At 64.0% G+C, this 56981-nt stretch carries 52 protein-coding genes and 1 pseudogene (1 of these 53 running past the window's edge); 22 read left to right on the top strand and 31 right to left on the bottom strand.

Going from position 1 to position 56981, the window contains the following annotated elements:
- Nucleotides 1-840: biotin/lipoyl-containing protein (locus tag AXW67_RS36985; RefSeq protein WP_145928125.1), on the top strand; the 840-nt coding region annotated here is incomplete at its 5' end.
- A 236-nt stretch (nucleotides 841-1076) separates the two neighbouring features.
- Here the strand turns inward: AXW67_RS36985 and AXW67_RS36990 are convergent.
- Together AXW67_RS36990 and AXW67_RS41280 are read right to left on the bottom strand one after the other, a co-directional pair.
- The gene (locus AXW67_RS36990) at nucleotides 1077-1340 is read right to left on the bottom strand and encodes a type 2 periplasmic-binding domain-containing protein (RefSeq protein ID WP_063681875.1); all 264 of its coding nucleotides are present in this window, start codon (nucleotides 1338-1340) and stop codon (nucleotides 1077-1079) included.
- 3 nt (nucleotides 1341-1343) lie between these two features.
- Nucleotides 1344-1640, bottom strand: a complete 297-nt coding sequence (locus tag AXW67_RS41280; protein ID WP_082908182.1) for a type 2 periplasmic-binding domain-containing protein — start codon at nucleotides 1638-1640, stop codon at nucleotides 1344-1346.
- Nucleotides 1641-1646: 6 nt separating this feature from the next.
- On the opposite strand from AXW67_RS41280, the pseudogene AXW67_RS36995 reads away from it, so the two are divergent.
- Nucleotides 1647-2406: pseudogene (locus AXW67_RS36995) on the top strand (methyl-accepting chemotaxis protein); the annotation flags it as partial.
- A gap of 18 nt (nucleotides 2407-2424) precedes the next feature.
- Here the strand turns inward: AXW67_RS36995 and AXW67_RS37000 are convergent.
- Nucleotides 2425-3222, bottom strand: coding sequence for a helix-turn-helix transcriptional regulator (locus AXW67_RS37000; protein ID WP_063681876.1), 798 nt, complete (start codon nucleotides 3220-3222; stop codon nucleotides 2425-2427).
- A gap of 179 nt (nucleotides 3223-3401) precedes the next feature.
- On the opposite strand from AXW67_RS37000, the gene AXW67_RS37005 reads away from it, so the two are divergent.
- From AXW67_RS37005 to AXW67_RS37015, 3 genes are all read left to right on the top strand, one after another.
- A complete protein-coding gene (locus AXW67_RS37005; protein ID WP_063681877.1) occupies nucleotides 3402-4256 on the top strand; it encodes an ABC transporter substrate-binding protein in 855 nt (284 codons plus the stop codon).
- Nucleotides 4257-4396: 140 nt separating this feature from the next.
- The gene (locus AXW67_RS37010) at nucleotides 4397-5620 is read left to right on the top strand and encodes an MFS transporter (protein ID WP_063681878.1); all 1224 of its coding nucleotides are present in this window, start codon (nucleotides 4397-4399) and stop codon (nucleotides 5618-5620) included.
- 111 nt (nucleotides 5621-5731) lie between these two features.
- Nucleotides 5732-6217 (top strand): PaaI family thioesterase, encoded by a 486-nt coding sequence (locus AXW67_RS37015; RefSeq protein ID WP_063681879.1) that lies wholly within the window; start codon nucleotides 5732-5734, stop codon nucleotides 6215-6217.
- An 18-nt stretch (nucleotides 6218-6235) separates the two neighbouring features.
- Here AXW67_RS37015 and AXW67_RS37020 read toward each other — a convergent pair whose 3' ends face one another.
- The gene (locus AXW67_RS37020) at nucleotides 6236-6835 is read right to left on the bottom strand and encodes a TetR/AcrR family transcriptional regulator (RefSeq protein WP_430648748.1); all 600 of its coding nucleotides are present in this window, start codon (nucleotides 6833-6835) and stop codon (nucleotides 6236-6238) included.
- A gap of 275 nt (nucleotides 6836-7110) precedes the next feature.
- On the opposite strand from AXW67_RS37020, the gene AXW67_RS37025 reads away from it, so the two are divergent.
- The 4 genes from AXW67_RS37025 to AXW67_RS37040 all read left to right on the top strand — a co-directional run bounded on the left by AXW67_RS37025 (nucleotide 7111) and on the right by AXW67_RS37040 (nucleotide 11420).
- Nucleotides 7111-8109, top strand: coding sequence for a fumarylacetoacetate hydrolase family protein (locus AXW67_RS37025; protein WP_063681880.1), 999 nt, complete (start codon nucleotides 7111-7113; stop codon nucleotides 8107-8109).
- Between the two features lie 70 nt (nucleotides 8110-8179).
- A complete protein-coding gene (locus AXW67_RS37030) occupies nucleotides 8180-8713 on the top strand; it encodes a cupin domain-containing protein (RefSeq protein WP_063681881.1) in 534 nt (177 codons plus the stop codon).
- An 18-nt stretch (nucleotides 8714-8731) separates the two neighbouring features.
- On the top strand, nucleotides 8732-9607 hold the full coding sequence (locus AXW67_RS37035) for a beta-keto acid cleavage family enzyme (protein WP_063681882.1): 876 nt from the start codon (nucleotides 8732-8734) through the stop codon (nucleotides 9605-9607).
- 76 nt (nucleotides 9608-9683) lie between these two features.
- The gene (locus tag AXW67_RS37040; RefSeq protein ID WP_082908172.1) at nucleotides 9684-11420 is read left to right on the top strand and encodes an FAD-dependent monooxygenase; all 1737 of its coding nucleotides are present in this window, start codon (nucleotides 9684-9686) and stop codon (nucleotides 11418-11420) included.
- A 68-nt stretch (nucleotides 11421-11488) separates the two neighbouring features.
- Here the strand turns inward: AXW67_RS37040 and AXW67_RS37045 are convergent, their stop codons facing one another.
- The 9 genes from AXW67_RS37045 to mdcA all read right to left on the bottom strand — a co-directional run bounded on the left by AXW67_RS37045 (nucleotide 11489) and on the right by mdcA (nucleotide 18972).
- Nucleotides 11489-12331, bottom strand: coding sequence for a DODA-type extradiol aromatic ring-opening family dioxygenase (locus AXW67_RS37045; protein ID WP_488226178.1), 843 nt, complete (start codon nucleotides 12329-12331; stop codon nucleotides 11489-11491).
- The gene (locus tag AXW67_RS37050) at nucleotides 12328-12741 is read right to left on the bottom strand and encodes a DoxX family protein (protein WP_063681884.1); all 414 of its coding nucleotides are present in this window, start codon (nucleotides 12739-12741) and stop codon (nucleotides 12328-12330) included. The genes AXW67_RS37045 and AXW67_RS37050 overlap by 4 nt, the downstream gene beginning before the upstream one ends.
- A 213-nt stretch (nucleotides 12742-12954) precedes the next feature.
- Complete coding sequence (locus tag AXW67_RS37055) at nucleotides 12955-13989, bottom strand: acyltransferase domain-containing protein (RefSeq protein ID WP_245315838.1); 1035 nt, start codon at nucleotides 13987-13989, stop codon at nucleotides 12955-12957.
- A complete protein-coding gene (gene mdcB / locus AXW67_RS37060; protein WP_063681885.1) occupies nucleotides 13875-14723 on the bottom strand; it encodes a triphosphoribosyl-dephospho-CoA synthase MdcB in 849 nt (282 codons plus the stop codon). Before mdcB ends, AXW67_RS37055 begins: the two co-directional genes overlap by 115 nt.
- Complete coding sequence (gene mdcG, locus AXW67_RS37065; protein WP_063681973.1) at nucleotides 14720-15367, bottom strand: malonate decarboxylase holo-[acyl-carrier-protein] synthase; 648 nt, start codon at nucleotides 15365-15367, stop codon at nucleotides 14720-14722. Before mdcG ends, mdcB begins: the two co-directional genes overlap by 4 nt.
- Nucleotides 15360-16100, bottom strand: a complete 741-nt coding sequence (gene mdcE / locus AXW67_RS37070) for a biotin-independent malonate decarboxylase subunit gamma (RefSeq protein ID WP_063681886.1) — start codon at nucleotides 16098-16100, stop codon at nucleotides 15360-15362. The genes mdcG and mdcE overlap by 8 nt, the downstream gene beginning before the upstream one ends.
- Nucleotides 16087-17001, bottom strand: coding sequence for a biotin-independent malonate decarboxylase subunit beta (locus tag AXW67_RS37075; RefSeq protein WP_063681887.1), 915 nt, complete (start codon nucleotides 16999-17001; stop codon nucleotides 16087-16089). The genes mdcE and AXW67_RS37075 overlap by 14 nt, the downstream gene beginning before the upstream one ends.
- Complete coding sequence (gene mdcC / locus AXW67_RS37080) at nucleotides 16998-17315, bottom strand: malonate decarboxylase acyl carrier protein (protein WP_063681888.1); 318 nt, start codon at nucleotides 17313-17315, stop codon at nucleotides 16998-17000. The genes AXW67_RS37075 and mdcC overlap by 4 nt, the downstream gene beginning before the upstream one ends.
- 10 nt (nucleotides 17316-17325) lie before the next feature.
- Entirely contained in the window at nucleotides 17326-18972 is a 1647-nt protein-coding gene (gene mdcA / locus AXW67_RS37085) for a malonate decarboxylase subunit alpha (RefSeq protein WP_063681972.1), read from the bottom strand.
- Nucleotides 18973-19166: 194 nt separating this feature from the next.
- Here mdcA and madL point away from each other — a divergent pair, with 194 nt between their 5' ends.
- Genes madL through AXW67_RS37100 form a run of 3 tightly spaced genes read left to right on the top strand, consistent with a single transcriptional unit; the run spans nucleotide 19167 to nucleotide 21082 of the window.
- On the top strand, nucleotides 19167-19601 hold the full coding sequence (gene madL, locus AXW67_RS37090) for a malonate transporter subunit MadL (RefSeq protein WP_063681889.1): 435 nt from the start codon (nucleotides 19167-19169) through the stop codon (nucleotides 19599-19601).
- Nucleotides 19598-20362, top strand: a complete 765-nt coding sequence (madM, locus tag AXW67_RS37095; RefSeq protein ID WP_063681890.1) for a malonate transporter subunit MadM — start codon at nucleotides 19598-19600, stop codon at nucleotides 20360-20362. Before madL ends, madM begins: the two co-directional genes overlap by 4 nt.
- On the top strand, nucleotides 20363-21082 hold the full coding sequence (locus tag AXW67_RS37100) for a GntR family transcriptional regulator (RefSeq protein ID WP_063681891.1): 720 nt from the start codon (nucleotides 20363-20365) through the stop codon (nucleotides 21080-21082).
- A 124-nt stretch (nucleotides 21083-21206) separates the two neighbouring features.
- Here AXW67_RS37100 and AXW67_RS44585 read toward each other — a convergent pair whose 3' ends face one another.
- The gene (locus AXW67_RS44585) at nucleotides 21207-21611 is read right to left on the bottom strand and encodes a helix-turn-helix transcriptional regulator (RefSeq protein ID WP_245315852.1); all 405 of its coding nucleotides are present in this window, start codon (nucleotides 21609-21611) and stop codon (nucleotides 21207-21209) included.
- Between the two features lie 342 nt (nucleotides 21612-21953).
- Here AXW67_RS44585 and AXW67_RS44590 point away from each other — a divergent pair, with 342 nt between their 5' ends.
- Together AXW67_RS44590 and AXW67_RS37110 are read left to right on the top strand one after the other, a co-directional pair.
- Nucleotides 21954-22535 (top strand): hypothetical protein, encoded by a 582-nt coding sequence (locus AXW67_RS44590; protein ID WP_245315841.1) that lies wholly within the window; start codon nucleotides 21954-21956, stop codon nucleotides 22533-22535.
- A gap of 120 nt (nucleotides 22536-22655) precedes the next feature.
- Nucleotides 22656-23018, top strand: coding sequence for a BA14K family protein (locus AXW67_RS37110; protein ID WP_063681893.1), 363 nt, complete (start codon nucleotides 22656-22658; stop codon nucleotides 23016-23018).
- 166 nt (nucleotides 23019-23184) lie between these two features.
- On the opposite strand, the gene AXW67_RS37115 is transcribed toward AXW67_RS37110, so the two are convergent.
- The 6 genes from AXW67_RS37115 to AXW67_RS37140 form a co-directional block, all read right to left on the bottom strand.
- Complete coding sequence (locus AXW67_RS37115) at nucleotides 23185-24972, bottom strand: peptide ABC transporter substrate-binding protein (RefSeq protein ID WP_063681894.1); 1788 nt, start codon at nucleotides 24970-24972, stop codon at nucleotides 23185-23187.
- A gap of 105 nt (nucleotides 24973-25077) precedes the next feature.
- The gene (locus tag AXW67_RS37120) at nucleotides 25078-26052 is read right to left on the bottom strand and encodes an HlyD family secretion protein (protein WP_063681895.1); all 975 of its coding nucleotides are present in this window, start codon (nucleotides 26050-26052) and stop codon (nucleotides 25078-25080) included.
- Entirely contained in the window at nucleotides 26039-28369 is a 2331-nt protein-coding gene (locus tag AXW67_RS37125) for an ABC transporter permease (protein ID WP_027556557.1), read from the bottom strand. Before AXW67_RS37125 ends, AXW67_RS37120 begins: the two co-directional genes overlap by 14 nt.
- Nucleotides 28366-29421 carry an HlyD family secretion protein gene (locus AXW67_RS37130; protein WP_245315843.1) on the bottom strand — a complete coding sequence of 352 codons (1056 nt, stop codon included), beginning with the start codon at nucleotides 29419-29421 and terminating at the stop codon, nucleotides 28366-28368. Before AXW67_RS37130 ends, AXW67_RS37125 begins: the two co-directional genes overlap by 4 nt.
- A 362-nt stretch (nucleotides 29422-29783) precedes the next feature.
- Complete coding sequence (locus AXW67_RS37135; RefSeq protein WP_035688195.1) at nucleotides 29784-30140, bottom strand: hypothetical protein; 357 nt, start codon at nucleotides 30138-30140, stop codon at nucleotides 29784-29786.
- 141 nt (nucleotides 30141-30281) lie between these two features.
- The gene (locus tag AXW67_RS37140) at nucleotides 30282-31550 is read right to left on the bottom strand and encodes a threonine/serine exporter family protein (protein WP_082908174.1); all 1269 of its coding nucleotides are present in this window, start codon (nucleotides 31548-31550) and stop codon (nucleotides 30282-30284) included.
- A 193-nt stretch (nucleotides 31551-31743) separates the two neighbouring features.
- Here AXW67_RS37140 and AXW67_RS37145 point away from each other — a divergent pair, with 193 nt between their 5' ends.
- The 4 genes from AXW67_RS37145 to AXW67_RS37160 all read left to right on the top strand — a co-directional run bounded on the left by AXW67_RS37145 (nucleotide 31744) and on the right by AXW67_RS37160 (nucleotide 39419).
- Entirely contained in the window at nucleotides 31744-34065 is a 2322-nt protein-coding gene (locus AXW67_RS37145; RefSeq protein ID WP_063681897.1) for a molybdopterin guanine dinucleotide-containing S/N-oxide reductase, read from the top strand.
- Between the two features lie 17 nt (nucleotides 34066-34082).
- Nucleotides 34083-34826, top strand: a complete 744-nt coding sequence (locus AXW67_RS37150; protein ID WP_245315845.1) for a hypothetical protein — start codon at nucleotides 34083-34085, stop codon at nucleotides 34824-34826.
- A gap of 442 nt (nucleotides 34827-35268) precedes the next feature.
- Complete coding sequence (locus tag AXW67_RS37155; RefSeq protein ID WP_027556563.1) at nucleotides 35269-35784, top strand: hypothetical protein; 516 nt, start codon at nucleotides 35269-35271, stop codon at nucleotides 35782-35784.
- Between the two features lie 314 nt (nucleotides 35785-36098).
- Entirely contained in the window at nucleotides 36099-39419 is a 3321-nt protein-coding gene (locus AXW67_RS37160; protein ID WP_063681898.1) for an adenylate/guanylate cyclase domain-containing protein, read from the top strand.
- Nucleotides 39420-39430: 11 nt separating this feature from the next.
- On the opposite strand, the gene AXW67_RS37165 is transcribed toward AXW67_RS37160, so the two are convergent.
- On the bottom strand, nucleotides 39431-40480 hold the full coding sequence (locus AXW67_RS37165; RefSeq protein ID WP_245315847.1) for a LysR family transcriptional regulator: 1050 nt from the start codon (nucleotides 40478-40480) through the stop codon (nucleotides 39431-39433).
- Between AXW67_RS37165 and AXW67_RS37170 the strand changes: the two genes are divergently transcribed.
- From AXW67_RS37170 to AXW67_RS37185, 4 genes are all read left to right on the top strand, one after another.
- On the top strand, nucleotides 40473-41834 hold the full coding sequence (locus AXW67_RS37170) for an MFS transporter (RefSeq protein WP_063681899.1): 1362 nt from the start codon (nucleotides 40473-40475) through the stop codon (nucleotides 41832-41834). The two genes, AXW67_RS37165 and AXW67_RS37170, sit on opposite strands and share 8 nt — an antisense overlap.
- Nucleotides 41835-41871: 37 nt before the next feature.
- On the top strand, nucleotides 41872-43071 hold the full coding sequence (locus AXW67_RS37175; protein ID WP_201723760.1) for an L-talarate/galactarate dehydratase: 1200 nt from the start codon (nucleotides 41872-41874) through the stop codon (nucleotides 43069-43071).
- Between the two features lie 86 nt (nucleotides 43072-43157).
- Nucleotides 43158-43937: a ribonuclease activity regulator RraA gene (locus AXW67_RS37180; RefSeq protein ID WP_063681977.1), complete on the top strand. Its 780-nt coding sequence runs from the start codon at nucleotides 43158-43160 to the stop codon at nucleotides 43935-43937.
- A 1-nt stretch (nucleotide 43938) separates the two neighbouring features.
- Nucleotides 43939-44388, top strand: coding sequence for a nuclear transport factor 2 family protein (locus tag AXW67_RS37185; protein ID WP_063681900.1), 450 nt, complete (start codon nucleotides 43939-43941; stop codon nucleotides 44386-44388).
- Nucleotides 44389-44667: 279 nt separating this feature from the next.
- On the opposite strand, the gene AXW67_RS37195 is transcribed toward AXW67_RS37185, so the two are convergent.
- From AXW67_RS37195 to AXW67_RS37240, 10 genes are all read right to left on the bottom strand, one after another.
- Entirely contained in the window at nucleotides 44668-45105 is a 438-nt protein-coding gene (locus tag AXW67_RS37195) for a hypothetical protein (protein ID WP_145928127.1), read from the bottom strand.
- A 513-nt stretch (nucleotides 45106-45618) separates the two neighbouring features.
- Nucleotides 45619-48771, bottom strand: a complete 3153-nt coding sequence (locus tag AXW67_RS37205; RefSeq protein WP_063681903.1) for an efflux RND transporter permease subunit — start codon at nucleotides 48769-48771, stop codon at nucleotides 45619-45621.
- Complete coding sequence (locus AXW67_RS37210) at nucleotides 48768-50003, bottom strand: efflux RND transporter periplasmic adaptor subunit (protein WP_063681904.1); 1236 nt, start codon at nucleotides 50001-50003, stop codon at nucleotides 48768-48770. Before AXW67_RS37210 ends, AXW67_RS37205 begins: the two co-directional genes overlap by 4 nt.
- Nucleotides 50004-50059: 56 nt before the next feature.
- The gene (locus tag AXW67_RS45150; protein WP_145928128.1) at nucleotides 50060-50368 is read right to left on the bottom strand and encodes a twin-arginine translocation signal domain-containing protein; all 309 of its coding nucleotides are present in this window, start codon (nucleotides 50366-50368) and stop codon (nucleotides 50060-50062) included.
- Nucleotides 50369-50386: 18 nt separating this feature from the next.
- Complete coding sequence (locus AXW67_RS37215; RefSeq protein ID WP_063681978.1) at nucleotides 50387-50944, bottom strand: HdeD family acid-resistance protein; 558 nt, start codon at nucleotides 50942-50944, stop codon at nucleotides 50387-50389.
- Nucleotides 50945-51102: 158 nt separating this feature from the next.
- Entirely contained in the window at nucleotides 51103-52215 is a 1113-nt protein-coding gene (locus AXW67_RS37220) for an ABC transporter permease (protein ID WP_063681905.1), read from the bottom strand.
- Entirely contained in the window at nucleotides 52216-54999 is a 2784-nt protein-coding gene (rbbA, locus tag AXW67_RS37225; RefSeq protein WP_063681906.1) for a ribosome-associated ATPase/putative transporter RbbA, read from the bottom strand. It lies immediately after the preceding gene.
- Entirely contained in the window at nucleotides 54996-56066 is a 1071-nt protein-coding gene (locus AXW67_RS37230) for an HlyD family secretion protein (protein ID WP_027556576.1), read from the bottom strand. Before AXW67_RS37230 ends, rbbA begins: the two co-directional genes overlap by 4 nt.
- 14 nt (nucleotides 56067-56080) lie before the next feature.
- Nucleotides 56081-56575 (bottom strand): DUF992 domain-containing protein, encoded by a 495-nt coding sequence (locus AXW67_RS37235; RefSeq protein WP_063681907.1) that lies wholly within the window; start codon nucleotides 56573-56575, stop codon nucleotides 56081-56083.
- Nucleotides 56576-56981: the 3' portion of a hypothetical protein gene (locus AXW67_RS37240; protein ID WP_063681908.1), read on the bottom strand. Its footprint extends 194 nt past the window's final position; only the last 406 of its 600 coding nucleotides appear in the window; its start codon lies off the right edge, out of view — the gene reads right to left on this strand; its stop codon occupies nucleotides 56576-56578.

Genomic DNA, 56981 nt, shown 5'->3' on the forward strand with positions numbered 1-56981 from the left:
AAACTCGTCACCCATGCGCCCTCGCGCGCCGCCGCGATCGAGGCGCAGGCGACCGCGCTCGACGCCTTCTATGTCGACGGCATCCGCCACAACATCCCGTTCCTGTCGGCCTTGATGCACCATCCGCGCTGGCGCGAGGGCCGGCTCTCGACCGGCTTCATCGCGGAGGAGTTCCCGAAGGGCTTTGCCGTGCGGGTGCCGGAGGGCGAGGTCGCGCGGCGCATTGCCGCGGTCGGCGCCGCCATCGATCACGTGCTAGGGGAGCGCAAGCGGCAGATCTCGGGCCAGCTCGGCGGCCGCGTCGTGCAGCGCGAGCGGCGCCGCGCCGTCTGGCTCGACCGCGACGAGATCCTGCTCGAGGTCGGCCGCGAGGGCGACGCCATCGCGGTGCGCTTCGTCGATACCGAGGGCAAGGCCGGCAATGCCCATCTGTTGCAGTCGCCGTGGAAGCCGGGCGATCCGGTCTGGCAGGGCACCATCGACGGCCACTTCATCGCGGTGCAGACGCGTCCCATTGCGAACGGCATCCGCCTCGCGCACCATGGCGTCGAGGTGCCGGTCTATGTCTGGACCGAAGCGGAAGCGACTTCCGCGCGGCTGATGCCGGTGGTCTCGGCCTCAGACACCGGCAAGAAGCTGCTCTGCCCGATGCCCGGCCTCGTGGTCTCGATCGCGGTGACCGAGGGGCAGGAGGTCAAGGCCGGCGAGACGCTCGCGGTGGTCGAAGCCATGAAGATGCAGAACGTGCTGCGCGCCGAGCGCGACGGCACCGTGAAGAAGGTCCACGCCAGCGCCGGCGCTACGCTCGCGGTGGACGCGCTGATTTTGGAGTTTGAATAGTCGCTTCACTGCACGACCAATCGGCGGTCAAACCCGACGAATCTCAACGATAGCGCTTTCTCCCAGATTGCGAGGGCTCTTCGGGCCCTCGTCTTTTTACGATTCGATCGCGACTGAATCAGAGAGCTGCTCGCCTGACGACACGGGATTGCGTTGGCGTTCGCCTCTGGATTTGCCGATACGATCTATCCCGAGGTTTGGGCATTCGTGAAGGCAGCGCGCTTACTGTCTTCCGATCATGTCTTGTACAGGGCGTAGAGACTGGACTCGAAGCGCGCCTCCGCGACCCTGAACCAGGTCACGATGTCCTCGCGAAATTTCAGCCATTCGCCGTAGATTTTGTGGAAGTCGGGATTTTTCTCGGCTTCTTCGGCGTAGAGCGAGAATGCCGCGCGATACCCGCCTTCCATGATCTCGCGCGAGAACGGTCTGAGCTCGGTGCCGTTCGCGATCAGCCGGCGCAGCGGAGCCATGTTGCTCGCGTCGTAATGCGAGAGCATATCCTACGAGGCCTCCGCGGCCGCCACTTCGAACACGCGTTGGTAGTGCGGCGGCAGCGCGGACCATGCCTTCGCACCCACATAGAAGGCCAACTGACCCGTGCAGTCCCACCAGCCTGGGTAATAATAGTATTTGGCGACCTTGTCGAAGCCGAGCTTCTCGTCATCGTAGGGGCCAACCCATTCGACAGCGTCGATCGTGCCCCTTTCGAGCGCGGGATAAGTATCGCCGCCGGCGATGTTTTGAGGAACCACTCCCAATCGGGCGACGACGTCGCCGGAGATCCCCGGGATGCGCATCTTGAGGCCTTCACCCTCTCGGCGACGGCGGAACGCTCGGAAGGGCTGGCCACAATGGTGGCCGCGGCTTCGGAAGAAGCGTCGACCAACGTCCAATCCGTTGCCCCCGCTACCGAGGAGATGGCGTCGTCAGTGGACGAGATCAGCCGGCAAGTCCAGGATTCCGCGCAGATCGCGCGGGCTGCGGTGGAGCAAGCCCACAAGACCAACGGTCGCGTCGGTGAGCTCGCAAGAGCGGCGGCCCGTATCGGCGACGTCGTCGAGCTGATCAACACGATTGCGGGGCAGACAAATCTGCTGGCACTCAACGCCACGATCGAGGCGGCGCGGGCGGGCGAGGCCGGGCGCGGCCGGGCGCGGTTTCACAGTGGTCGCCTCAGAGGTGAAGGCGCTGGCCGAACAAACGTCAAAGGCGACCGACGAAATCAGCCAGCAGATCAGCGGCATTCAATCCGCGACGCAGGACTCCGTCGGCGCGATCAAGGAGATCGGCGATACCATCGCCAGGATGTCGGAGATCGCATCGGCGATCGCATCCGCCGTTGAAGAGCAGGGAGCTGCAACGCGCGAGATCTCGCGCAACGTCCAGCAGGCTGCACACGGAACCCAGCAGGTCTCCGCCAACATTTCCGACGTGCAGCGCGGCGCCAGCGACACCGGGGCATCCTCGGCGCAGGTCCTCGCTGCGGCAAGATCTCTGTCCGGCGAGAGCGGATGGCTGAAGCTTGAAGTCGACCGGTTTCTCGGCGCGGTACGCGCCGCCTGAGGCCATCGCCGTAGCGTGTCAGTTCAGACGGTGCGGCGAAGCCAGCAGGCGCAGCGCAATTGCGAACAGCTCGTTTTGCGAGACAATGCCCAGCTTCTTGTAGGCACGCTTCCGATAAGTGAACGTCGACTGCAAGCTGATGCCCAAATCGGCGGAGATCGCCTCGGAACTGAAGCCCGAGAGAATGCGCAGGCACACTTCCCTTTCGCGACAGGTTAGGCGCGTCAGCGGGGCGCTCGTCGAGAACAGAACTTCGAGCTTATGGAAGGGATTGTGATCCGACGGCGCCTGGGCCTGGAAATGGCGTGCCACGGCGGCACCGAGGCCTGGCGCGATCCCTTTCAGCCGCTCGACCTGATGGGAGTTGAAGCGGCCCTGGTCCAGGGTTCTGTAGAAATTCACATAGAAGCAGGTGCGATCGACCCAGATCGCGGTTGCGAATTTGTCGACGATGTCGGCGTCCTCGAAGAATATCTTGGCGTATCTCGCGCTGTACATCCGGCGCGCGAAGGCCGGCAGCACGAATGGCGAGACGCTTGCGCGTTCGCGAAAGATCGTATCGCGATTTGGATCTGCGAGATGAAAGTGACCGGAGTAGGCGGCGCCCAGATCGGGGCCGATCGGGATGTTGCCGATATCGAGAAGGCAGCGCGCTGACCGGTCGTCATCGAACGTGAAGACCATGCAGTGCCCGACACCCGCTATGCGCCGCAGCGTCTCGATCAGGGTTTGCGGAAACGAGGGGCGACCGATCGCGAGCACCGCGGGTGCGATGTCATTGTCGTGTGACCAGCCGGGAGCACGGGACGCTTCCATGGTTTCCTCCGTCAAATCCGCCTTTTTCGCGAGCTTACCAGCCACCCGCCGATCCTGGAAGCGCCCCCATTGTCTCCACGTGCGACGCTGTGGCTCGCGACCCGTCACTAAGAAGAGGGACAGACGTGCTCCATCGTCCCGGCTAGGAGAGATCGCTGGACGGCGATCCGGAGGGGGACATGGCCGCAATTCGGCAAACGGTGTTCGTGATGCCGCTGCCGCTGATCATTGCGGATCGTATCAGCGTCGGTAAGGACCTTGCGATAAGCACCACGCTGACACAATCGTCGCTGGAGCAGGAACGCGATCTTCGCAGCGATGCGGTCGATGTAGCCGTCACCGCCATGGACAACATCCTGGCTTGGAATCGCCGCGGCGGCGATTTCGTCATCCTGGGCCAGATAGAACAGACGACGCCACTGACGCTGTGGGCCGCTCCTAGTGTCCGGACGATCGCTGAACTGGCGACTGCGCGCCTTGCGGTTGATGCGGCCGACAGCGGATTTGTGATCGTGCTGCGCGCCTTCCTGAAGCAGCAGGGGATCGAAGAGGAGCGCTGCTCCTGGTTACCTCTGGGAGGCGTGAAGCAGCGATATGAGGCGCTGCTGGCGGGTCGATGCGATGCCACGATGCTCGGGCCGCCTTTCGACGATCTTGCCCGCCAGTCCGGTTGCCACGCGCTACTGGATGTTCAGGCATCCTGGCCGCAATTTCCCGGTCAGGGCATCGTCGCGCGCAAGGCGACGATGAGGAATCGTCGCGCGACGCTGCGGAAATATATCGAGGCGGTCGAGACGTCACTGTCGTGGATCCACGAAAACAGGGAGCGCGCGCTCGATGTGCTCGTTGAAGCGCAAGTCCCGCAGGTCGCCGCCCGGGCGATGCTGCGAACCGCTGCCGACGATCTTCGCCCGACGACGGCCGGGGTAGATCTGCTCATCCAGATGCGCTCTGAACTCGGTCTGCTCGACGGCATCGCGCCGGATTACAAGTCGCTCGTGGACGTAACGCTGCTGTCGACTGGGCATTCGTAGCGCGTCAAATCAAGCTGTCCGGTCGGTGCCCCATGCAAGTGCGTGAAAGCATCTTGACCAGTCAATTTCGAAACGATACGGTTAGTAATTAAAAGATCAATAATAAGACGCAGGGTTGGAAACGGAGGAGGGAGGCAAGGATGAATGGCGAAACGAGCTCGCCAGGCGAGCTTTGGCGCGGCCGGAATCTCGTCGCGGGATGCCTGCTGGGCATGATGATGAGCGTCTCATCGATCTATTTCTATACGTCGGGCCTGTTCCTCAAGCCGCTGGCAGCGGAGTTCGGCTGGACGCGCGGCATGGCATCTCTCGGGCCCCTGATCGGAATTCTGACCATTGGTCTTGCCAGTCCCTTTGCGGGGCGATTGGTCGACAAATTTGGCGCGTACCGGATGGCGCTGCTGTCCGCGGTCGGGCTGGCGTTGTCGTTTCTGTTACTGGGCCTCGCAACGGCGGGCTTGCTCAGCTTTCTGCTTCTGACGTTTCTCCTCTCCGCGCTCGGCAGTGCGACGACGCCCGTGTCGTACGGGCGCATGATCGTCGGCAATTTTCCGAGGCGCTTGGGACTGGTGTACGGCATTGTCTACTGCGGTCCGGGTGTCGGAGCGCTGCTGTTTCCCTCTCTGGTCGGGCCGCTGCTCGCCACCTATGGGTGGAGGGGGGCGTACGTCGGCTTAGCCGCGATTACGCTCGGCACCCTTCCCGTCATTGCGTTGCTGCTGAAGGATCAGGCGGGGCTTGGGACATCCGACCCGAATACTGCCAGACGGGATTGGGGCTTGTACGCCGACCGCCGCTTCCTGCTGCTGGCGGTCGTCTTCCTGCTGGCCTCCACGGGAATCTTCGGGACGATCGTTCACTTCGTTCCGATGCTGACTGACCGTGGCATTGCGCCGGCCAAGGCCGCGGGACTGGCCGGCCTGATTGGATTTGCCGTGATCGCGGGACGACTGATCACCGGATTCTTGCTGGACTTGGTCGAGACCAACCTGCTGGCGGCCGGGATTTTTCTGCTGTCTGCGTGCGGCGTGCTCATGCTGGCGTCCGGCAATTCGGATTTGATCCTGCCGGGCACCCTGGCGATGGGCTTCACCATTGGATCCGAATTTGATCTCGCCCTGTTCCTCGTTGGCAGGCGCTTCCCTCCCGCTCACTTCAGCACACTGTTCGGTGGCATCTACCTAGCGGTCTCCATCGGCGGAGGCGGAGGCCCGATCCTGGCCGGAACGATGTTTGACGCGGCCGGCAATTATCTTCCGTGGTTTGGGGTTGCTGCAGGCTGCCTGCTGCTTTCGTCCGTCCTCTGCCTGGTTGGCCGCTTCTCCGTATTTAAAGACAACGCGGTCGCACACAGCACGGCGTAGTGACGAGAGGGCTCTCGGCTCTAATCAGCTTGCATCATCATCCTTGCGGCTGGATGCTGGCGCGGCGCGAGGGCGGGTGGAGTTTGGAATTCAGCCGCGTGGAAAGGCGCAATGAATCTCGATCAACAACTCCTGCGTCGATATCAATCGGGAGACGGGCTCCCTGCTGCGATCACATCGAACTCTCTTGCCGAATCCCTCGGGACCAGGATTGAGAACATCGACGCAGCGGGACCTGGTATCGAGCTGTCGTTCTCCGTCGGCCAACACTTCCTCCAAGCCGAGGATGTGGTTCACGGAGGCATCGTCACCACGATGCTGGACTTTGCCATGGCCTATGCGGCGCTCCTTGCAGTTCCCGACGGTCTGTCCGTTGCGACCATCAACATGAATGTCTCCTGCCTGAGATCCGCAAGGCCAGGTCACTACAGGGCTGTTGCCGAAATCGAGCGCTGCGGACGGAGCGTTGTCTTTGCGCGTGCGCAGCTCCTGGACCGGGAGAACAAGCTCGTGGCGACCGCGGCTTCATCGCTTGCCGTTGTGGTACCCCGCCGCAAGTCGTTGCAGGGTGCAGTCAGCGCTCCGGAGAACGCGTGAGCGGATGAGGCGACGCGGCTACTTCTTCGGACCCGGTCGCAGCGCCTTGGATTTGGGTTCGGTCGAGAACAGGGAATCGACGCTCTTGCAGAGTAGCTGGATGAATTCCTCATCCAGCGGCTGGCCGAAGATCAGGCGACGGTAGATCGGCGAATACAGCATCTCGACCGCCCATGCGGGGTCGACGTCGGGCCTGAACAGGCCTTCCTGCTGCCCGCGCTGAAAGGTTTCCTGCACGAGACGTCGGCGGTTCTTGGCAAACCGTTCATTGAACTCGGCGAGGAGCGCGTTGTTGTCGTGGCCTTCGCAAAGGATCTGCACGACGAGTTTTCCGGCGCGGCCGCTGAAATATTGCACGAGCGACGTGAGATGCCGCTTGAGGGCCGTCCGGGGATCGACGGCCGTCGGCATCGGGGTGTTGCTGAAATGGGATTCCATGAAGGCGTCGATCACGAGCGCGCCCTTGCTGTCCCACCAGCGATAGATCGTTGCCTTTGAAACTCTTGCCTCGCGAGCAACGGCTTCGATCGCGAGGTCGCCGACCGACATGGTCTGCAGCAGGCTCATCGTGGCCGAGAGAATCGAACGCCTCGACTCGAGGTCGCGCGGCCTTCCGATCGGCCTCGGATCCGAGGTATTGGCATCTTGAGAAGTCGTCGGTCCGCCGGCAGCAGCTCCTTTGGTGGCGCGCTTTGCTTGAATGCTTGATGCCATGGTCAGTGCTGAACGATTGAATCGGAAATCGAGCCGGTTCGTCTCCGTAGCACGGCGGTGCGTCTTTCGACAAACGGGTTCGCCGTGCAGATATCGCGCGCCGTCGAAGGAGTTCGGCCTTGACAACTGTGTCCATCAAAGATACGAAACGTATCGTATAATAAATAAGGGAGGAGGACATGAAGCTCGGGCGTATCTCGGTCGACACCCCATTCGGCGCGGTCAGTCGGCTCGTGGCTGTGGACCCGACGAAGAACCGGGTCGTCGATCTGGCGACCGCGGAACTCCTGCGTCGCCAGGCCAAGGGGGCGACCCGCGACGCCGCCCAGCGTTTCGCGTCCGCGATCTTCCCCGGGAGCATGTCGGCCGCCATCGCACTTGGCGACATTTTCCTGGAAACCGCGCATGAGGCCGTGGAGGCGCGCGGCGATGATGCCGCGACGCCGATTTCGAGCGTGAACTGGATCAGCGCAGTCGATCCGCCGCTCATCAGGGACGGCCTCACCTTCGTGAAGCACATCCGGCAGTTCCACGAGCGCGTGGGAGCAGAGCCGACCGAGGCGCTGCTCGAGATTCCCGGCTACTTCAAGGGAACGCCGTTCACCGCCGTCGGGCATGATGCCGAAGTGCCGAAGCCGTTCTACACGGACTATTTCGACTACGAGCTGGAGCTCGGCTACATCGTCGGGCGCGTTTGCCATAATTTGACGCCCGACGAGGCGCGGAAGGCGCTGTTCGGCGTCACGATCTTCAACGACTGGAGCGCGCGGGACGTACAGAAGATCGAGCTCAAGATCGGGATGGGGCCGGGGAAGGGCAAAGATTTCGCCTTCGGGATCGGTCCGTGGATCGTGACGATGGACGAGATCGGCCGCCTCGATGATCTCGAAATGACCGTTCGCATCAACGGCAAGGAATGTTCACGCGGCAACAGCGCCGAGACGGTCTGGAGCCCGGGCGAACTGCTCGCCTACATGTCGATCTCCGAATACGTGCAGCCGGGAGATCTGATTGCCTCCGGCACCGTCGGCAACGGATCTGGCCTCGAGATCGACCGCAAGCTCGAGGTCGGTGATGTTCTCGAACTCGAGGTGTCGCGGATCGGCACGCTGCGCAACAGGGTCGGGCCGCCGGAAGAAAAGCGCTGGTGGCCCGAGCGCCGCAAGAAATTCTGGTGAGCCTGTTCGTCCGGCTTCAGACGACAATCCACATCATCTGCTTGTTTTGGATCCAGGTTGAGAATCGAGCATGGCAAGACCAGTTCGCCGTATCGTGACCGGACACCGCGCTGACGGTCGTTCGGTAATTGTCTCGGATAGTGCGGCCCCCAATGTCCATGTCGTCCCGGGTACGCCTGGGCTGGCGGGGACCGTGGTCTGGGTTGCGGACAAAACCCCTGCGGACATCGCGCAGCAGGAGGAAACCGCGCCCGCTGATCGCAAGCTTGCGATCGAGCCTCCGCGCGGTGGCAACGTCCTGCGCATCGCCGAATTTCCGCCAGACAATCTCTATTCGCGGGAGGAACTCGATAAGTTCAGGCGCGGGATCGGAAGCCCCGAGGCGTTCGACACCAAGGCGCGGCACTTCTTCTTCCACAAGACGCACACGTTGGACTACGCGATCGTGCTGGAAGGGGAGATCTGGGCGATGCTCGACGAAGGCGAGACCTTGATGCGGCCCGGCGACATTCTGATCCAGCGTGGCACCAACCATGCGTGGTCGAACCGTTCCGATCGAATCTGCAGGGTTGCGTTCGTGCTGATCGATGCCGAGCACGAATAACAGCGGCGGGCCGAAGCAATGTCCGATCCAACCATCATCACCTGTGCGTTGACCGGTGCGGGCGACACTGTCGGCAAGAGCCCGGCTGTCCCCGTTACGCCGAAACAGATCGCCGACCAGGCGATCGACGCCGCAAAGGCCGGAGCCGCGGTGGCCCACATCCACGTCCGCGATCCTCTGACGGGGGCGCCGTCAGTCGAATTCGGCCTCTATGCCGAGGTTGTGGAGCGCATCAGGGCGTCGTCGACCGACGTCGTCGTCAACCTGACCAGCGGGCCAGGTTCTCTCTACGCAGCCGATGGTCTGCTGCTTCAGCCGGCCCCCGGGATAAATCCGCCGATGACGCCGCAGCAACGGCTCGACCACATCCTCAAGCTGAAGCCGGAAATCTGCAGCCTGGATGTTGCGACGCTGAATTTCGGGCGGATTGCTATGGTCAATCTCGTGAGCGACCTCGAGTGGATGGGGCGCACGGTATCGGAGGCGGGCATCAAGCCGGAAATCGAGGTCTTCGATCTCGGGCACATCCGCCTCGCCAAACATCTGATCGAGATCGGCGTTCTGCACGCCCCGGCCTTCTTCCAGTTCTGCCTGGGCATCTCCTGGGGGGCTCCCGCCGAATTCGACGTCCTTCAGTTGATGCGCGGTATGATTCCGTCGGGGACGCTCTGGAGTGCCTTCGGAATCGCGCACGACCAGTTCAAGATCGCAGCCGTAGCGTGCGAGCTTGGAGGGCATGTGCGCGTCGGCCTCGAGGACAACCTCTACATCGCAAAGGGCAAGCTTGCCTCCAGCAATGCTGAGCTCGTCGAGGAGGCGGCCCGCATCGTGACGAGGCAGGGATCAAGGCCTGCTTCGCCGAACGAGGCCAGGAAGCTGCTACTCGGTCGATAGGCATCTTTCGCAGAGCGCACCGATAGATGTCGACGGTGGTCGTCACTTGTGACGGTCTCGTGGAAGAATCCATGGGATGACAGCATTGGAAGCTCTCGCGCATCATTCCGCCGTCGGGCCGGCCGGCCGCAAAACCTTCGCGCAGTTCCGCGAGGCGATAAAGCCAATTCGCGGGCCGGAGGGGCTCGGCTGGAGCGACGCCGACGTCGTGATCGTTGGCGCAGGGCCCATCGGCCTGACGGCCGCCAACACCCTCGGCTCGCTCGGCGTCAGGACCATTCTCATCGAGCGCAATGAGCTGACATCGGATCTGCCCCGCGCGCTGGTCGTCGACGACGAGTATATGCGCCTGCTGGACAATCTGGGGATCCTTCTCCGAATGGGTGGCGACCTCGCCGCGCCCTTCGGGATCTATTTTTACGCGGCATGGGGACGGCCGATCATCAAGGTTTATCCCTTCCTCACGCCGAACGGTTTCGGCACGCGAACCGGCGTCGTGCAGCCGGTCTTCGAGAAGATACTGCTTTCGAGCCTCGAGCGGTTTACATGCGTGGACGTTCAATACCGCACGACGCTCACCGGCCTGAACGGGGAATGGGACGGAGTCCGGCTCAACGTGCGGACGGCCGATGGCGCGGAGAGAACCATCACCGCCCGATATGTCCTGGCCTGCGACGGCGCGAGAAGCTTCGTCCGCTCGCAGCTCGGGATCTCGTTTGAAGGCACCCGTATCGATCAGCCGCATTTGGTGATCGATCTCGCCGAATTCCCCGATCAATCGCCCTATTCGCGCTTCTTCTGCAACCCGGCCCGGCCGCTCAACAGCATCCCGACGCCCTATGGGGGACGCCGCCTGGAGTTCATGCTTGCTCCCGACGACGATCACCAGGCAATCGCCAGTCCCGAGAGCATCCGCTATCTGCTCGACCATCATTCGCCCTACAAGGGGATCGAGGCCAAGGTCATCCGCTCGGTCGTCTATGGGTTTTCTGAACGCATCGCCAATCGCTTGCAGGAAGGTCGGGTATTTCTCCTGGGCGATGCCGCCCATGTGATGCCCCCGTTTGGTGCGCAGGCGATGAACACGGGTGCACGGGATGCAAACAACATCTGTTGGAAGATCGCCGACGTATTGTCGGGACGCGCAAGCGAGCAACTCCTCGAAACATACGAATCGGAACGCCGCCCGCAAGTCGAGGCGATTATCCGCTATTCGGTGACAATCGGCCGGCTCGCCAATGTTCGCAGCAGGGCCCTGGCCCTCCTTCGCGATGTCGTCTTCTCTGCACTCAAACTCGTGCCGCGGATCAGGCGGTTCTTCGCGAGCATGCGGTACATGCCCAAACCGTGGCTGGAGAGCGGCTTCCTGGTCCGTCACGGCAAACGGTATGCCAGCCCCGTGGGCCGGACTTTTCCGCGACTAACCCTGCGCTTGAGGGACGGCGCGACCCGAACCATCGATGATATTGCCGGAAGCCAATTCGTGTTGGTCGGAATCGGCATCAATGTGGAGTTCTTGCGCAACCTGCTGACCCATCCCATGGCGAAACAGCAGGGCTGGAGGGCGATAGCCGTAGACTTCGACGACGGTGACGCAGAAGGGGACGCGAGAATCTGCGTCGCGCAAATGGCGGACGAGGAGACGGGGCGGACCCTTGCATCCTATCGCGGGCAACTGATGCTGGTCCGGCCGGACAGATACGTCGCGTTGGCCGGCGATCAGCGATCGATCGCGATCGATATGGATGCGCTTTGGCGCCGGTTTGGCCAGAATGCCGACGAAACCACGGTAGATCCTTTGCCCCTTCCGTAGTGGGCCAGCCCGCGCCAAGCCTTGCTTGGCTTCGCCATTCGAAGCCAAGGGATGAGAGGCCGTGGCTCTCAGGCTGCTTGCGCGCCGACGGGCACCGGCTCGCCGAAGCGAAAGCTCGAGAGCGTCCAGCTTCCGAAGAAATCCGCCTGGTTGTAGACGAGTGCAGCAGCCTCCTCGTCGGCTGCGCCGAGCGCTACCATCAGCGGGATGAGATGGTCCTCGCGCGGGTGGGCGATGCGCGCATTGGGCGCAAGCTTCCAGGCGGCGACACGCCGGCGCCGTTCGGCGGTGGAGGTCGCAAGCAACGTCTGCTGGAGCCAGTCATCGAACTGTCGGGACGGCTCGATTGCGGCCGGTCCCCGCAGGCCGAGATTGTGGAAGCTCGAGCCGCTGCCGATGATCACGACGCCTTCATCGCGGAGCGGGGCGAGGAGTCGTCCGACCGAAAGGTGCGCTTGTGAATCGAGATCCTGCTTGATCGACAACTGCACGATGGGCAATTCGCCGCTCGGACAGAGCGGCTTCATCAGGCTGAACGTGCCATGATCGAAGCCGCGTTCGGCGTCGCTTTCGCATGCGACTCCTCCGGCCTGCAGCATGGCGCGCGTCCGCATTGCAAGTTCGGGCGAACCGGGCGCGTCGTATTTGATGTGATAAAGGTGTTCAGGGAAGCCATAATAGTCGAACACCATGCCCGGGTGGGCCGCCGACGAGACGCAAAATTCCGTCGTCTCCCAGTGTCCCGAAACGATCAGCACCGCGCGCGCGGCCTCGCCCCATTCGTTCCGGATCGAGAGGAGCGAGGCTTCGAGCTGGTCGAAACGCTGACGCATGTCGTCGTCCATGTACGGCCAGGGGCCGCCGCCGTGAGAGATGTAGTAGGTCGGGAGCCGCTGGGGTGTCATGATCATGCGCGCGCCAGACCTTGCCGCGAACCCGACAACAATCCGTCGATGCTCCAGGCGCCGGCGCCGGCAAAGACGAGATAGAGGAAGGCGAAGCAGTACAGGATCGCAGCGTCGCCCTGATTGACCGCGGGCCAGAAGCTCTGCGGGGCGTGGGCCATGAAATAGGCAGCCGCCATCTGGCCCGAGCAGATGAACGCAGCGCCGCGGGTAAACAGGCCGATCGCAATCAGCGCGCCGCCAATGATCTCGATCAGCGCCGCGACGAGCATGATGGTGGGCAGCGGGGTCGGCAGACCGGGGATGGCGGCAGGGAAAGCGAACAGCTTCATCAGCCCATGCTCGATGAACAGGAGGGCGGTGATGATCCTCAGGGTGGCAAGCACGCGTGGGGACCAGGCTTCGAGGTCAAGCATCGGGTATTGCTCCGGATATGTTGCGAGGGAACCGATGACCTAGGGCTTTCTTGCGCCCCGATCATTGCTCGCTTTATTGAGGGATCATTTCCCCAGAATTGATGATTGGGCTGGGCAGATCTGGTCGAAATGGCTCGCTGCCGATGGCTTCTCCATCGGCGACCTCATCGCGCGCGATCTGCGATTGAAGTCGTTCGCTCAGAAATCCTCTGGCTATTCGGAGGCAGCCCAATTACGCAGGCCCTCGATCGTGCGAAACGCATCGGCGGCGTAGCAGCGGATCGATGGACGAAAGCCTTGCATCATCTCGGCAAGCGCATGTCCTGGCCCTAAGTCCAACACCCTGCTGACCCTCAACTCCGCAAGGGCCTCCAGCGTCGTCGCCCAGTCGATGGGGCAGGCGACCTGTCGTGCCAGTTTCGCTGTGGCATCGATCGGAGAGAAGATGCGTTCGCCGTCACCGCCGGCAAGCAGCATGCGATCACTTGCGATTGCCGACTGTCTGGCGGCGTCGAGCGCCCGTCGCAGGGGTGTGCAGGCCTGCGCGAGCCGGCTCGTGTGCGATGCGATCTTCACTGTGAGAAGGCCGCTGCGCACGGCTCCCTCTGCTGTCGCCTCGTGGCAGAGGTCGATCACATCCTGCTCTGCGCCGCCGACCACGGCGAGAAGGTCGGGGTTCCTGATCGCGATCTCGCAGCGGTGTTTTTCGAGCAGGCGTTCGAGCGTCGTCCGGTCGAGCCCGCGGACATAGCCCAACCGGCCACCCGCTCCCGCCGCATGTTCCATCAAGCGGGCCCGAATATCCGTGAGACGCAAGGCTTCATCGGCCGTCCATATTCCAGCAATGCTCCAGGCCGCCATCTCGCCGACACTGTAACCGGTGACGGCCGTCTGCCCGGGAAGCACGTCGGCAATGCAGGCGTGGATTGCGAGAGCTGATGTAACGGTCAGGATCTGGCTGAGATGGTTGGCGGACAGTTCGTCCGCGCTGCGCGTCCTGATCGCCTCCCGTGGATCCTCGCCGAGAAGGGCCGTCGCCGCGACGAAAATTGGCTCCGCAGCGGGCTGGTCGGCGACAAGATCGAATGTCTTGTCCGACAACGTACCTTGTCCGCCGCAGAGCAGTGCGAGCATCAGAAATCCAGCCGATCGACGAAGAGAGCCATGGCAAGCAGGTCCGCCGAGCCGCCGGGGCTCAGATTGCGCGCCACGAACGCATGGTGAACGTCGGCGGCGCGCCTTCGCCATCCCGAAGACCCAACTCCTCCGGCGGTAAGGAAGGCGGAGGCGCTGGCTTGCGCGAAGCGCAGTCCCTCGGGCCCGCCACGATGCAGGAGGTTGGTGTCCGTGACATCGGCGATCAGCCTCATGCAGGTCTGAACGCGGACGGCTTCCTCGTCATGTGGCGCAAGCTCGCGCGCCGCATGCAGCGCGGGCAGGGCGATGTCGTAGACCGACGGAAAGCCATCGGCGGCTTCCGCTCTGGCGCCGCCGGCGCCATAGCGCCGCGCGGCCACGGCGCCATGGCTGCGAAGCGATACCGGGCCGGACAGTATGTCTTCGTCCCAACGCTCCGAAACCAGCCTGCCGAGTGATTTGCGGACGCTAACGGCGTTGCGATAGCCGGCCGCGGCGCAGAGCAGACCGAGTCCGAAGATCGCACCGCGATGCGTATTCACGCCTTCGGTCGCAGCCAACATCGCGCGCTCCGCCGCAACTCCGATCGCGCGCAACCTGTCCATGCCAGCACCTCCGGCGCCCGCGGCTGCGAGGTCGCAGAAGAACGGAGCCAGGGTGTCGGCACTTCGGCACAGGAGTTCGGCGTCCATATCGCGGTGCGCGCCATTGTCGACATGGCTGACCAGCCCCGGTTTCGGATAGGTCTTGACCTCGAGCTTCAGGCAAAGCGATGCGAGATGACCGAGCCGCTCCGCATGGAGCGCGCGTCCCGGCAGCGATTGCCATTTCAGCGCAACGTTCATGAGATGGTACTCGACAGAAAAGCCGCGCGCGTCGTGTTAGCGACGCCGGTCGAGTTTTTCACAAGGACTTCGTCCTCATCGGTGCCGGCCAGTTCGCGCCATTGCACGCCTCCGGCGCTGCCTACGATCTCGCCATCCAGCCGCATCGGCGCCTGCTTTGCGATCTGCGCTATGTCGGACAGTAGAGTATGTCCTTGCTTGGCTGCCGACAGCGGCCACAGCAGGTCGAGGTCGGAGCTATCCGAAAGATAGGGAAGGCCGGTGAGATGCTGCCAGGCGAGGCTGCCGAAGGTGCGCGTCTGCGGCAGAAGGTTGAGGAGCAGGTGGATCGTCTCGCGCCAAGCCGCAGGCGCCGCTGCCGCGGCATCGGCCAGTAATGGGGGCGGTGCGGATGCGACGATATCGGCTGGCGCGAGCGCAACTGCTATGCGCCGTTTGCCGTGACTAGGCGGCAGTGGCAGACCGAGCGGAATCAATCTGGCGGCATCGCTGCAGGCTGGCCGGCGAACGATGAGGGGGCGGTCGGCGCGCGCCCAGCCTTCGATGATCGGCTCGCTGGCGAGCTCGGGATAGCGGCTCATCACGGCGGTCCATCCGGTTGCCGATGCCTTCACCATGCTGTGGCGCTCGAGAAGCTCAGCCATGTTGCGCACCCTGATATGAGGTCGCTGCGAGCGCGACGACCCGATCGGCAATCTCGGCCGCCTTCCGCCGTCCGCCGCGCTTGGCGCCAAGTCGGTCGCGATCATCCTGTCCTTTCGGCCGTTGCATCACGGCCGCAAGCCGCGGCGCCAAAGGTGCGTCAGCGTCCCAAATGGCGTGAATGCCGCCGGTCTGCGTCATGTTGTCGAGCCCGGGCGCGAACACCGGTGTGGCTTCCGCCTTCGCCTTCAAAACGTCGATCGGAAGCTTGGTGACGCGACCCATCGACGGCAGATCCATCACCGCGGGATGCGCGCCGGGCAATGCCACCAGTGTGCCGGTGGCGAGCGCCGTCGCGATGAACGCGCCGGCCGCGCTGCCGCCATAGAGCAGACCGACGGTGCGGTGTCCCTCGGCCTCCGCCAGCAGCAGGGTCTTGGCGAGATGAGACAGATATTCGCTGAGGCCCAGCAGCTCGTCGCGCTTGCTCATGCGCTGGCTGGCGGAATCCACCAGGAACAGGATCGGCGCCCGATCCCCTGACTTGACGATCTCGATCACGTGCCCTGCGAGCAAGATGGCTTCGTCCACGCCGAGGGGCTGTCCTTGCGTGATGCCGAGCACGTGGATCGGTCTGCCGTCGGGCAGGACCGCTTGTCCCGCGATTATCGCGCCGGTCGTTTCGATCTTGCTGCCGGTCGGGAACAGGCCGGCCAGGATATCATCGAGCGTCATCGGCATTCTCCCTGTTGTCTGCCGCGCGAAGAAACGCGCTGGTCGGAAGTGCGGGAACATCGGTCGGATTGTCGACGCCGAGCGCCTGCCAGATCTCGACGGCGTCCTCGGCTTCGCCAAAACGCTGCAACCGCCGCTCAAGGCGCGTCTGCTCGGCTTCGAGCACCGTCACGTCGCATCGTCTGCCGACCTTGAGCGCATCGATCGCGGCCTTGCGAAACGCGAGCGCCTCATCGTCGACGAACATGTCTGCGCCGCCGATGAGAAAGCGGTGCTTGCCGCCCATCGTGCGCCAGACCAGGGCGCGGTCGCGCGAGTCGAACTCCTCGATGCCTCTGTTGGTCTCGATCACCTCGGGGCCGCTGACGCTGATCCGCCCCTGCTCGGACACGATCAGGCGCGAACAGGTCCCGCCGATCAGGCTGCCGCCGCCATAGCATCCGGCGCGGCCGCCGATCAGGCCGACGACGCTGAGCCCATCGCGCCGCGCCTCGACCACCGCGCGCATGATTTCGGCGATCGCGAGCTCGCCGGCATTGGCCTCCTGAAGGCGCACGCCGCCGGTGTCGAACAGGATCAGCACGTCCTGATGCTGCGCGCGGGCCGCGCGCAGCAGGCCTGTGAGCTTGGCGCCGTGGACTTCACCGAAGGCGCCGCCCATGAAGCGTCCCTCCTGTGCGGCAATGAGCACCGGCGCGCCGTCGAGCCGGCCGCGGCCGATGACGACGCCGTCGTCGAACTGCTCCGGCAGGTCGAAGATCGCCAGATGTGGGCTCATCTCGCGCAGCTCGGGGCCGATGAATTCGGTAAAGCTGCCGGCGTCGACGAGCGCGTCGATGCGCTGCCGGGCGCTGGCCTCGTACCAGCTCAGCGAAACCGTGTTGGCTGTGACGGCTGTCATCGTTCCGGCTCCTCGATCTTGCGGATGCCTTGCGCGAGGCGCAGCGCGACCGTGTCCGGCCGGGCTCCGCCGTCGTTGATGGAGATGCGTAAGCCTCCGGCGGAGCGGCGCGCGACGAAGTCGCGCACGACGGCGTCCCACACCGCGCCGAAGCCATGCGCCGCCGTTGCGATGTCGATGGTGCAGATGTCGGCCGGCGAGGCCCGCTCCAGCAGGACTTCGAGATTGCCGGAGGCAACGACGCCGACGATCGCCTGTGCGCGGGTGCCGCCGGCGCGGTTCGGTGCAGTCAGTCTGAAGCTGAGCTTTTCCATGCAAAACTCCTCACCAGTTGCGGAAGCGGCTGGGCGGGCGGTAGAGACCGCCGGAGGCCAGCATGAGATCCTTGATCGAGCGGGCTGCGAGCAGGCGCCGGTCGGCATCGAGCGGATCGATGCCGAGATCTTCGGGACGCTGGATCACGCCGCGCTGCCTGAGCTGCTCGACCAGATTCGCATCGCGCGCGCGGCCGATGTCGGTGTAGCCGGCAACGCCGCGGATCGCCTGCTCACGCTCGTCCTTGGTGCGGCACATCAGCAGGTTGGCGATGCCTTCCTCGGTGACGATGTGGGTGACGTCGTCGGAGTAGACCATCACTGGCGCCAGATCGAGGTCGAGCTTGCGTGCCAGCTCGAGCGCATCCAGTTGCTCGACGAAGAGCGGGACATTGCTGTCACCGAAGGTCTCGCCGATCTGCACCACGAGCTTGCGGCCTCGGCGCATCGCCGCGCTGGAATCGGGGGCAGCTTCGGCACCCGCCTTGAGCCAGGGTTCGCTCGGATGGCGGCGGCCGCGCGGATCGGAGCCCATGTTGGGCGCGCCGCCGAAGCCGGCGATGCGGCTGGTCGTCACCGTTGAGCTATGGCCTTCGAGGTCGATCTGGAGCGTCGATCCGATGAACATGTCGCAGGCATAGAGGCCGGCCGTCTGGCAGAAGGCGCGGTTCGAGCGCAGCGAGCCGTCGGGGCCCGTGAAGAAGATGTCGGAGCGCGCGGCGACGTAGTCCTCCATGCCAACTTCCGATCCGAAGCAGTGGATCTGCTCGACCCAGCCGGATTCGATCGCGGGAATCATCGTCGGATGCGGGTTGAGCGCGAAATGGGTGCAGACCTTGCCCTTGAGACCGAGCTTCTCGCCATAGGTCGGCAGCAACAGTTCGATCGCGGCGGTGTTGAAGCCGATGCCATGATTGAGCCGGCGCACGCCGTAGGGCGCGTAGATGCCCTTGATGGCGAGCATCGCCGTCAGGATCTGGGTCTCGGTGATGGCGGCGGGGTCGCGGGTGAAGAGCGGCTCGACATAGAAGGGACGGCCGGCTTCGACCACGAAATGCACGAGGTCGCCGGGAATGTCGACGCGCGGCACCTTGTCGACGATCTCGGTGACCTGCGCCACGACGAGACCGTTCTTGTAGCTCGTCGCTTCGACCACCGTCGGCGTGTCTTCGGTGTTCGGCCCGGTATAGAGGTTGCCATCCTTGTCGGCGCTCACCGCCGCGATCAGCGCGACGTTCGGCGTGAGATCGATGAAGTAGCGGGCGAACAGCTCGAGATAGGTATGGACCGCGCCGAGCTCGATCTTGCGACCGAACAGCATGCGCGCGATGCGCGCCGACTGGGGGCCGGAATAGGAGAAGTCGAGCCGCCGCGCGATGCCCTTCTCGAAGATGTCGAGGTGGGAGGGCAGGACCACGCCCGACTGCACCATGTGTAGATCGCTGATATCCGCGGGATCGAGGTTCGCGAGCGCCGAGGCGAGTATGTCGGCCTGCTTTTGATTGTCGCCCTCGAGGCATACCCGGTCGCCTGACCGGACCACCGCCTTCAGAAATGCCGGCAGACTCGGGATCGGGATGATCTTTCCCTTGGCGTGCTGTCGGCCGGCCGTGAGGCGCTCGCCCAGGGCGGCCTTTTGCATACCCCAATCGCTCATTTCGGGCTCCTCGGCATGCGGGATTGGCTTCGATGGCATCAAATGTATGCGTATTGCCTTCCTTTGTCAATTAATGTATACGTAACTTTATAAGCGATGGATATGCGCATACACAGGAGGAAATTCAGGATGCGAATGCATACAGATGGTCCAACTTGTGCTGTCGGCGCTCTGCTCACAGAGGGGAGGCGCCCGTGACCATTTCCGGCGTAGCACTGCTCTCGATCTGCACGCTGTTGGGGGTCTTTCTGGGTGACCTGCTCGGCGTCGCCCTCGGCGTGAAGGCCAATGTCGGCGGGGTCGGCATTGCGATGATGTTTTTGATCGCGGCCCGGCTCTGGCTGGTGCGGCGCGGCCTGCTCAGCCACGGGCTCAAGACCGGCGTCGAGTTCTGGGGCAGCTTCTACATTCCGATCGTGGTCGCCATGGCCGCGCAGCAGAACGTGGTCGCCGCGGCCAAAGGCGGTCCAATCGTCATCATTGCGGGAATCGGCGCGGTCGCAGTGTGTTTCGCGATGGTGGCGCTGATCGGCCGGTTCAGCGGTCGCGTCGAGACCATGGACGAGATCGAGGCGCGAGAGGCGCTCGAGGCAAGCGTGCCTCACTTCAAGTCCGGGAGGATCGGATGACCATGATATCTCACGTTCTCGTCGCCAATTCGCTGATCACCGCCTTCGCCGCTGTCGGGATCCTGATGTGGATCTCCGGCACGATCTCGAAATACCTCACCTTCGGGCGCATCCACGGCTCGGCGATAGCGATCATGCTTGGCCTTGCACTGGCCTTTTGGGGAGGCCTCGTCACCGGCGGCGAAAAGGGCGTGGCCGATCTGCCGGCGCTGGCCGGGATCGCCTTGATGGGGGGCGCGATGCTGCGAGATTTCGCGATCGTCGCCACCGCCTTCGAGGTCGACGTCGTCCATGCGCGCAAGGCCGGGCTGATCGGTGCGGTCGCGCTCGGACTGGGAACGGTCGTCCCGTTCATTCTAGGCGTGTTCGTTGCCGCGGCGTTTGGCTACACCGACGCCGAATCATTGACGACGATCGGCGCCGGCGCAGTCACCTACATCGTGGGACCGGTCACGGGAGCGGCGATCGGTGCATCTTCGCCGGTTATTGCGCTCTCGATCGCGACCGGTGTATTCAAGGCGGTAATCGTGATGATCGGTACGCCCTTCGTGGCGAAGATGATCGGCCTCAACAATCCGCGGAGCGCAATGGTGTTTGGCGGCCTGATGGGGACGGTCAGCGGCGTTTCCGGAGGGCTCGCGGCGACGGACCGGCGTCTGGTGCCTTACGGCGCGCTGACGGCGACATTTCACACCGGGCTTGGATGTCTGGTCGCGCCCTCCGTGCTTTACTTCGCGGTGCGAGCGATCATAGGAGGCTAAATGGCAGGTTTGCTCAAGGTCGCAGCCGCAACGGAAGACGATGGGGGACTGCTCTCCGATCGCATCCGGAACGCGCTGACGGACGAGATCGCGTCGGGCGCACTCGTTGCCGGTTCGGCCTTGGAAGAACAGCAGCTTGCCGATCGCTTCGGAGCTTCCCGCACCCCGGTGCGGGAAGCGCTTCGCCAACTCGTCGTCAGTGGCCTCGTCGAAGTGCGCGGGCGTCGCGGCGTCGTCGTCGCGCGGATGACGCCGGAGCGCATCATGGACATGTTCGAGACCAGTGCCGAGGTGGAGGCGATGTGCGTCAGGCTCGCGACCTATCGCATGACGCCGCTGGAGCGCAGCCAACTGATCGAGCTCCACGAAGGCTCGCTGGCGATGGTCGAAGCGAACGACGTCGACGCCTATGATGCCTTCAACCGGAAATTCCATGAATGCATCTACAGCGCGACGCACAACGCGTTCATGGCCGAGCAGGCGCAGGATGTTCGTTCGCGGCTCAGTGCCTTCCGCCGCACCCAATTGCGGCAGGGCGATCGCATTCGCAAATCCCGCGACGAGCATGAGGCCATTATGCAGGCGATCGCAGAAGGGGATGGCGATACTGCATCGCGCAGAATGCGTGCGCACATGTTGAATGCCGCCGCGGCGCTTCGACGATACATCGATGACCGCCTCGGCGGACAGATCGACGGAATTGCGCCTGACATGACCTGATCATTGCGGCGACGAGCCGGGAACCCGCTTCCGTTGTGACTCGATAGCGGTGCCGCAAGCTGCCCGTCGCCGATCCCTGCGAAAGCGGGAGCCGGCCGTAGCCGCTAGGCGAATCTAACCTCTCTTAGTCGCAGAACCCTCGGTCGCAGAACCCTCGCGCCCGCCTGACCGTATCGGACGGATATAGGCCGAATGCGGAGCGGTATAACGCTGCAAAACGGCCCATGTGAGTAAAGCCCCACTTCAGTGCAACTTCGCTGACCGGAAGCAGGTTCTCTGGCCGCGATAGCTCTTCGTGGATCGCCTCAAGTCGAATTTGTCGCAAATAGGCGACGGGTGTCGTGCCATGAATTCTGCGAAATCCCAGTTGCAGCAATCGACTGCTGACACCAACCGTCCCGGCAATATCGGCTATCGTCAGCGGCAGATGAAGATTGGCCCGCATATATTCGATAGCCCGCCGAATGTAACGAGGCGGCGCATCCGGCGGGTTGCGGTTCAACCGATCGATGAGCCCGATGGGGGACATTTTCAAGGATGAGCTGTATCGCGGCTTCTGACAGCAGAGCGCTGGCTTTCGGCGAGCGTGCCAGGATTCCGTCATACAAGCCGGTGGCGCTGGCACGAACAAGCTGAAAAAGGAGCTGCCCAGCGCTGGTGGACAGATCGATCCTCGGTGTCGGATTGAGGTCTTCCAGTGCTGTGCTCCCGAACGTCGCAGACAGCACCTTCGTAATCACGTCCGTGTGCAGCGTCAGCGTCACACTTGAGTATCTTCCATCCACCGCTTCGACCCTTTGCTCTTGCAACATCGGAAGCGATACGCCGGCATTCAGCAGGCTTATCGCAAGCTCTCCCGCTGAATTTTCGTATGAATAGTGCCAATCCCAACCAGCAGAAAGTTCTGCCCTTACGACGTCCATTCCTGCTCCAACTGCAACATCCGCATGCCAACGAAATGCTCCGTCAGGCGATGGCGTCCATGGACTTGCGGCGCGTTTGGCCTAAATCCCCCCGGCTTACTCAAACAGGTGATGAAAGCATGCTTACAAGAACAACTTGCGCGGTCACGCTCATGGTTCTTTCGTCCATGCCTGCGCTGGCCGATAGCTGTGCAGACCACTACCAGAGCAGCGGCGTTCCGTTGGTGACGGGCGCGACCCACAAGGTCTGGATGATTTTCCCATCAGTCAATCCCAGTGTCGCCCTTGACAGGGTTTCCCGCGCCGTTCTGGCAGAGGGCTTTGTCGGTGTGAACGTGGACAAGAATCTTGGCACGTTGACCACCCAGCAGGAAACGACCGGATCGGGCCGACCGCAAACGTTGCGCGTCGTCGTCCGAAAGGAGGGAAGAGGTAGCCGCGTCGATGCGGTCTTCATCTTGCCGCCAGGACAAGTGGCTCCAGGTGTCAGCAATAACCCCTGCCGTGTCGTGGACGCAGCCGGCCAATAAGCTCCGCCCGTCCGTGACCTTACGGTCCCGCCCCGGCCGAGGCCAGGCGAGCCACATCGATGTTCGAAGAATCGGAGGCAGGCGCCGACCTGCGCCCATAGGAATGAAGCAGGAGATTTGATGCGAATCGATCACACATTGAAAGTCGCTTTGGTGGCCACCGCCGGTGCCGTGGTGCTTTCAGCCTCCGCGATTTCGGCTCCGTTACAGACCGGCACGGGTCTGGCTGCCGCCGTCCCGCCATTGACCGAGAAGGTCTGGTGCCGATACGGACCTTGCTATGACAACGGCGCCGGTGTTGGCGGACTGGTCGGTGGCCTCATCGGCGGTGCTATCGCGGTCGGTGCAGCCAGCGCCGCCGCGCAGCAGGAAGCCGCCGCTGCTCAGCAGCACGCGGCCTCTTGCGCGCAGCGCTACCGCTCCTACGATCCAGCGTCGAATACATTCGCGGCAAAGGATGGCCGGCGGTATCCCTGCCAGTAAGTGTTTGAGATGTAGTCGCGACTGCATCTGCTTTCGGGCTGCGGTGTGACGCCGCAGCCCTCTTCATTTGCCAGGTTTCCAAAGGTCGCTTGCGAGCTCACTCCTATCGGGGGTGCAATGCGTCCGGTCGAGAGCGCTTCCTGTCGCGGCGATCCCGCTTCCGGCGTCAGCTGCGATACCAGCTTGCCAGATTCCAGGTGGTGACGTCCCACCCGGAGATGTCGGCCATGAGGTTGTTGGCGCCAGCGCCGACGATGTTGCGCGAGAGGAGCGGTAGGAACACGTGGGCCTCGCAGAAGGTCTCGTCGACCTTGATCAGCAGTGCGGCGCGCCTGACCGGATCGAGCTCGCTCTGCGCGGCCTTGTAGGCCTTGTCGGCCTCGGGATCGGACCAGCGCGAGACGTTCCGGCCCAGCCACTTGTTGTCCTTGGTCGCTATCTCCCAGGAGACGCACTGGTTCAAAAACCGCTCCGGATCGGGCTGCGGCTGCGTCGTGTTGTACATCTCCATGTCGGCATAGAATTTCGAGTAAGTGTCGGGGTTGCCGACGTCCGACGAGAAGAACACCGACGCAGTGACTGACTTGAGCTCGATCTCGATCCCGGCGCGCTGGCAGGCCTGCTTGATGATGGCTTGCGTCTTCTGACGTGGAGCATTGGTCGAGGTCTGGAAGACGTATTTGAGCTTCTTGCCGTCCTTCTCGCGGATGCCGTCCGCGCCCGTCTTCCAGCCGGCCTCGTCGAGGATCTTGTTGGCCTTGTCGACGTCGAACGCGTATTTGAGCTTGCCCGACTTGAACTGCGCGGGCTGGTTGACGAAGCTCGCCGTCGCGACGCCGCCGCGGCCGTAGATGAATTTCTGGATCGCCTCGCGATCGATCAGGAGGTTGATCGCCTGGCGAACGGCGGGATCGGACAGCGTCGGGTGCCTGGTCTTGATGCTCGAACGCTCGCCGTCGACCTCGGTCCAGGGATCCGTCGTGTTGAGGATGATGAACTCGACGTTGCCGGATGGCGTGACGTCGACCTTGCCTTTTCCGCTGGCCTCCATGCGCTTGAGGACTTCCTCCTCCACCAGCAGGTTCCAGGCATAATCGTATTCGCCGGTCTGCAGCACGGCGCGCGCCGCGGAGACCGCGTCGCCGCCGCCCTTGACCTCGAGCGTGTCGAAATGCGGCTGGTTCCTGACGTGATAGTCGGGGTTGCGCTCGGCTCTGATCAAGTCGCCCGGTTTGAACTCGACGAACCTGTACGGCCCGGTGCCGACCGGCTTCAGATTGCCCGGCGCGTCGCGTGACTTCGCGCCGACATAGTCGCCGAAATGATGTTTTGGCAGGATCTGGCCGACCGAGCCGACGAAGGGGTCGGCCCAGAACGGCGTCGGATTCTTGAAGTTCACCTTGACGGTGTGGTCGTCGATCTTCTCGACGTTGATATCCTTGTAGGATCCTGTGGTGTACGCCGCAGTGGCGAGATCCGCGGCGTATGTCCAGGTAAAGACGACGTCGTCGGCGGTGAAGGGCTTGCCATCATGCCACTTCACGCCCTGCTTCAGCTTCCAGGTAACGCTCATGCCGCCCGCCGAGAGGCCACCGTTCTTCCTGGTCGGGACTTCAGCGGCGAGGCAGGGGATGAGGTTACCTTCCTTGTCCCAGCCGGCGAGCGGCTCGAAGAAGATGCGCGAGGCGATCTGATCCTTGGTGCCGAGCGCGAAATGTGGATTGAGCAGGGTGGGAGCCTGCCAGAGCAGGATCTTGAGCGGGCCGCCGCTGCCAGCTTTGGTCGGCTTGTATTGCAGCGTGGCATCCGCCATCGCCACGTCGTTCCAGATCAGGATCTGGCTCGCGACCGGCGCGGCGATTCCGATCGCAGCCACCCTCTGGATGAACGAGCGTCGCGATAGCGCGCCTTCCTTCACCTCCGCGATCAAACCGCGGATGTCGTCTTCGTTCATCGGATGACCTCCACCTTCTCAAAGAAAAAGTTGTCACCGGCTACAATTTACATGCACTCTAACTTGCGACGTCGGCCCCAGTGGAGTCAAAGGCAGTCTTCGACGTCAGCGCTCGATCCACACAGTCATCCCCGGCTCGAGATTTGCAGGCGACTTCTCGGGATCCAGGCGCAGGCGCAGCGTGTTGCGATCGTGATCGCCGATGACCCGTTCGGCCTGCCAGGTGGCGAACACGCCGAGCGGCCGCAGCTCGGTGACGACCGCCTTCGCGACGCCATCCGTCTCGTTCCGCACCACGCTCACCGTGTCGCTCATCGCGACGCGACCGAGGTGATCCTCGCGCACGTTGAATGAGAGCCATTGCCGGCCCGCGGCCTCGACCATCAGGATCGGTTGGCCGGCGCGGACGTTCTCGCCCACCTCCGCGGCAATGACGCTGACCGTGCCGTCAGCCGGGGCGCGCAGCACCATCTTGTCGAGCCGGCGCTCGAGCACGGTGACGGCTGCGGCCGCGGCCTGCACCTGCGCATCGGCAACGGCCCGCTCCTCCCGGGTCGGACCCGCCACCGCCGCATCGTAATTGGCCTGGGCCTCCGCGACGTCGGCACGTGCGGCCGCCACGTCGTTTTCGGCCTGGTCGAGCGTCTGCTGCGATTCGAAGCTCTGCCGGGCGAGCGTGCTGGTGCGTGTGAGCTGGGCCTGCACATAGTCGAGGCGGGCGTTCGCCTTGGCGATGGCGGCCCTCCGGGAATCGACCTGTTCGCGGCGGACGCCGGCATAGACGTTGTTGCGGCTTGCGACGGCAGACGCGAGCGCGGCACGCGCCTGGTCCGCCTGCGCCGTCAATTCCACTGCCGAGAGCCGCGCCACGACGTCGCCCTCCTTCACAGAGGCACCCTTCTCGACCGCGATCGAGACGAGCTGGCCGTTGACCTCCGGCTCGACCCTGACCTCAGTTGCGCGCACCACGCCGACGATGGCCGTGGACGGTGCCGAGTGGCGGATGACATAGAGCAGCGCTCCCGCAGCGACCAGCGCAAGCGGAATTGCGAGGAAGGCGGCAGGTCTAACGTTGCGCATGTCCCTGTCCTCTCTTGACGGCAAATGCCGAGATCACCGCGAGCGCAAAATAGCCGAGCGCCAGACTCCACAGGATCCGCCAGTCATGCGCGACCTCCCAGATGCTGGCCCCCATCTGGTTGATGCGCACGAGGCCATCGATCGCAGAGTCGGCCGGGAACAGCCGGCCGAACGCGAGGGCCACGTCGGGGATTGCTTCGCGCGGCCACGCAAAGCCGGCCAGGAAGAACTGCGGCAGGCTCGTCGCCAGTAGCAGGATGGTCGCGTTCTCGGGCCGCGTGAACCAGGCCCCGACAGCCTGTCCCATGAAGCTCGTCGCCAGCAGAAAGACAGTCGCCAGTGCGAGGATCTGCGGAAGATGGCCGAGCGTCGAAAAACCGTAGATGCGCGGCAGCACGATGACATAAAGTGCGAGGGCAGGAAGATAGATGGTCAAATGAGCGACGCCGCGGCCGAGCACGCCGGCAAACGCTCCGCCTCCCGCCGCCAGCGCGGTGCCGGTCAACATCGCCGCACCGATCAGCAGGGTCTGCTGCAGGATCAGGATGAATGCCGCCGGAACGACGTAGCTCGCATAACCGCCCACCGGGTTGAAGATCGGCTGCAGCAGAACATCGGCTGGGCTCGAACTCGCAAGCTTGGCCTTGACGAGGCTTCCATCCGAGCGCGCGCCGCGCGAAACGAGCTCGGACGTCAAGGTTCCGATCGCGGTGGCGATCCCGCTGGCGCTCGATCTGAAGACGAACAGATAGGTTGCATCAGCGTAGACAGGGATGTGGGCGGTGATGCCCTTGAGTACATCGCGCTCGGTGTTGGGCGGAATCTCGATGGCGGCAAAGGCCTGCCCGCGGTCGATTGCGATGCGCGCTTCGGCAAGCGTTCGGGCGCGAACCACGACACTCAAAGCACCGCTCGCATCCAGCGTCTCGACGATCTGCCGGCTGAGATCGCTGAGATCATTGTCGACGACTGCTATGGGAAGCTTGCGCAGGATCTGGTTCAGATAGGGTTGCGGATAATAGATGCCGTAGACCAGGGGCGCGAGAAACAGGATGCTGAAGGCACTCCGCGTTCCCAGTACCCGCCGCCATTCCGCCGTGAAGGCGCCGCCGATGCCGCGCGGTGTGTGGCTGACCTCGGAGGGCTCGGCAGGCCGCGCCGTTGCAAACCAGCCCCGGCGCGTAAGGCTCGCCATGCGCAGCAGCGCAAGACCGGCAAAGAGCAACGCCAGACCCGCAAGCGCCGCGAAGGGAATAGCGGAATCGGCGACCGGCAATCCCCGCGCCGCCTGTCCCAGCAGGACGGCCATATACCAGCGCAGCGGCAGGATCGCGCTCCAGGTGTGCGCAAAGGCATTCATGCCGATGGTGGGAAAGCCGACACCGGCATAGCCGAACGCGGGCGAGGCAATGAGGCCTGCAAGTCCGAGCCCGGTGGCGAGATCACCGACCAGAAGCTGGAGCAGAGCTCCGAGCGACAGATAGGCAATGATCAGCAGCGAAGCCGCAGCGATCATCAACGGCAGGTCGCCCCTGAAGGGGATATCCAGCACGCCCTCCAGGAACAGCGGCTCGGCCAGCATGACCAGGAAGAAGATGCAGAACAGCGGCGCGAGCTTGCCGGCCAGCGCGACGAGCGGATCGCCGCCGGCGCTCTCGAGCCAGGCCCGCGCGTCGCGACGGCGGAATTCGGAGCCGACGGAGTAGCCGGCGGCAAGCGTGATCACCACATGGATGATGGTTGGCAGCAGCGCGCGCAGCAGGAACTGCGCATAGTTCTTCTGCGGATTGACCAGTGCCATGGTCTCCGCCTTGAGCGCTCCCAAGGACGCCGGCGCAGGCGCAGCGCGACTGGCGGGAGCGGCCACGGCCGCCGCGGCGGAAAGCGAATCGCTGAGGCCCGAGGACGCGATGCCGGAGGGGGTCAGGAACTGCTGGTTATAGAATCCGACGACCTGCGGGCGCCGCGCGGCCTTCAGGTCGCGCTCGAAATCCGGCGGGATATAAACGGCCGAAATCGACTTCCCGGAGCGTATGTCCTCAACGGCCGTGGACAGCGTGCCGGACCGGTCGACGATCTTCAGGCTCGGAGATGCCGCGACATATTCCACAAGGGCGCGAGAGGCCTCCGACTTGTCTTCGTCGACGACCGTCACGCCGAGTCCGCGAATGACCGGGTGGCTGAAGACCGTCGTGAGGACCACGAATGCGAACAGCGGCACGCCGAAGATCAGCAGCAGCGCCACGCGATCACCGAGCAGCCAGCGGCACTCGCGCCGCGCGACCAGCCAGAATCCAGGCTTTGGCGCCGGCCTCATTGCCGCGACCGCCAATCGAGATAGGCGCTCATGCCCGGCCGTAGCTCGGGCACCGGCGTCACGGGATAGGCGCGGATCGAGAACGTGCGCAGATCGAAATCGCCGGAGGCGCGCGTGGCGCGCCAGCTCGCATACTCGCCCTTGGTAGCAATGAGCTTGACCTCGATCGTGACGCGGCGATCGTCGAGCGCGGGGATGCGAACGTCGAAACGGTCGCCGACCTTCAGGCTCTTGACGAGATCCTCGCGGAGATCGAAGTGAACCCAGACGTCGCCAAGGTCTATCAGGGTCACCAGCGGCACGCCGGGGGACACATATTCGCCCGGCTCGATGTTGCGTTGGTAGACCTGCGAGGCGACCGGCGCATAGACGACGAGCTGGTCGATGATGGATTGGACGCTCTGGATATCGGCATCGGCCTTTTCGACGTTTGCCTTTGCGATCGCGCGTTCTTCCTTCGTGTAGCCGTTGACTGCCTGCTCGTAGGCCGATTTGGCCTGATCGACCGCGCGCTCGCTTTCGTGCAGGGCATCGGTCACCTGGTCCAGGCGGGCCTGTGGCGCGTTGCCCTGCTCGGTCAGGGTCCGGGTGCGGTCGAAGGTCTTTTGCGCCAGCACCACCGCCGCCTGCGCGCGCTCCATCTCCGCCTTGCGCGCGGCGATGGTCTCCACGCGTGTTCCGACCAGAACGTTGACGAGCTGGGCGTCCGCAACGACCTTTGCCGCTCGCATCTGGTCGTGCTTCGCCAGTGTCTCGGGATTGTCGATCCGCACCAGGATGGCGCCCGCAGGGACATTCTGGCCACGCTGGACGGGGATTTCCTTGACCCTGCCGTCGACACGCGCGGCGATATCCAGCCGCGTCGCGTCGACCTCGCCCTGGACGAGCAGCGGCTCCGGCCGCAGCAGATAGAAGATGGAGAGCGCGGCGACGGCGGCTGCCACGATAGTGACAATGATGGCAGGTGCGCGCGTCGCATTGCGCGGGCTCTTCTTGGGTCCTTCGCTCGAAGCATCGGGCGTCGCTTGTATGTTCTCGTCGGAGGTCGGCATGTCCATATCCTGATCCCCTTGGCTCATCACCGGGATCGCCGCTTTCCATACCGTGTTTGTAAAGCCGCGTCCGACCCGATGGCTGGCGCCGGACAGCGCCACTCATCGAGGAAGAAAACTACCACGCGGTGCCGTAAACGCCTAGGATGGCTTCTCGCGGCCAACCTCCGGCATCTCCATTCTCCATCGTCTGGCTGGGCGCCACCTGAAGTGCGACCGAGAGATCGCTGTCCAGCGATCCAAACACCAGCACCGCCTCGCAGCTTGGAAGCTCTTGCTGCAATTGGGCTGGAATTGCGGTCTTGGCTGTCTCGATCCACGTGCGGTGCGCTGCTGCCAGCTCATTCGACGTGGTCTGACGATCAGTTTCGTCGGGCGGTCCAGTATCCGGAGCAACGCGCGGTGCCGGAATAGCCGCTCCAGCGTCCCTGGCCGGTGTTGCCGGACAGTCGGCCGGCGCCGGAGGCGTATTTGTCCTGAACGGTGACCGAGGCGCGGACCGCGCCGGATCTTGCGACGTAGCCTCTGAACCTGACCAGGTTCGGATGTGTCACGATCCCGTTGGAAATGTTGACGGAGAAGCTGTAGCTCGGATCGCATGCACCTCTCTGCGTCACAAAGACGAGGTCCCAGGCGCCGTCGTAGATCGAATGAGCCTCAGCGCTCGAGCTCAAGGCGACGAGACAAGCTGCCGCCGCCCAACAAACGCGCTTTTTCATCACGAGTTCTCCGAGGTTGGGGTTCCGTATTCCCCGCCACAGCCCTGACAGGCTGATTAGCCGAGGTATCTGATGTTGGGATTGTCGAGATTTCCGGGGCAAGCGCAAGCACGGCGACGAACATACGGTCCGGACACGCGGTCACAGCGATTTCTGGTACGCGGACGAGAAGCGTTCAAACAGCATGCGCGGGAGGATAAGTCCCACGGTCATGGCCATGATGATCAAAAAGGCGGTGACGCCGCTCGCCGCGATGGCCGTCAGCAGGGTCGCCGGCGCGCTCGGCCCGATTTCCACCAGCTCGACGAGGCCGGCCGCGGCGTTGAACAGGAAGAAGCCGGGCATCATCGAGACAACGGCGGAAAAGGCGAGGGCCGCAAAAGGCAGATGCAGGCGATCGGCGACCGGCGTGACGATGGTGCCGACCAGCATGCAGGCGACGAGCGCTCCGGTCCCGGCACTCTCGCCTGCGACGACGACCAGCGCCCAGCGTACGGCGTGCGCGAGCATGCCGACCGCGATTGGGAACGGCAGGAGACGCCACGGCATCGAGAAGAAGGTGCCAAAGGAGGCGACGGCGCATCCCGCCGCAATCACGTCGACGGCCAATGGCACGGGCGGGGCCGATCCGGCGGTCGCGAGCTTTGCGCCGACGGCTGCGAACCCAAACAGCAGCCCGGCGCAGACCAGGACCACGATGACGGCGGCATAGGCGAGACGCGCGACGCCCAGTGCCATGCGGGTACGGGCGAGATCGATGGCGCCGTTGAGGATATGCGGGCCGGGCACCAGCACCATGCAGGGACAGAAGGCAATCAGCGATATCGCAGTCGACAGGCCGAAGCGGCTTGCGGCTGCAGCAACGATACCTGCGATCAGCGCGGCGCAAAGTGGCTGGATCAGCGGGTTGGCGCTGAAGCCGGACAGCCAGCGCCGCACGAGCGCTCCAATCGCGGCGCTGGCCGCAATCAGCAGCAGGCTCGTCGCCTCGAGAGCGCCGAACAGGACGCCCAGCGAGGCCGCGCCGATTGCCACGAACAACGTGAAGCGCGTCGTGGAAGCCGGAGGCAGGCGACTTGCCGCGATCAGCGCAGAATGGGCTGCATCGGGCGGCAGCGTACCGTCACAGACCTGATCGATGACTGTCGTGACGGCCAACACCCTGCCCATGTCGACGCCAAGCGGCTTGGCAGCAACGATCTGCGAGATCGGCGTGCCTTCGATTTCGACGGTGATCTCGCCCCAGTAAGGTAGCACTCTGACGGTCAAGCCGAACGCGCGCCCGAGGCGCTCGGCGGCGGTGACCGTCCGTTCCGTGGTCTGCCCGTGAGCAAACAGCAGTGTCGCCGCCAGCGCGGTGGTCTTCAGTGCAGCCTCGCGGCGCGACGAATCCGGATTCGATGTTTCCATTTTGAGATCGGTCCTCGGCGTCGTTCGGCTGAATAGCCGGCTTCGAAGTATCCGCGATCTGTGCGATGCCGTCATCCCTGAGTTCCAGACATCGATGATCGGTTGCCCCACGGGAAAGCGCCTCATTATACTGTGTCCCGATGATTGCGACGAGGCGGGCCCGCACGCCGCTCCAGCGACAAAGGAACACGCGATGAACGAGACAATTGGCTTCCCCGATCCGGGCCTCGACCTGTCCGACGGCTTCAAGCCGCACACCTCGCACTGGGGCGTGTTCTCGGCGCGGAACAGCGAGGCCGGGCTCGAGGTCAGGCATTATGCGGGGGATCCCGATCCGAACGGCATCATCGACAATTTTCCCGGTGCGCTCCGCCACCAAGCGCGCATCGCGCAGCCGGCGATCCGCCGTGGCTGGCTCGAGCGCGGGCCCGGCCCGGACGATCGCCGCGGCCGCGATGAATTCGTCTCCGTCAGCTGGGAGAAGGCACTCGACCTTTTGGGCGACGAGCTGTCGCGCATCCGCGATACGCGCGGGCCCGGTGCCGTGTTCGGCGGCTCCTATGGCTGGTCGAGCGCGGGCCGCTTCCATCACGCCCAGAGCCAGGTTCACCGTTTCCTCAACATCGCGATGGGCGGCTATGTGCGCTCGGTCAACACCTATTCCTCGGGCGCGTCCTCGGTGCTGCTGCCCCAGATTTTGGCGGGCTACGAAGACATCACCAAGCGCAACGTCACGTGGGAGCAGATCGCGACCGAGAGCGAGATCGTGCTGGCATTCGGCGGTATGGCGCTGAAGAACTCCATGGTGGCGGGAGGCTCGATCAGCAAGCATGTCGAGCGCGGCGCCATGGCGGCTGCGCGCCGGCGCGGCTGCGAGTTCATTCTGGTCAGCCCGCTGCGCGAGGATCTTCCCGCGGAGGCCGGCGCCGAATGGATGACCTGCGTGCCTGGCACCGACACGGCCCTGATGCTCGGCATCGTCCACACGCTGGTCGCCGAAGGCCTGCACGATCAGGCTTTCCTCGATCGCTACACCGAGGGATGGCCGGTCTTCCTGCGCTATCTGACCGGCGAGAGCGATGGGCAAGCCAGGAGCGCCGAATGGGCCGCAACGATCTGCGGCGTCGACGCACAGACGATTCGAAAGCTCGCGTGTCGCCTTGCCGGCAAAAGGGCGCTCATCACCGTCTCGCATTCGCTCCAGCGCGCCGAGCATGGCGAGCAGCCGGTTTGGATGGGCATGGTGCTGGCGGCGGCGCTCGGCCAGATCGGCCTTCCAGGTGGCGGCTACGCCTATTCGCTCGGCGCGATCGGCTATTACGGTCGCCGTGTCAACGACGTGCCGGGGCCGACGCTCGGGCAGGGCCGCAATGGCGTCGCCGATTTCATTCCGGTGGCGCGTATCGCCGACATGCTGCTCAATCCCGGCGCCACCTATCGCTACAATGGAGAGACGCGTACTTATCCGGACATCCGTCTCGTCTATTGGGCGGGCGGCAATCCCTTCCATCATCACCAGGATATTAACCGTCTGCGCAAGGCCTTCGCCCGGCTCGATACGCTGGTCGTGCACGAACTCGCGTGGACCGCCACGGCGCGGCACGCCGACATCGTGCTGCCTTCGACAATGACGCTCGAGCGCGAGGACATCGGCTATTCCACCAACGATCCTCTCATGGTCGCCATGCACCAAATCGCCGAGCCGTTTGGGCTGGCGCGCGACGACTATGAGATCTTTGCCGATCTCGCCGAATGTCTCGGTGCTCGCGAGCCTTTCACCGAAGGCCGCACATCGCGGCAATGGCTGGCACATCTCTACGAGCCGACCCGAGCCTCGCTGGAGGCGCGCGGCCTTGAGGCACCGAGCTTCGAGGAGTTCTGGCAGCGCGGCAGCCTCGTCGTGCCGCAACAGCCCGATGACGGCGGCAGGCTGCGCCGCTTCCGCGACGATCCCGTCAATCATGCCCTGCCGACGCCGAGCGGACGCATCGAGATATTCTCTGCGAAGATCGCTGGCCATGGCGATGCGGACTGCCCGGGCCACCCGGTCTGGCTCGAGAAGACCGATGTGCCGAAGCCGGGTGCGCCGTGCTTCCTCGTTGCCAATCAGCCGGTGACGCGTCTGCACAGCCAGCTCGACTTCGGCGGACATTCGCTTCAAGCAAAACATCGCGGCCGCGAGGTCGCTCGCATGAATCCGTGCGATGCGGGCGCGCGCGGCATCAAGGATGGCGACATTATCCGCCTTTTCAACGAACGCGGCGCCTGCCTTGCCGCGGTGCATGTCACCGACGGCATAGCGCCCGGCATCGTGCAGTTGCCGACCGGCGCCTGGTACGATCCGATGGATCCCGAGGACGAGGCGCCGCTCTGCGTTCACGGTAATCCGAACGTTCTCACCCGTGACATCGGCACCTCATCCCTCGCGCAAGGCTGCACCGGTCAGCTCACCACGGTCGAGGTCGAGCGCTTCACCGGCAATCTGCCGCCGATCCGCGCCTTCGATCCGGTGTAGCGGATACGATGCGCCGCTTGTCGGAAGGAACGTTGATGAGTTGGTTCGGTGAAAATAAGCCGGTGCGGATCACCAACCGGGTGCGCGGACAGTTGCAGGTCGTGGCCTGTTCGCCGTTTCCTGACGCGGCCGGCGAGATGGTTCTCCATCCCAAATGCGAGATCGACGGCGTGATCACCGCAGAGCGACTCGCGGCAACTGCCGTGCGGTACAGCGGCTACGACGTGCCCAAGCCGAAATGGCCCCGCCCCGGATTGCTGCTCCCCGTCACCGTGGACCTCGCCGATCCCAACCGGTTCAGGATCGAATGGGATGAGGTGTCGACCGGGCGCAAGGCCGCCGAAGGGCTCGCCGCGAGTTTGCGCGGCGAGCAGCAAGCGTCGGGCGACCACGTATTTCCCCGCGCCTGGCGTGAGGTGGAGCATTCCGCCTCGTCGCCGACGCTGGTCAACGGCCTCACGCCGCAGCAGACGGAGATCGCGCTCGCCGGCGGTGCCGGCGCGCTCGGACTCGTTCCGACCACGGCAAAAGTGTTGTCTGCGCAGGAGGCAGGCCCGAGCAGCGCGCCGGGCGGGACATGGGACATAACTTTGCGAGTGAGCGACCCGAACGGTGGACCGCCCTGGCAGGCGGTGACGCGCATCTCCTTCAGTAGCCCTGAGCGCAGGGAAATGCGTACCACAACGGGTTGCGAATTGCCCGTCCTCGTCGACTCCGACAACCACAATCGCATCATCGTCGATATCCCGCGTGTGTCCTGAGTGGCGCGACCGTCGGCAACCGCGTGCCGACGCGCGCTTGCTTACGCCAAAATCGGCCAAGAGATGCCGCATGAGGTGATGCCCTTCGTCGATGCTGGCGGAGAGCCGGCGCTCATCGAGCTACGACAGCTTGCGGTGTAGGCGCGTGCAAAAGCTCAACGAGAGATGCGTGTATTTGCGTCCGAGGCGGTATCGGGAAAAAGTAGCAAGTGTGTGAACCGGCTCATATTTGAATCGACTCCTTTAGAACAAACATTCTCCCGTCTGATCGTCGTGCCCGGAGCAGCCTGCTCGCGCGCACGCCAATGCCGGCGACGCCTTTTGCTCACCCGCCGCACGGATATTTCGAAAGTTGGAATGTAGCGCATCGCGAATGGCGCCGGTCCCGCAGCCTCTTTCGGGCTCGGCCGGTAGGCAGCTACTTACTTAGTAGGAGTATCCCATGAAGATAAGCAATGCGGTCTTCAGCGCATTATCGGTAACAAAGCACAGCGGCAATCTTCGGATCCCCCGTTCCGGTCTGATCAAATCAGCCCATCTGCTTGAGAGGCTCGGCCTCGCAGCTGTTGGGGGCTCTTGCGGCCTCTACGTGGGTGCCATCCTGCTCCGTTACGAAAGCGGATTGTCAGAGAGCGGCTGGATCGTGTTGCTGACGATGCTCTACGGAGCCCTGAGCTACTATGTCGGGATCGATCTGGCCGGCAATAAGGCTCGGAAATCGAGTTTGAGCATCTCCGAAGAATGGGATGGCTCCGATGCGCCCGAGATCATCAGTGCAGCCGGAACGTTCGGCGCGGCGATTGCTGCAGCTCTGTCCGTCAGCATCATTGTCCTTGATCAATACGTCCCCAGCGGAGTGATCGCCGTTGTCGTCGGCTGTTGGTTCTTGGGGTCTTCGCTTCAAGTTGTCGCGGGCACCATGGCTCGCAACAATGACGCCGCCGACAAGAAGTCGTGAAAGCTGCGCTCACGATAAGGAGTTACGCAAGTGCATCGTGGCGTGAACGCAAGGCTACCTCATTGAGGTCGGCTCGCGGTCAGAAGCCGGAGACCGGCAATCATTCAACCTCGGTTGCCGGACGCTGCGCCGACAAGTTTGACGTTGCAACAGTACGCGTCGGCGAGTCCTGCTTGGAAGCGGCATCGGTACTGAGCAACCTATGTGGTTATGGTCACAAACAACGCGTGCCATGATGTCGACGTTGGGATATCGTCCCCGCACGCCGTGATCCAAAATTCTGCTAACTGCCAGCCAGCGTATTGGTGGAGCCTATGCAGCAGATTGCGGAGTGGCTCGAGAACCTTGGACTTGGGCAATACGCACAGCGTTTTGCTCAAAATGGGATTGATGTAGGCGTCCTTCCCGAGCTGATGGACGATGATTTCGAAAAGCTCGGGGTTCTGCTTGGCCATCGTCGCAGAATGCTGCGCGCCATCGCCGAGCTCGATCCGGCCACATTGATCGCATCACCGGCTCCTCCACATGGCGCTGAGCGGCGTCACCTCACAGTGATGTTCTGCGATCTGGTCGGCTCGACTGCGCTTTCCGCACGTCTCGATCCCGAGGACATGTGGGAAGTGATCCGGGCCTATCGCGCGGCTTGCGCGAATGTGATCGCCGCCTATGACGGCATGATCGCCCGGTTCGTGGGTGACGGAATCCTGATCTATTTCGGCTACCCCCGCGCACACGAGGATGATGCGGAGCGCGCAGTCCGCGCGGGACTCGACGTCATCACCGCTGTCAGGCAGCTCAAAACACGCGAGCAGGTCGAAATGCGGATCGCAATCGCGACCGGGCTTGTGGTGGTCGGCGATCTTGTCAGCGGAACCGCATCCGAGGAGCAGGCGACGGTTGGTGAGACGTTGAACCTCGCTGCCCGCCTCCAGGGCCTGGCGGAGCCCGGCGCGGTCGTCGTCGCGGCATCGACGCGCCGGCTCCTCGGCGATCTCTTCGCCTTCCGCAATCTCGGCCGACGCGATGTCAAGGGTATCTCCGAACCCATCGCGGTCTGGGCGGTCGAAGGTGCGTCCGCATCGGAGAGCAGATTCGAGGCGGTCCGTGCGGCGCGCTCGATCGGTTTCGTCGGTCGCAAGGAGGAGATCGATTTCGCGCTCGCGCGCCAGCGGCTGGCCTGGCAGGGGCAAGGCCAGATGATGTTGATTTGCGGCGAAGCGGGTATCGGCAAATCGCGGATGGTTGCAACGCTGTCGGAAAGCCCCGCGTTGGGCGTGCACTGCCGGGTACGGTATCAATGCTCGCCCTACCACACCAACAGTGCGCTTCATCCCTTCGTCGCGCAGCTCGAGCGTGCCGCCGGCATCCGGCCGCTCGACGCGCCCGCGCAAAAGCTAGACAAGCTCGAGGCAATGCTGGCACTTGGAACCCAGGCAGTGGCGCAGGTGGCGCCACTCATCGCGGCTCTGCTTTCGATTCCCACCGGCGACCGCTATCCGACGCTCGGCCTCAGCCCGGCGCAGCAGCGGCGACAGACATTTGCCGCCCTTCTCGATCAGGTCGAGGGGTTGGCGCGGCAGCAGCCCGTGCTGATTATCTGCGAAGACGCGCATTGGGCCGATGCCACGACACTAGAGTTGCTTGATCTCGCGGTCGACCGGATCCGGGGACTGCCGATACTCGTGCTCGTGACGTCCCGTCCCGAGTTCGAGCCATCCTGGGTCGGCCTCGCCAATGTCAGCCTGTTGCGGCTCGACCGGCTTGACCGACAGGATACGCGCGCCCTGGTCGAGCAGGTGGCCGTCGGCCGCCAGCTGCCGCGCGAAATGATGAAGCAGATCATCGACAAGACCGATGGAATCCCGCTCTTCGTCGAGGAATTGACCAAGATGGTGCTGGAATCCGGGCTGCTCGTCGAAGAAGCCGGGCGCTATCGACTCGAAAGTCCGCTTCCGCCACTCGCCATTCCCGCGACACTGCAGGATTCCCTCATGGCGCGGCTCGACCGGCTGGCTCCCGTCAAGGAGGTGGCGCAGATCGGTGCTGCGATCGGCCGCGATTTCTCCTACGCATTGCTGAGATATGTGGCGGGACGCGATGATCTGACGCTGAGCGCCGCGCTCCGGCAGCTCGAAGAGGCAGAGTTGCTAGTATGCCGCGGAGTCCCTCCGGAAGCAAACTACAGTTTCAAGCATGCACTCGTTCAGGAAGCCGCTTACGAGAGCCTGCTCAAGAGCCGACGGCAGGTGCTGCACAAGCAGATCGGCGATGTCCTGCGCGACAAATTTCCAGTCGTTGCGGCGACCGAGCCGGAAATTCTTGCACACCACTTCACGGAGGCGGGCCTCAGCGAGGTCGCCCTCGAATGGTGGCGCAAGGCGGGCCAAGAGGCTCTGAAACGCTCGGCCTATTCCGAAGCGATTGCGCATCTTCGCAAAGCGATTGCCATCGCCGATGAGCTGCCTGATCAGCCCGGCCGGATGATGAGCCGTCTACACCTCCAGATCGCATATGGCCGCGCATTGCGGGGCAGCCTCGGGCACAGCGCGCCCGAAACGGTCGCGGCATGGACGCGCGCCCGGCAACTCGCCGCCGACATCAATGATCCGGTTGAACTTGCGCCGATCCATTCGGGCCTCTTCAACGCCTGCCTGACGCATGGCGAGATCGCTCCGATGCGGGAGTTGGCGACTGCCATCACGAGTGCCGCCGAGCGGCGGGCGGAAGCGCCGGTGGCCGCTGTCCTCGCGCATTGGACGAGCGGGGTAACCTGCTGGTTCGGAGGCAATTATTTGAACGCGAGAACGCATCTTGAGCGGGCACTCGCGATCTATGATGCCGAGCCGGATCCGGCGACCTTCAAGGCGTCGGCGCTGGATCTCCCGTTCGTCATCATGAGGTTCCTTGCGCTCGTGCTTTGGCCGCTTGGAAAGATCGACCGCGCGCGTCGGCTCGCCGCAGACGCGGTGAGTGCGCCAGGAGAGAAGCGTGCGCTTTCCCAGGCGAATGCGCTCGTGCATAGGGCTGTCTTCGACGGACTATGCGGCGGAATGTTGCAGCAGACAGAGACGATCCTTGCGCTTGGACTGGCTCGCGACCACACGATGCCCTTGTATGTGGCCGCCGGGACCTACCTGAATGGCCTCGCAAAGTGGCGGGCGGGCGACCGCATGGCGGGGCTCGCGGACATGCGCCTGGGCTTGACCTCGCTGCACGAGAACGACTGCTACCTCTGTGAACCCTTCTGGGGCATGCATGTTGCCATGGCGGAAGCGGAGGCCGGTCAAGTCGAAACCGGTTTGGAAATGCTGAGAGAGTTGATCGGATGGACCGAGCATTCCGGTCAGCGTTGGCTCGATGCCGAACTGCATCGCGCGCGGGGTGAACTCCTGTTGCGGCATGATCCTCCGAGCCTTTCCAGTGCGGAAGATGCCTTCGACAGGGCTCTGGAAATCGCCCGACGCCAGCAGACCAAGACTTTCGAGCTCCGCAGCGCACTGGGACTTGCACGCATGCGCAGTTCAAAGGGCCGGGCGGCATGCGAGGGGCTCGCTGCGGTCCTTGCTGAGTTTGATACAGAGCGAGGTCTCCCCGAAATCGAAGAAGCGGAAAGGCTGCTCGGGAGTGGGCGGTAGCGCGGTCATGCTCACCGCGTCGCGCGAAATGCCAGCTCGCGCAGCCGCGGCAGGGCGGTGTTGCGGTTGTCGCTGCGCCAGATCGCGTGCAACTCGGCGAACACCGATGGTCCGAGCCTGATCGGGCGAAACACGACATTGTCGAAGCAGGCATTGCGGGTTTCGTCCGGGACGATCGCAAGGCCGAGACCTGCGCTGACCAGGGACAGGATGGCCTGTGCTTGGCTCATCGATTGCACCACTTGCGGCCGGACGCCGTTCGCGTCAAACGCCGCCGTCAACAGTGCGCGCATGTAAGGTCCGCCCGGAGAATACATGATGAAGGGCTGTCCCTCGAGATGCGACAGCTCGGGTCGGCGGCGAATCGCGAGCGGATGGTTGAGTGGCAGCGCAAGAGCAAGTCCTTCGCGGAAGACGGCCGCGCTCCTGATCGGCTCCTCGGTCTCGATCGGCCGGACCAATCCGAGATCGATCCGCCCCGATCTCAGCGCATCGAGTTGCTGACGCGATGTCAGCTCCTCGAACGTGATCTCGATATTCGGCAACTCGTCGCGCACGCGGGTCGCGAGCCAAGGGAGATAGCCGTAGGTCGTCGCGCCGACGAAGCCGATCGACAGCGCGCCGCCTGTCAGCGATGCGGCTTGCCGGGCGGACTTCACCGCGTGCTCGCGCTGTTGAAGCAGCGTGCGGGCTTCGCTGAGGAAGGCGCGCCCGGCCGCGGTCAGCCTGACCGATCGACTGGTGCGCTCGAGGAGTTTGACGCCGAGCGTTCCCTCCAGAAGCTGGATCTGCCGGCTGAGCGGCGGCTGCGTCATGTTCAGCCGCTTGGCCGCGCGGCCGAAATTCAGCTCATCGGCGACCGCCACGAATGCCCGCACTTGGCCGAACTCGATCATTGATACCTTTTCTGGATCAATTAAATCCAAAAATGAGTTTAGACCTGAATTGATCGCTGATCTAGCTTTCTCGTGTCCGAGCGCCGCTGGCGCTTTCGGACATCCACGGTCGCGGAAGGTCGACCGGGCCAAACAAAACGGGAAAGGGCGGAGCAGCGTGACCACGGAGCAGAGGCCGTCCACACGGACGCATTATCGTTTCGTCACCTTGGCATTGATCACCATCCTGCTCGCGCTCAGCAGCGGCGATCGTGCGACGTTGTCGATTGCCGGGCCCAACATGACGAAGGCGCTAGGCATCACGCCGGTCGAGCTCGGCTGGATGTTCTCGGCCTTCGCCTGGGCCTATGTGCTGGCGCATCTCCCGGCGGGGTGGATCGCGGACCGGTTAGGTCCAAAGCAAACCATTTTGGGCGGATTGATTCTGTGGTCGCTTGTCACATTCCTGATGAGCTGCGTCGGCTGGGCCAGCTATCCGTTCCTGGTGATGCTGATCCTGCGCTTCATGCTCGGGGTCTTCGAGTCGCCTGTCGGCCCTGCGGCAGGGCGCATCATCGCTGCTTGGTTTCCCTCCGCGGAGCGGGGTATCGCCGGCGCCATCTTCAACAGCGCTCAATATGTCTCGCTCGTCATCTTCACGCCGCTAATGGGCTTCCTCGATCACCGCTTCGGCTGGGAGCACATCTTCGCCGTAATGGGCGTACTCGGTTTCCTACTCGCTGCGGTCTGGGCCGTCGCTTACTATCCGCCGACCCGCCATCCGAGGATTGGTGCCGCGGAGCTCGATCATCTGCGTGATGGAGGTGCGCTGGTCGATCTCGGCGGTGCTTCGCCGGCAGCAATCGAGGCGCAAGGGCCGCGCTGGTCCGACCTCGCCGAGCTATTCAAGAGCCGCATGCTTGTCGGCATTTTCCTTGCGCAATACGGCATCTCGTCCATCACCTGGTTCTTCGTCTCCTGGTTTCCGACCTATCTCGTCAAGGCGCGCGGCCTGTCGGTGCTCGATGCGAGCCTGATCGCGACCGTCCCCGCCATCTGCGGCTTCGTCGGCGGTGTCGCGACCGGCTTCTTCACCGACTGGCTGTTCAAGCGCACCGGTTCGTTCGGCATCGCACGCAAGACCCCGATCACGATCGGCCTTGTCATGACGGTGCTGATCATCGGCTGCAACTACACTGACTCCACCCTGCTGATCACGGTGCTAATGAGTGCAGCCTTCTTCGGCAAGGGCTTTGGCTCGCTCGGCTGGACCGTCGTCGCCGATACGGCGCCGAAGGAAGTGATCGGGCTTACCGGCGGCGTCTTCAACGCGATCGGCAACACCGCCGGAATCGTGACGCCGGTTGCGATCGGCTACATCCTCTCCGCCACCGGATCGTTCAACGGCGCGCTGCTCTATGTCGGCCTGCACGGGCTGCTGGCCGTGCTCTGCTACTGGGTCATCGTCGGGCCGATCGAGCGCCTCGTCATCCGCGAAGGCGGCGGGCTGATCCGCGCCGCGCCAGTTGCGGCCGAATGACCTCATCATTTCGAAATCAATTTCACAGGAGAAAGCCATGAACGTCCACACACCGGCCAGTGCACGCATTATCGCCAATCCGCTCGCAGCAGGCCTTGCCGCCGGCGAAGCCACCACCGACCGCATTGCCTGGGTGCGGACCTCGCTCGTCTTCCTGCCGCTGGCGCAGGCCATCAGCGACGCCAAGGTTCTCACCGGTCGGCAGAAGCCGCTCACCGAGATCGCCTTCCTGTTTGCGGAGATCGAGACCGAGAACGGCCATAGCGGCATCGGATACAGCTATTCGAAACGCGCCGGCGGTTCGGGTCAGTTCGCGCACGCCAAGGAGATCGCCGGCGAGCTGATCGGCGAGGATCCGAGCGATATCGCGCGTCTGTGGGACAAGCTAGTCTGGGCCGGCGCCTCGGTCGGCCGCAGCGGAATGTCGACGCAGGCGATCGCCGCATTCGACATCGCACTGTGGGACCTCAAGGCAAAGCGCGCAAAGCTGCCGCTCGCCAAGCTGCTAGGTGCCCATCGCGACTCCGTACGCTGCTACAACACCTCGGGCGGATACCTCTCCATGCCGATCGAGGAGGTGAAGGAGCGCATCACCATGGCGCTCGAAAAGGGCATCGGCGCCATCAAGCTGAAGGTCGGACAGCCCGATCCGATGGTCGATCTCAAGCGCATCGAGGCGGTCCGCAATCACATCGGCGACATTCCCCTGGCGATCGACGCGAACCAGCAATGGGACCGCACCACGGCCTTGCGCTTCGGCCGCATTGCGGAGCAGTTCAACTTGACCTGGATCGAGGAGCCGCTCGACGCCTATGACTACGAAGGCCACGCCGCACTTGCGGCTGAGCTTGCGACGCCCATCGCCACCGGCGAGATGCTGACCAGCGTCGACGAGCATTACGAGTTGATCCGCAACAACTCGGTCGATTTCATCCAGCCGGATGCACCGCGGGTCGGTGGTATCACGCCGTTCCTCAAGATCATGGCGCTCGCCGATCACAGGAAGCTTCAGCTCGCTCCGCATTATTGCATGGAGATCCATCTGCACCTGACGGCAGCCTATGCGCGTGAGCCTTGGGTCGAGCACTTCGAATGGTCTGAGGCGATGTTCAACGAGAAGCTCGAGGTCGTGAACGGCCGCATGATCGTGCCGAACAGGCCAGGTCTCGGCTTCAGCCTGTCGGAGCAGGCGCGTGCCTGGGCTCGTGAGGTCCACGAGGTCGGCAAGCGCCCCTGACAGAAGACATGATCGTCGGCCTTGCGATCGGAGCGCATCGATCCCGCTCCGATCGCGGGCGGCCTCACAACACCAGCGAGATTGCCATGTACGAGCCAAAGACGAAGCTTAGTCCCCTCGATCCTTCCGTCGTTCGCCGGCTGAAGGATGTCTCCAGCGGTTCCCTGACTACCGAGCTGTTCAAGAAAGGGCTGCGCCAATGTTTCCTGGTCGGGCTCCTCCCGATGAACAAGGACGCGGTTCGCTTCGCCGGCGAAGCCTTCACCATGCGCATGATCCCGGCGCGCGAGGATCTCGACACGATCGAGACCCTCACGCCGCATCCGAACCCCGACAATCTGCAATGGGAGGCCGTTGAGAACATCCCGCCCGGCCATGTGCTGGTGATCGACAGTCGCAACGATCCGCGCGCCGCCTCAGCGGGCGCCATGCTGCCGACGCGCATGAAGGTGCGTGGTGCAGCCGCGATCGTGACCGACGGGGCGTTTCGTGATGGCCACGAGCTGGCCCGGCTCGATTTCCCCGCCTATGCGCGGCAGGTCACGGCATCGACACGACTGTCCTATCATCGGGTTGCCGACCTCAATATCCCCATCGCTTGCGCCGATGTGGCTGTCTATCCGGGCGACGTCATCGTTGGCGATGGCGATGGCATCACCGTCGTGCCGCGGCATCTCGCCGCCGAAATGGCCGACCTCTGCGAGAGGCGGGACGAGCTCGAAAAGTACCTGTCGTATCGCATTGGAGCCGGCGAGCCGCTCTACGGCGTCTATCCGCCGACACCAGCCGTGCGCGCCGATTTCGAGGCGTGGAAGAAGGCCGGAGCGGATCCGGCAAAGGTAATGACGATCCGGGCGGGAGCATGAGATGAGCAAGATATCGCCCGCAGCCATGGAAGCGGCGATCCGTCGCTATTTCGACGCCTGCAACGCCGCCGACTACGATGCCCTGATGGCCTGCTTCACGGCAGATGCGGTCCACTATTTTCCGCCCGGCCTGCCGGACATTCCATGGCGCAGCGCCGACATCATCGCGCGCAAGTGGATCTGGTGCGTCGAAAATCTCGGCTCGAAGTGGACGATCGAGAAGATCCTATGCTCCTCGACGGCGCCGGAGGCCGTGATTGAATGGACCCACTGGAAGCGGGCGCAGAACACCGCGCTTCGCGGCGACGAATGGTATGTGTTCGACGACGCGACCGGACGCATCAGGGAGATCAGGGCCTATTACGCGGCGCCCGCCGATCCCATGGCCCGGATCTGCGAGCTCGTCGACTTCGACTATCGCGGACGCGGGTATCACCTCTCTCACGAGTAGCGCCGGGCAGGCAGGTCTGAAAGCGGCCGGCGTCTGCTAGCCGCGCCCGGTGCGGGGCTTCAGCCATGCCATGATTACGGCGCACGGCGTGCGGCGGCTGCGCGGCAGCTTGTATCGCTCGATAGCGTCTGCCGCAAAGGCGAGCGCCTGTTGTGCGGACTGTCGCTGCGTTGGGGCAAGCGCCATCCACTCGCGGATGACTGCGCGTCGTATCCTCGACTTCGTCATGTGATTGGTCTCCGGGAAGCGGCTAATCCGGCGGCTGTGCGATCGGCGCGCTTACGCCGCCTTCTGCAGTGGATAGGCCTGCGAACGTCGCGCCAGCAGCGCGCAGCCGCAGGGATGTTCGGCGCCTTGCAGGACGACGAAGCCGCGCTTCGTCACCGCGGCGCGAAGAGTCTCCTTCGCAGCCGGCTTCTGTGCATCGAGCCAGATCACCAGCACGGCGCGGAGGCTGAGGAAATCATCAAGCCATTCCATCGTCGCCTCGAGCTCGCCCAGCGTGCGCCGCCGCCAATCCACCAGCGCGACCTCGTATTGCCCGGCGGGACGGCCGCAATTGCCCGCCGCAGCGGCCAGCAGATATCCGCGCCGCTGCAACTCCATCATCAAGTCCATGCTCTTCGCGCCGACCACGACGATGCGTTGCCGCGTCGAGCAGCCTGCGAGCGCCATCATCGGATCGATGATCCTGTCGCTGATGTGAGGGATAGACATAGTTTCACCGGTTCGGTTGTTGTTGCCTGGCAGGACGCTGAATCCGACGGAGACAAGGAGTGGCGACGCGTGCATGCCGCCACTCCGATCGCCTGTCCTGCGATGTGTCACGCAGCTTTGCGTGACCGGGCCGATATGAACCGGTTGCGATATGATTTCGAGATTGGCACAGCCCCGATTGTATATGAACGGCATAGGACCAGCTTCGACCACTATGCCGCCGCTACAAACGGGCGACGCGATTCCCATCGAATTCAAATGCTGCTGGCGTCATCTTTCGGACCAGTGAGTGTCACTATGCCTTGGAGACCAGGATGACGGCTTATCGTGCATTTCTCGTGGGACGGCATGACCGCCCGATCAAGGTAGTGCAGTTCGATTGCAGCGACGATGAATCGGCGATCTCGTGCGCCGAGAGGCTGGTCGAAGGCCACGATGTGGAGCTTTGGCAGCTCGATCGGCCCGTCGCGAGGTTCGATGCGCGGTCCGGTCAGATGCGCAGAAAATGATCTTCTAGCCCGCGTCGCGGTCGGATGACGCCAGCGGACGGCTTCGCTTGAATGCCGCCTTGGTGCGCTCGCGCAGGCGCTGGAAGATCACGTAGAGCATCGGCACCAAGAAGATTCCGATCGAACTTGCGGCGAGCATGCCGGCGAATACCGCCGTGCCCACCGCTCGACGGCTGAGCGCGGCGGCCCCGGTCGCGATCACGAGCGGCAAGAGGCCGAGGATGAAGGCGACCGACGTCATCATGACCGCGCGGAAGCGCATATGGGCGCCCTGGACCGCGGCCTCATTGAGCGCCACGCCCGCCTCGCGCTGCTCCTTCGCGAACTCGACGATCAAAATGCCATTCTTGGCGGCGAGGGCGATCAGTACCACCAGTCCGATCTGGCCATAGAGATCGAGATTGAGGCCAGCGATCTTGATGCCGAGATAGGATCCGAGCACGCCGACGACGACCGACAGCAGCACCGGGATCGGGATCACCATGCTCTCATAAAGTGCGACCAGGAACAGGTAAGCGAACAACACGGCCAACGCGAGCACGATGCCGGTCTGACCGGCGGCGCTCTGTTCCTGATAGGCGGTGCCGGTCCAGGCGAAGCTGTAACCCGTGGGCAGCACGGTATCGGAGATCTGCGCCATTGCGGCCAGCGCGGTGCCGGAGGAGATTCCGGGCGCAGGGCTGCCGTTCACCGTCACCGAGCGATAATTGTTAAAGCGGGTGATGACCTGCGGTCCGGTCACGATCTTGATGGCGGCCAGTGACCGTATCGGCACCATCTCGCCGGTGCTGTTGCGCACATAGATCCGCCAGATATCCGATACGTCGGCGCGATCGAATGCCTCGCCCTGGACGTTGACCTGCCAGGTGCGCCCGAACAGGTTGAAGTTGTTGACGTAGATGCCGCCGAGCGTCGCTTGCAAAGCGGTGAAGATGTCGTTGACCGCGACGCCCAGCGCCTGGGCCTTGCGGCGGTCGATGTCGAGATAGAGCGACGGGTTGGTCGCGGTAAAGGTCGAGAACACGCGCGCAAGTCGCGGATCGGCATTGGCGGCGCTGATCAGCGCGTTGGTGACGCTCGAAATCGCGGCCGGACTCTGTCCCTCCAAAGCCTGAAGCTGATATTCGAATCCGCCGGCGGTGGAGAGGCCGATGATCGGCGGCAGGTTGAACGGCAGCACGTTGGCCTGCCGGACCTGCGCGCCGGCCGCGAAGGCCTTGGCGATCAGCGCTTGTGCCGAATCCGCGGCCGCTGTCCGGTCGGAAAATGGCTTCAGCCGCGCCACCACCAGCGCACTGTTCGGCTCGGAGGCGCCGTCGAGCAGGGAAAAGCCGATGATCGCCAGCACGTGATCGACGGCCGGCATCCGTTTCAGGGTATCCTCGATCTGCCGCGCGACCTCGCTGGTCCGCGCCACCGACGCGCCGTCGGGCAGCTGCACCGAGGTGAAGAAGGCGCCCTGGTCCTCCTCTGGCAGAAACCCCGTCGGAGTGATCCGCGACATGCCGAAAATGCCGGCGGCAAAGACAGCCACCAGCAGGAGCGACAGGGCAGCCCCGCGCACGAGGTAGCCGACGCCGCCGCTGTAGCGATCGCGCACCCAGTCAATGCCGGCGAGCACGCGGCCCATAATGCCGCGCCGCGGTCCGCCGTGGCGCAGCAACAGCGCGCACAGCGCCGGCGACAGCGTCAGGGCGTTCAACGCCGAGATCATCATGGCTGCGCTGATCGTCACGGCGAACTGGCGAAACAGCGTGCCGGAGATGCCGGGGATGAACGCGACCGGCACGAACACCGAGAGCAGCACCAGCGTGATCGCGATGATCGGCGCGGTGATCTGGGTCATGGCCTTTTTGGCCGCCTCGGCCGGAGGCAGGTCGGGCTCCTCCTCCATGACGCGCTCGACATTCTCCACCACGACGATGGCGTCGTCCACGACGATGCCGATGGCGAGCACCATCGCGAGCAGCGACACCGTATTGGCCGAATAGCCGAATACGAGCAGGACAGCGAAGGTGCCGATCAGGCTCACCGGCACGGCGACCGCCGGAATCACCGTGGCGCGGAGATTGCCGAGGAACAGATAGACCACGAGCACCACCAGGACGAAAGCCTCGCCCAGCGTCCGCAGCACCTCCGCGATCGTGTCGCGCACGAAGCTCGTGGAATCGTATTGCACGAGATAGTTCAACCCTGGCGGAAATCGCCCGGACAGCCGTTGCATCGTGTCCGCGACCGCCCGCGCGGTCGTCACCGCGTTGGCGCCCGGCGCGAGATAGATCGCAATCGGAACGGCGGCCCGTCCGTCGATCCGCGCTTCGCTGTCGAGATTTTGCGCGCCCATCTCGACGCGGGCGACGTCCTTCACCAGCAGCGAGGAGCCATCCGGATTGGCCCGCAGCACGATGTTGGCAAATTGATCGACGCTGGCGAGCCGGCCTAAGGTCTGCACGTTGAACTGGAATTGCTGATCGTCGCTGATCGGCCGCGCGCCGATGCGGCCGACGGCAGCCTGGACGCTTTGGGTGCGGATCGCGGCGATCACGTCGGATGGGGTAAGGTTGAGGCTGGTGAGCCGCTGCGAATCGAACCAGATCCGCATCGAATAGTTCATCTTCGCGAATAGATTCGCCTGGCCCACGCCCGGTGTGCTCGCGATCGCATCTAGCACGTTGATGATGGCGTAGTTGGTGATGAAGAGCGGGTCCTGCCGACCATCGGCGCTGTAGAGAACCAGGAATTGCAGGATCGACGAGGATCGCTTCTGCACCGTCACGCCCTGCTGTTGCACCTCCGTCGGCAATTGGGACAGGGCGCTCTGCACGCGGTTGTTGACGTTGACGGTGTTGATGTCGGCATTGGTGCCGAGCGCGAACGAAACCGTCAGCGTGTAGCTGCCGTCGTTGCCGCTGGTCGATTTCATGTAGAGCGCGCGGTCGACGCCGATCACCTGCGCCTCGAGCGGCTGGGCGACGCTGCTCTCCACGACTTCGGCGGAGGCGCCTGGGAAGGTCGCGGCTACGGTGACCTGCGGTGGCACGATGTCCGGAAATTGCGCCACTGGAATCTGCATGAGCGCGAGCGCGCCGGCGATGGTGATGATGAAAGCAATCACCATCGAAAGCCGCGGACGGTCGACGAACACGCCCGATATCATGGGCTGCCGTCCGCCGGGCGCGTCGGAACTGGGCGATTGGCTGGCGGCGCCGTGTCGCTCGCCGCGCCCTTCATGCTCGACAGAATCAGTGCGCTTGCCGGATCCGGAGCGACGGTCTGGCCGGCGCGAACCCGCTGCAGCCCTTCGGCGATCACCTTGTCGCCGGCCGAAAGGCCGCTGATGACCGAGGCGATTGTAGTCGTCGATTGCCCGAGCTGAATGCGCCGCTGCTCGGCCTTGTTGTCCGTGCCGACCACGAGAACGTAATCGCCCCGCTGGTCGGACAATACCGCCGAGCGCGGGATCGCCAGCACCTCGACCGGCTGTACGCCTTCGAGTACGACCGTGACGAACTCGCCGTCGGTCAGCTCGTGGACGGTGACGCGTGCCGCAGACGGCGCGCGCAGGATCGGGTTATTGATCTCGCCCCGCACCGTGATCGTGTCGGTGTTCTGCGCGATGGTGTTGTCGACGAAATTCAGCTTACCTGACTGGCCATACATGCGACCGTCGGGCAGCCGTAATCTGATCATCACCGCTTCAAGGCCGCCTTGCGGGCCGTATCGTTCGCGCAGCTCGAGCCCCTGGCGGAGCGGCACCGGAAATGTGACGTACATCGGATCCTGGCTGACGATCGTGGTCAGAACGCCGGAGGAGGGGCCGACGATGTTGCCTTCCGTCACCGCCGTGCGCCCGATCTTGCCGTCGATCGGCGCGCTGATCACGGTGTATTCGAGGTTGATTTGCGAGGCCTGGACCTGTGCCTGCGCGGCCTGCACCTGGGCCTCGAGGCTGCGCTGGTTTGCGAGCGCAGCGTCGTAGGTCGACTGCTGCCCGGCCGGTCCTCCGAGCAGGGTGCGTGCGCGCTCCGTCGTCAGCCTGGCGTTCTCAAGTGTTGCCTCGAGCTGCGCCACCTGCGCCTGCTTGGCTGCCAGATCGGCTTCGAATGGACCGCGCTCCAGGCGATAGAGCTGGTCGCCCTTTTTGATCTCGGCCCCCTCGTTGAACAACCGCTGTTCCAGAAATGCGGTGACGCGGGCGGCAACGTTGACCCGATTGATCGCCTCGATCCGGCCAAGAAATTCGCTGGCCTCGGTGATCGGCCGCCGCGTCGCCTCGACGACGCCGACCGCAGGCGCCGACGGTGCGGGCTGCGTCCGCGCGCCCACGCCGGTCAACACCGTGATGAGGCTTGCCGCCAGCAGTCTAGTCGGAACGTCGGCAAGGTTCATTGTCCGCTCCTTGCTCCGGGCTCAGAACCGCCGCCGGCGTCAATGCTATGGCGTGCCTAGCGCCAACGCCATCCGCAATGACGGCGGCCGCGATGCCACCAGCACACCCAACGGCGGCGCCGGCGCGGCGGCGCCGGACGCGGCGGCGGGGCGCCCCAGCCCGGGCTGCCCCACCCGGGACCGGGCGACGGTCCCCATTGCGCCGGCATCACCGGGGCCGCTGACTCGCCAGCCCTTCCAAGATCGGGATCGACGGGCATCGCCTCAGCGACGCCAATGAGGCGAACTCCTGCGGCGCCGATCGCGGCGGTGGCAATGGCACTCGTTGCAAGGCCGAGGAAGGCACGGCGGCTGGGAGCATGCATTGCGATTGTCTCCTTAGGTCATGCGGTCGTTCGCAGCGATTGCAGCGCGTAGAGCAACCATGCGAGGCCATGCGAGATCAAATCGACGCCGAGCAGGAAGCCGAGCACCCAGACGCTGATGTCGGGGAAGCCGAACAGGATGAGCACCCCGGCGACGACGGCGAAGATTCCGGAGATCAGCATCATCCAGCCATTCTGCCGCCAGTAGGCGAAACTCAGCACGCAGCGAATGACGCCCGATGCGAACAGCACGGCGCCGAGAAAATAAGTCAGGATCAGCGCGCCTGAGGCCGGCTGGGTGAGCAGGATGAGGCCGAAGGCGAGGTAGAGCGCACCGAGAACGATCCGCCACAGGAAACCGCCCCATCCCTTGGTCCAGAACGCGTGTGCGACCTCGAACCCGCCAGCAGCGATCGCGGTGAGTCCGATGAACTTGACACTGATGATGGTGGCGAAGGCGAGGTCGCCGAGTGCGAAGAGGCCGGTGGCGATCAGGACGACGCCGAGCAGTGCGCAAGCCCACAGCGGCGGACTACCGAAGGCGCCGACGGTTCCGCGGCTGTCATACACGGTCATGCGATCCTCCTGGGCGGCCAAGGCTCGATCACATCGGATCGTAACGTTGAACCCTCGGGTCCGACATCGGACGAAACCCTGAGCCGCAGGGCGGGAATGTTCTCATCTTCGCCCCATGCGCGGGGTCGCGGACGAGAGCGGTCGGATCGTGCGGGACCTCATTGCAGGAACTGCCGGAAGCGACGGAGGGACAGGAAGAACAATGAGCCGCCGATCACCAACAGGGCGGCAAGCTGCGGCCAAACGACCGCTAGCCCGGCGCCGCGAAACAGGACGGCCTGGGCCAGGATCACGAAATGGGTGTTCGGCGCAGCGAGCATAATGTTCTGAATGATTTCGGGCATGCTCTCTCTCGGTGTCGTGGCGCCCGACAGCATTTGAAGAGGCATCAGCACCAGCATCAGGAGCAGACCGAACTGCGGCATCGTTCCGGCGGAGGTGGCGAGAAAAATGCCCATGCTGGTGGTGGCAAAAAGGTAGAGCGCCGTGCCGAACAGGAACAGCGGGACCGAACCGCCGATCCGGACCGCGAGAAGTCCCTGCACGATGAAGATGAGCGATATGCTTGCCGCGACGAGGACGACGAGGCCCATCGACCAGATCTTGCTCGCCATCACCTCGAAGGGCGTCACCGGCATGACCAGCAGGTGCTCGATGGTGCCGTGCTCGCGCTCCCGGATCAGCGCCGCGCCGGTCAGGATGATCGACAGCATCGTGACCGAGGAGATGATGTTGTTGATGGCTCCGAACCAGCTCTTGTTGAGCTCGGGATTGAAGCGGGCGCGCAGCGCCAGATCGATCGGCAGCGGGGCGGCCGAGCGATAGCGGGACAGGAACTCGCTGACCTCGTCGCCGACGATCGACTGGATATAGCCGCTCCCCGTGAATGCCTGCGACATCCGGGTCGCATCCACGTTGAGCTGGATGGCGGGCGATCGCCGCGCCAAGAGGTCGCGCTGGAAGTTGGGCGGGATATTGAGCGCGAAGGTGTCGAGGCCGGCATCCATGCGGGACATCATCTCCGATTGCGGGATCAGCCGGGGCACCGTGAAAAAGGGCGGGCTGAACGCCGTGATGATGCGCGTCGCGGCGGGCGACCTGTCCTCGTCGACAATGGCGAGCGCTGCCTGGTTCAGGGTCTCCGGCTGGGCCTTGGACGCGGTATAGATCGAGACCGTGAAGGCATAGACGATCAGCACGAGCATCATGGGATCGCGGAACAGGCCACGAAGCTCCTTGATGCCGAGCTGGACGATATTGCCCGTACGCATCTAACTCGCCTGCTTCTTGAGGAGCGCGACACCGAGCGCGAGCAGCACGGGGATCGTGACGATCAGGGCCAGGAAAGGTCCGGACAGATCGCCGAAGTCGAGCCCTTTGGAGAAGGTGCCGCGCGTGATGGTGACGAAATGCGCCGTCGGGTAGATCCGTCCGATAACGGCGCCGGCGCCCTGGAGCGAGGAAACCGGATCGACCAGCCCCGAATATTGCGTGGCCGGGATCATGGTGAGCAGTGCGGTCGCGAAGATCGCGGCAATCTGGCTCGTCATGAACGATGAGATCACGAGCCCCATCGCGGTGGTGACGATGACATACAGGAGCGCGGCCGATGTGAATGCGACGAAGCTGCCGGTGAAGGGAACCCGGAATGCGAACACGGCAAAAGCGGTCAGCAGGAAGAAGTTCAGCATGGCGAGCGCGACATAGGGGAGCTGCTTGCCGATCAGGAATTCGAGCCGCGTGACCGGCGTGACGTAGAAGTTGATGATCGAGCCAAGCTCCTTCTCGCGCACGACACTCAGCGTCGCCAGGATCGCCGGGATGATCAGGAGCAGGATCGGGATCACGGCCGGCGCCATCGCGACGATGCTTCTGATGTCGGGGTTGTAGAGGAATCGAACCTCGATCTGGTAGTCGCCCGTGGTGGCGGCGTTGCCATAGAGCTGCCGGGCGCGCTGCGCGAGCCATGTCGCGTGCATTGCCTGCACGTAGCTGCGCACCGTCTCCGCGCGCGACGGCATCGCGCCGTCGACCCATGCGCCGATCTGAACGTTGCTGCCGCGCGCCACGTCGCGTCCGAAGCCGGGCGGGATTTCGATGGCAAGGCTGAGCTCGCCGCTGCGCATGCGACGATCGAGATCGTCATAGTCGGTGATCGGTGCGAGCTCCGTGAAGTAGCGCGAGCCCGCGATCTGGAGGACGTAGTCGCGGCTGATCGTGGTGTCGTCGCGATCCATGACGGCGAAGGAGAGGTCCTCGACGTCCATGTTGATGCCATAGCCCATCACGAACATCAGGATGAGACTGCCGAGGATCGCAAGGGTAGCGCGGATCGGATCGCGCTTGAGCTCGAGGGCCTCGCGCTGCGTGTAGGCGAACATGCGGCGCGGGTCGAAGAAGCTCAATGCACCGTGCATCGCGCCGTGCGTCTTCGCGGCGGCAGCGGTGGTCGCGATGTGCGGCACGGGGACCGCCTTCGTCGTGTCCGTCGCGGCGATTGCGTCCTTGAGATAGGCAACGAAAGCCTCTTCGAGGCTGCCGCCGCCGCGCCGTGCCGCGATCTGCTCCGGCGTATCGCTGATCATGACCTTGCCGGCATGCATCAGCGAGATGCGGTCGCAGCGCTCTGCCTCGTTCATGAAGTGGGTGGAGACGAAGATCGTGACGTTGTCCTGTCGCGACAGGTCGGACAGGATTTGCCAGAAACCGTCGCGCGCCACTGGATCGACGCCGGACGTCGGCTCGTCCAGGATCAGGATATCGGGCGCGTGGATCATGGCGACGGCAAGCGACAGGCGCTGGCGGACGCCGAGCGGCAGCGCGTCCGGCAACGCGTCGATGACATTGGCGAGGTCGAAGCGCCCAACCATGTCGCGGACCCGACCGTCGATCGTATCGGGTGCGAGCCGGAACAGGCGTGCGTGCAGCTCCAGGTTCTGGCGGACGGTCAGCTCGGAATAGAGCGAGAACGCCTGCGACATGTAGCCGACGCGGCGCCGGACGTCCATGTCACGGGGATCGACCTCGCGTCCGAACAACCGGGCTTCGCCTTCGCTGGCCGGCAGGAGCCCGGTCAGCACCTTCATGGTCGTGGTCTTGCCGCAGCCGTTGGAGCCGAGAAAGCCGAAGATCTCGCCGCGAGCGATTCGGAACGTCACGTGATCGACAGCCGTGAAGTCGCCGAATTTGACGGTGAGATCCCTGGCCTCTATCGCGACGTCGCCGCCCTGGTCGCTCCGGCGGGGCGGGATCACCACCTCCTTGTGCGCCCGTCGTTTCTCCTCAGGCAACAGGGCGATGAAAGCGGCATCGAGATTGTCCGTACCGGTCTGCCGCAGCAGCTCGGGCGGCGTGCCGGTGGCGAGCACCCGTCCGTCATCCATCGCAACGAGCCAGTCGAAGCGTGCGGCTTCCTCCATATAGGCGGTGGCGACGATGACGCTCATGCCGGGACGATCCTTGCGGATCGTCTCGATCAGCTCCCAGAACTGGCGGCGCGAGAGCGGATCGACGCCGGTGGTCGGCTCATCGAGGATCAGCAGATCGGGATCGTGGATCAGCGCGCAGCAGAGCCCGAGCTTCTGCTTCATGCCGCCCGACAGCTTGCCCGCGGGCCGGTCTGCGAATGGCGCGAGACCGGTATCCCCGAGGAGCTGTTGAATTCTCTCCTCGCGCTCGCGCCGGTCATGACCGAACAGACGGCCGAAGAAATCGACATTCTCGAACACGGAGAGCGTCGGGTAGAGATTCTTGCCGAGGCCCTGCGGCATGTAGGCGATCTGCGGGCAGGTCCGCCGCCGGTGGGCGGCGTCGGCCATGTCGCCGCCAAGCACGTGAACGTGGCCGTCCTGGATCGCGCGAGCTCCGGCGATCAGCGAGAGCAGGCTGGATTTACCGACGCCGTCAGGTCCGATCAATCCCACCATGCGGCTTGCGGGAATGTCGAGCGTGATGCCATCGAGTGCGCACATCGTGCCGTAGGATAGCCCGACCGCCTCGAGGCGTATCACCGGCGCAGAGGCGGAGGGGGCGGGCCCGTGCGGCGAGTCGCTCATTTGACCAGATTTTCCGTGAGCTGCGCCGGCCACTCGGCGTCGGAATCGAGGCGAACGAAGGCGCGACCGGGTAGCCCGGTCTTGACCTGTTCGATGTTTCTCCGCAGCAGCTCCGGCGAAATATGCGCCCTGACGCGGAACATCAGCTTCTGGCGCTCCTCCTCGGTCTCGACCGTCTTGGGTGTGAATTGAGCGACACTGGCGACGAACGTCGCCTTGGCCGGGATGACCCATTGCGGCGCAGCGTCGAGCACGAGACGGACCTCCGAGCCGATGGCCACGCGACCGGCCTGCGCCGTCGGCAGGAAGAAGGTCATGTAGACGTCGCCGAGGTCGACGAGGTTGAGCACGCGTCCGCCGGCGCTGAGGACTTCGCCCGGCTGTGCCACGCGGAATTGAACGCGACCATCGCGCGGCGCGCGCAGCGTCGAGTCGTTGAGGTCGGCCTTGATGCTCTCGATCGCGGCCTTCGCTGCCTCGACGGCAGCTTCCGCGTCGACCACCTGTGCCTTGGCCGCGCTGATCGCGGCTTCCGAGCCGGCGAGCTGGGCTTCGGACGCGGCTACGGCTGCGCGCGCGCCGTTGGCGGCCGCCCGGTCGTCGTCGAGCACCTGCTGGGACACGGCGTTGGTGAGGATCAGTTGCTCGGAACGCTGGAGCTTGCGATCGGCCGCATCGTACTGGGCGCTGCGCTGCGCGATCACGGCGGTCGCGGTCTTCTTCTCGGCCTCGCGTTGGGTCACGAGGCTCTTGGCGGTCTCGATACCGATCGTAGCACGCCGCAATTGCGCCTGGGCCTGACGGTACTGCGCCTCGAGCTGCACCGTATCCATCTGCGCCAACGCCTGTCCCGCGGTGACCAGATCGCCTTCTCGCACCAGGATGTCCCGGATTCGCCCCGGCGTCTTGGTGGCGATATCGATCTCGACGGCCTCGATGCGGCCGTTGCCACTGGCGAATCCGCTCGGAAGGCTGTCGCCCCCGAGCCTCTGCCAGGCGAAGTAACCGCCTGCGCCGAGAGCCGCGATGAGGATGGCGATCAGCCAGCGTTTTCGATTGTGTGTCATGGTTTGGGTCGTTTTCATTGAACAGCGCGCTCGCCGCGCGGTCCCAAGGTCAGATGAGTCACGCCGGCGGCGAGATTGAGCCCGATCGACCGCTCGACCGAGATTGGCTGCAGCATGATGCTCCTCCGCGAGCCGCCGACCAGGACGTTGGCGCCGAGGCCGGGGCCGAGGGCGACATTGCCGCTTGCGCCGACATAGTTGCCGCGCAACGTGCCGGGACCTATTCGCGAGTTCCGGGCGAAGACGGCCCAGGACAGCGTGCCGGCGCTGGTTACGCCGAGATCAAGCCCGACGCGCCTGATCCGTCCCTCGTAGACGTACTGCCGGGGCGGGCGCAGCCCGTTGAACACGCAGCGCATCGCCTGCGTCGACCCAAGCACCAATCCGACGCGTGGCTCCGAGAAGCACAGCAGCCTGCCGATCCTGAATCTCTCGGCACGTGCGGACGAGGTCACGGCGCAGAGAACAGCTATTGCGCCGATGGCTGCAAGGTATCGCAATGGTCGCATTCAAGCCTCCTCCTGGTGTTTGGTTTCGGTCGATCGGGCCCGGGGGCGGCGGTCCTGGCGCAGCCAGAACGAGATGGCGAGGCCGATCAGCAGCACGGCGCCGAGCAGGAAGAAGAAGATGGACTGCTTCAGCCAGGAGATCGCCGGAACGGCCGCGCCCATCGCAAGGCCGAGAAAGGCAATCTGTAGCGACAAGAGACTCACGCCCGCGAGGAACGTGCCGAGCGCCAGCAGCGTCAGCAGCACGAGGCCGGTCGCTGGCATCGGAAGCAGCTGCTGAACCCCGGAGACCAGCATGATGTTCATCGTGACCAGGACCGCGATCCAGTGCAGCGCCTGGGTCCAGATCAGACGGATCTTTCCCTCCCGGCCTTCGGTCTCCGGCCATTTGGTGACGACGCAGACC

Origin of the sequence: Bradyrhizobium neotropicale (assembly GCF_001641695.1) — a bacterium.
GTDB lineage: Bacteria > Pseudomonadota > Alphaproteobacteria > Rhizobiales > Xanthobacteraceae > Bradyrhizobium > Bradyrhizobium neotropicale.

Bases quoted from the DNA above. Each gene is read 5' to 3' on its own strand.
- AXW67_RS36990 (WP_063681875.1), bottom strand. From the start codon at position 1,340: ATGCTCTCGCATTACGACGCGAGCAACATGGCTCCGCTGCGCCGGCTG.
- AXW67_RS41280 (WP_082908182.1), bottom strand. From the start codon at position 1,640: ATGCGCATCCCGGGGATCTCCGGCGACGTCGTCGCCCGATTGGGAGTG.
- AXW67_RS37000 (WP_063681876.1), bottom strand. From the start codon at position 3,222: ATGGAAGCGTCCCGTGCTCCCGGCTGGTCACACGACAATGACATCGCA.
- AXW67_RS37005 (WP_063681877.1), top strand. From the start codon at position 3,402: ATGGCCGCAATTCGGCAAACGGTGTTCGTGATGCCGCTGCCGCTGATC.
- AXW67_RS37010 (WP_063681878.1), top strand. From the start codon at position 4,397: ATGAATGGCGAAACGAGCTCGCCAGGCGAGCTTTGGCGCGGCCGGAAT.
- AXW67_RS37015 (WP_063681879.1), top strand. From the start codon at position 5,732: ATGAATCTCGATCAACAACTCCTGCGTCGATATCAATCGGGAGACGGG.
- AXW67_RS37025 (WP_063681880.1), top strand. From the start codon at position 7,111: ATGAAGCTCGGGCGTATCTCGGTCGACACCCCATTCGGCGCGGTCAGT.
- AXW67_RS37030 (WP_063681881.1), top strand. From the start codon at position 8,180: ATGGCAAGACCAGTTCGCCGTATCGTGACCGGACACCGCGCTGACGGT.
- AXW67_RS37035 (WP_063681882.1), top strand. From the start codon at position 8,732: ATGTCCGATCCAACCATCATCACCTGTGCGTTGACCGGTGCGGGCGAC.
- AXW67_RS37040 (WP_082908172.1), top strand. From the start codon at position 9,684: ATGACAGCATTGGAAGCTCTCGCGCATCATTCCGCCGTCGGGCCGGCC.
- AXW67_RS37045 (WP_488226178.1), bottom strand. From the start codon at position 12,331: ATGATCATGACACCCCAGCGGCTCCCGACCTACTACATCTCTCACGGC.
- AXW67_RS37050 (WP_063681884.1), bottom strand. From the start codon at position 12,741: ATGCTTGACCTCGAAGCCTGGTCCCCACGCGTGCTTGCCACCCTGAGG.
- AXW67_RS37055 (WP_245315838.1), bottom strand. From the start codon at position 13,989: ATGGCGAAGGCGCGCCGCCGACGTTCACCATGCGTTCGTGGCGCGCAA.
- mdcB (WP_063681885.1), bottom strand. From the start codon at position 14,723: ATGAACGTTGCGCTGAAATGGCAATCGCTGCCGGGACGCGCGCTCCAT.
- mdcG (WP_063681973.1), bottom strand. From the start codon at position 15,367: ATGGCTGAGCTTCTCGAGCGCCACAGCATGGTGAAGGCATCGGCAACC.
- mdcE (WP_063681886.1), bottom strand. From the start codon at position 16,100: ATGACGCTCGATGATATCCTGGCCGGCCTGTTCCCGACCGGCAGCAAG.
- AXW67_RS37075 (WP_063681887.1), bottom strand. From the start codon at position 17,001: ATGACAGCCGTCACAGCCAACACGGTTTCGCTGAGCTGGTACGAGGCC.
- mdcC (WP_063681888.1), bottom strand. From the start codon at position 17,315: ATGGAAAAGCTCAGCTTCAGACTGACTGCACCGAACCGCGCCGGCGGC.
- mdcA (WP_063681972.1), bottom strand. From the start codon at position 18,972: ATGAGCGATTGGGGTATGCAAAAGGCCGCCCTGGGCGAGCGCCTCACG.
- madM (WP_063681890.1), top strand. From the start codon at position 19,598: ATGACCATGATATCTCACGTTCTCGTCGCCAATTCGCTGATCACCGCC.
- AXW67_RS37100 (WP_063681891.1), top strand. From the start codon at position 20,363: ATGGCAGGTTTGCTCAAGGTCGCAGCCGCAACGGAAGACGATGGGGGA.
- AXW67_RS44585 (WP_245315852.1), bottom strand. From the start codon at position 21,611: ATGTCCCCCATCGGGCTCATCGATCGGTTGAACCGCAACCCGCCGGAT.
- AXW67_RS44590 (WP_245315841.1), top strand. From the start codon at position 21,954: ATGAATAGTGCCAATCCCAACCAGCAGAAAGTTCTGCCCTTACGACGT.
- AXW67_RS37110 (WP_063681893.1), top strand. From the start codon at position 22,656: ATGCGAATCGATCACACATTGAAAGTCGCTTTGGTGGCCACCGCCGGT.
- AXW67_RS37115 (WP_063681894.1), bottom strand. From the start codon at position 24,972: ATGAACGAAGACGACATCCGCGGTTTGATCGCGGAGGTGAAGGAAGGC.
- AXW67_RS37120 (WP_063681895.1), bottom strand. From the start codon at position 26,052: ATGCGCAACGTTAGACCTGCCGCCTTCCTCGCAATTCCGCTTGCGCTG.
- AXW67_RS37125 (WP_027556557.1), bottom strand. From the start codon at position 28,369: ATGAGGCCGGCGCCAAAGCCTGGATTCTGGCTGGTCGCGCGGCGCGAG.
- AXW67_RS37130 (WP_245315843.1), bottom strand. From the start codon at position 29,421: ATGCCGACCTCCGACGAGAACATACAAGCGACGCCCGATGCTTCGAGC.
- AXW67_RS37135 (WP_035688195.1), bottom strand. From the start codon at position 30,140: ATGAAAAAGCGCGTTTGTTGGGCGGCGGCAGCTTGTCTCGTCGCCTTG.
- AXW67_RS37140 (WP_082908174.1), bottom strand. From the start codon at position 31,550: ATGGAAACATCGAATCCGGATTCGTCGCGCCGCGAGGCTGCACTGAAG.
- AXW67_RS37145 (WP_063681897.1), top strand. From the start codon at position 31,744: ATGAACGAGACAATTGGCTTCCCCGATCCGGGCCTCGACCTGTCCGAC.
- AXW67_RS37155 (WP_027556563.1), top strand. From the start codon at position 35,269: ATGAAGATAAGCAATGCGGTCTTCAGCGCATTATCGGTAACAAAGCAC.
- AXW67_RS37160 (WP_063681898.1), top strand. From the start codon at position 36,099: ATGCAGCAGATTGCGGAGTGGCTCGAGAACCTTGGACTTGGGCAATAC.
- AXW67_RS37175 (WP_201723760.1), top strand. From the start codon at position 41,872: ATGAACGTCCACACACCGGCCAGTGCACGCATTATCGCCAATCCGCTC.
- AXW67_RS37180 (WP_063681977.1), top strand. From the start codon at position 43,158: ATGTACGAGCCAAAGACGAAGCTTAGTCCCCTCGATCCTTCCGTCGTT.
- AXW67_RS37185 (WP_063681900.1), top strand. From the start codon at position 43,939: ATGAGCAAGATATCGCCCGCAGCCATGGAAGCGGCGATCCGTCGCTAT.
- AXW67_RS37195 (WP_145928127.1), bottom strand. From the start codon at position 45,105: ATGTCTATCCCTCACATCAGCGACAGGATCATCGATCCGATGATGGCG.
- AXW67_RS37205 (WP_063681903.1), bottom strand. From the start codon at position 48,771: ATGATATCGGGCGTGTTCGTCGACCGTCCGCGGCTTTCGATGGTGATT.
- AXW67_RS37210 (WP_063681904.1), bottom strand. From the start codon at position 50,003: ATGAACCTTGCCGACGTTCCGACTAGACTGCTGGCGGCAAGCCTCATC.
- AXW67_RS45150 (WP_145928128.1), bottom strand. From the start codon at position 50,368: ATGCATGCTCCCAGCCGCCGTGCCTTCCTCGGCCTTGCAACGAGTGCC.
- AXW67_RS37215 (WP_063681978.1), bottom strand. From the start codon at position 50,944: ATGACCGTGTATGACAGCCGCGGAACCGTCGGCGCCTTCGGTAGTCCG.
- AXW67_RS37220 (WP_063681905.1), bottom strand. From the start codon at position 52,215: ATGCGTACGGGCAATATCGTCCAGCTCGGCATCAAGGAGCTTCGTGGC.
- rbbA (WP_063681906.1), bottom strand. From the start codon at position 54,999: ATGAGCGACTCGCCGCACGGGCCCGCCCCCTCCGCCTCTGCGCCGGTG.
- AXW67_RS37230 (WP_027556576.1), bottom strand. From the start codon at position 56,066: ATGACACACAATCGAAAACGCTGGCTGATCGCCATCCTCATCGCGGCT.
- AXW67_RS37235 (WP_063681907.1), bottom strand. From the start codon at position 56,575: ATGCGACCATTGCGATACCTTGCAGCCATCGGCGCAATAGCTGTTCTC.